This window comes from Novosphingobium rhizosphaerae (assembly GCF_050920675.1).
Lineage (GTDB): Bacteria > Pseudomonadota > Alphaproteobacteria > Sphingomonadales > Sphingomonadaceae > Novosphingobium > Novosphingobium rhizosphaerae.
Window position 1 is genome coordinate 505,001 of sequence record NZ_CP137861.1, and the last position, 57,671, is coordinate 562,671.

The 57,671-nt window shown below is 63.1% G+C and carries 39 protein-coding genes, 2 tRNA genes and 2 pseudogenes (2 of these 43 running past the window's edge); 19 read left to right on the forward strand and 24 right to left on the reverse strand.

Translation table 11 applies throughout. The annotated features are described in order from the left end of the window. The 5 genes from R9J51_RS02420 to R9J51_RS02440 all read right to left on the reverse strand — a co-directional run. Positions 1-30: the 5' end (the start) of a glycosyltransferase family A protein gene (locus R9J51_RS02420; RefSeq protein WP_179505769.1), read on the reverse strand. 1,032 nt of this gene lie to the left of the window's left edge; 30 of the gene's 1,062 nt are visible here — the first part of the coding sequence; it begins with the start codon at positions 28-30; its stop codon lies off the left edge, out of view. After that, positions 27-2,555, reverse strand: coding sequence for a DegT/DnrJ/EryC1/StrS family aminotransferase (locus R9J51_RS02425; protein WP_179505770.1), 2,529 nt, complete (start codon positions 2,553-2,555; stop codon positions 27-29). Before R9J51_RS02425 ends, R9J51_RS02420 begins: the two co-directional genes overlap by 4 nt. A gap of 152 nt (positions 2,556-2,707) precedes the next feature. Further along, a tRNA-Cys gene (locus R9J51_RS02430) sits at positions 2,708-2,781 on the reverse strand. A 98-nt stretch (positions 2,782-2,879) separates the two neighbouring features. Then, positions 2,880-3,596, reverse strand: a complete 717-nt coding sequence (locus R9J51_RS02435) for an RlmE family RNA methyltransferase (protein ID WP_179505771.1) — start codon at positions 3,594-3,596, stop codon at positions 2,880-2,882. A 19-nt stretch (positions 3,597-3,615) separates the two neighbouring features. Beyond that, a complete protein-coding gene (locus R9J51_RS02440) occupies positions 3,616-4,740 on the reverse strand; it encodes a Ppx/GppA phosphatase family protein (RefSeq protein ID WP_168558039.1) in 1,125 nt (374 codons plus the stop codon). Positions 4,741-5,285: 545 nt separating this feature from the next. On the opposite strand from R9J51_RS02440, the gene R9J51_RS02445 reads away from it, so the two are divergent. Beyond that, positions 5,286-5,359, forward strand: a tRNA-Gln gene (locus R9J51_RS02445). A gap of 611 nt (positions 5,360-5,970) precedes the next feature. On the opposite strand, the gene R9J51_RS02450 is transcribed toward R9J51_RS02445, so the two are convergent. Further along, complete coding sequence (locus R9J51_RS02450) at positions 5,971-6,180, reverse strand: helix-turn-helix domain-containing protein (protein ID WP_210425824.1); 210 nt, start codon at positions 6,178-6,180, stop codon at positions 5,971-5,973. Positions 6,181-6,516: 336 nt separating this feature from the next. Here R9J51_RS02450 and R9J51_RS02455 point away from each other — a divergent pair, with 336 nt between their 5' ends. The 3 genes and pseudogenes from R9J51_RS02455 to R9J51_RS02465 all read left to right on the forward strand — a co-directional run bounded on the left by R9J51_RS02455 (position 6,517) and on the right by R9J51_RS02465 (position 11,691). Continuing rightward, positions 6,517-7,860, forward strand: a complete 1,344-nt coding sequence (locus tag R9J51_RS02455; protein ID WP_179505772.1) for a gluconate:H+ symporter — start codon at positions 6,517-6,519, stop codon at positions 7,858-7,860. A gap of 14 nt (positions 7,861-7,874) precedes the next feature. Further along, positions 7,875-8,552 carry a FadR/GntR family transcriptional regulator gene (locus R9J51_RS02460; RefSeq protein WP_168558031.1) on the forward strand — a complete coding sequence of 226 codons (678 nt, stop codon included), beginning with the start codon at positions 7,875-7,877 and terminating at the stop codon, positions 8,550-8,552. Positions 8,553-8,647: 95 nt separating this feature from the next. Further along, positions 8,648-11,691, forward strand: a pseudogene (locus R9J51_RS02465) (glycosyl hydrolase family 28-related protein). A 48-nt stretch (positions 11,692-11,739) separates the two neighbouring features. Here R9J51_RS02465 and R9J51_RS02470 read toward each other — a convergent pair. Continuing rightward, positions 11,740-12,234 carry a gluconokinase gene (locus tag R9J51_RS02470; protein WP_179506629.1) on the reverse strand — a complete coding sequence of 165 codons (495 nt, stop codon included), beginning with the start codon at positions 12,232-12,234 and terminating at the stop codon, positions 11,740-11,742. A gap of 318 nt (positions 12,235-12,552) precedes the next feature. On the opposite strand from R9J51_RS02470, the gene R9J51_RS02475 reads away from it, so the two are divergent. Beyond that, the gene (locus tag R9J51_RS02475) at positions 12,553-15,558 is read left to right on the forward strand and encodes a TonB-dependent receptor domain-containing protein (protein WP_179505773.1); all 3,006 of its coding nucleotides are present in this window, start codon (positions 12,553-12,555) and stop codon (positions 15,556-15,558) included. A 460-nt stretch (positions 15,559-16,018) separates the two neighbouring features. Then, positions 16,019-18,253, forward strand: coding sequence for an EAL domain-containing protein (locus tag R9J51_RS02480; protein WP_179505774.1), 2,235 nt, complete (start codon positions 16,019-16,021; stop codon positions 18,251-18,253). 201 nt (positions 18,254-18,454) lie between these two features. Here the strand turns inward: R9J51_RS02480 and R9J51_RS02485 are convergent, their stop codons facing one another. Continuing rightward, complete coding sequence (locus tag R9J51_RS02485) at positions 18,455-18,715, reverse strand: hypothetical protein (protein ID WP_179505775.1); 261 nt, start codon at positions 18,713-18,715, stop codon at positions 18,455-18,457. A 67-nt stretch (positions 18,716-18,782) separates the two neighbouring features. Continuing rightward, positions 18,783-19,385: an integrase arm-type DNA-binding domain-containing protein gene (locus tag R9J51_RS02490; RefSeq protein ID WP_179505776.1), complete on the reverse strand. Its 603-nt coding sequence runs from the start codon at positions 19,383-19,385 to the stop codon at positions 18,783-18,785. Positions 19,386-20,184: 799 nt separating this feature from the next. On the opposite strand from R9J51_RS02490, the gene R9J51_RS02495 reads away from it, so the two are divergent. From R9J51_RS02495 to R9J51_RS02510, 4 genes are read left to right on the forward strand one after another with little or no spacing between them, the layout of a single operon-like run. Beyond that, positions 20,185-22,008 carry an AAA family ATPase gene (locus R9J51_RS02495; RefSeq protein WP_218843529.1) on the forward strand — a complete coding sequence of 608 codons (1,824 nt, stop codon included), beginning with the start codon at positions 20,185-20,187 and terminating at the stop codon, positions 22,006-22,008. Beyond that, positions 22,008-22,652 (forward strand): 4Fe-4S single cluster domain-containing protein, encoded by a 645-nt coding sequence (locus R9J51_RS02500; RefSeq protein ID WP_179505777.1) that lies wholly within the window; start codon positions 22,008-22,010, stop codon positions 22,650-22,652. The genes R9J51_RS02495 and R9J51_RS02500 overlap by 1 nt, the downstream gene beginning before the upstream one ends. After that, complete coding sequence (locus tag R9J51_RS02505) at positions 22,649-28,921, forward strand: AAA domain-containing protein (RefSeq protein WP_179505778.1); 6,273 nt, start codon at positions 22,649-22,651, stop codon at positions 28,919-28,921. The genes R9J51_RS02500 and R9J51_RS02505 overlap by 4 nt, the downstream gene beginning before the upstream one ends. Then, positions 28,918-30,228, forward strand: a complete 1,311-nt coding sequence (locus tag R9J51_RS02510; RefSeq protein ID WP_179505779.1) for a hypothetical protein — start codon at positions 28,918-28,920, stop codon at positions 30,226-30,228. Before R9J51_RS02505 ends, R9J51_RS02510 begins: the two co-directional genes overlap by 4 nt. On the opposite strand, the gene R9J51_RS02515 is transcribed toward R9J51_RS02510, so the two are convergent. Then, positions 30,229-30,675, reverse strand: coding sequence for a thermonuclease family protein (locus R9J51_RS02515; protein ID WP_179505780.1), 447 nt, complete (start codon positions 30,673-30,675; stop codon positions 30,229-30,231). It abuts the gene before it with no gap. A 117-nt stretch (positions 30,676-30,792) separates the two neighbouring features. Here R9J51_RS02515 and R9J51_RS02520 point away from each other — a divergent pair, with 117 nt between their 5' ends. Next, complete coding sequence (locus R9J51_RS02520) at positions 30,793-31,728, forward strand: hypothetical protein (protein WP_179505781.1); 936 nt, start codon at positions 30,793-30,795, stop codon at positions 31,726-31,728. 988 nt (positions 31,729-32,716) lie between these two features. Here the strand turns inward: R9J51_RS02520 and R9J51_RS02525 are convergent. Next, positions 32,717-33,613 (reverse strand): LysR family transcriptional regulator, encoded by an 897-nt coding sequence (locus R9J51_RS02525; RefSeq protein WP_179505782.1) that lies wholly within the window; start codon positions 33,611-33,613, stop codon positions 32,717-32,719. A 226-nt stretch (positions 33,614-33,839) separates the two neighbouring features. On the opposite strand from R9J51_RS02525, the gene R9J51_RS02530 reads away from it, so the two are divergent. From R9J51_RS02530 to R9J51_RS02550, 5 genes are all read left to right on the forward strand, one after another. Then, positions 33,840-34,574 carry an SDR family oxidoreductase gene (locus R9J51_RS02530; RefSeq protein WP_179505783.1) on the forward strand — a complete coding sequence of 245 codons (735 nt, stop codon included), beginning with the start codon at positions 33,840-33,842 and terminating at the stop codon, positions 34,572-34,574. Between the two features lie 52 nt (positions 34,575-34,626). Continuing rightward, positions 34,627-35,379, forward strand: coding sequence for a glucose 1-dehydrogenase (locus R9J51_RS02535; protein WP_179505784.1), 753 nt, complete (start codon positions 34,627-34,629; stop codon positions 35,377-35,379). Positions 35,380-35,409: 30 nt separating this feature from the next. Beyond that, positions 35,410-35,820, forward strand: a complete 411-nt coding sequence (locus R9J51_RS02540) for a nuclear transport factor 2 family protein (protein WP_179505785.1) — start codon at positions 35,410-35,412, stop codon at positions 35,818-35,820. Between the two features lie 4 nt (positions 35,821-35,824). Further along, the gene (locus R9J51_RS02545) at positions 35,825-36,463 is read left to right on the forward strand and encodes a class I SAM-dependent methyltransferase (protein WP_432787791.1); all 639 of its coding nucleotides are present in this window, start codon (positions 35,825-35,827) and stop codon (positions 36,461-36,463) included. Between the two features lie 325 nt (positions 36,464-36,788). Continuing rightward, entirely contained in the window at positions 36,789-37,280 is a 492-nt protein-coding gene (locus R9J51_RS02550; protein ID WP_179505786.1) for a DUF2199 domain-containing protein, read from the forward strand. A gap of 203 nt (positions 37,281-37,483) precedes the next feature. On the opposite strand, the gene R9J51_RS02555 is transcribed toward R9J51_RS02550, so the two are convergent. The 3 genes from R9J51_RS02555 to R9J51_RS02565 all read right to left on the reverse strand — a co-directional run bounded on the left by R9J51_RS02555 (position 37,484) and on the right by R9J51_RS02565 (position 41,823). Beyond that, a complete protein-coding gene (locus tag R9J51_RS02555; protein WP_218847437.1) occupies positions 37,484-38,410 on the reverse strand; it encodes a cobaltochelatase CobT-related protein in 927 nt (308 codons plus the stop codon). A 191-nt stretch (positions 38,411-38,601) separates the two neighbouring features. Then, positions 38,602-39,063, reverse strand: coding sequence for a barstar family protein (locus R9J51_RS02560; protein WP_432787976.1), 462 nt, complete (start codon positions 39,061-39,063; stop codon positions 38,602-38,604). 1,389 nt (positions 39,064-40,452) lie between these two features. After that, complete coding sequence (locus R9J51_RS02565; protein WP_066763960.1) at positions 40,453-41,823, reverse strand: IS1380 family transposase; 1,371 nt, start codon at positions 41,821-41,823, stop codon at positions 40,453-40,455. Positions 41,824-42,012: 189 nt separating this feature from the next. Here R9J51_RS02565 and R9J51_RS02570 point away from each other — a divergent pair, with 189 nt between their 5' ends. After that, entirely contained in the window at positions 42,013-43,047 is a 1,035-nt protein-coding gene (locus R9J51_RS02570; protein ID WP_179505789.1) for an IS110 family transposase, read from the forward strand. 417 nt (positions 43,048-43,464) lie between these two features. Here the strand turns inward: R9J51_RS02570 and R9J51_RS02575 are convergent, their stop codons facing one another. The 8 genes from R9J51_RS02575 to R9J51_RS02610 form a co-directional block, all read right to left on the reverse strand. Next, positions 43,465-47,442 carry an AAA family ATPase gene (locus R9J51_RS02575; RefSeq protein WP_218843531.1) on the reverse strand — a complete coding sequence of 1,326 codons (3,978 nt, stop codon included), beginning with the start codon at positions 47,440-47,442 and terminating at the stop codon, positions 43,465-43,467. 348 nt (positions 47,443-47,790) lie between these two features. After that, positions 47,791-48,012 carry a hypothetical protein gene (locus tag R9J51_RS02580; RefSeq protein WP_179505791.1) on the reverse strand — a complete coding sequence of 74 codons (222 nt, stop codon included), beginning with the start codon at positions 48,010-48,012 and terminating at the stop codon, positions 47,791-47,793. Beyond that, entirely contained in the window at positions 48,009-48,233 is a 225-nt protein-coding gene (locus R9J51_RS02585; protein ID WP_179505792.1) for a helix-turn-helix domain-containing protein, read from the reverse strand. Before R9J51_RS02585 ends, R9J51_RS02580 begins: the two co-directional genes overlap by 4 nt. Further along, positions 48,230-48,403 (reverse strand): hypothetical protein, encoded by a 174-nt coding sequence (locus R9J51_RS02590; protein WP_432787792.1) that lies wholly within the window; start codon positions 48,401-48,403, stop codon positions 48,230-48,232. Before R9J51_RS02590 ends, R9J51_RS02585 begins: the two co-directional genes overlap by 4 nt. 20 nt (positions 48,404-48,423) lie before the next feature. Continuing rightward, complete coding sequence (locus R9J51_RS02595) at positions 48,424-48,651, reverse strand: hypothetical protein (RefSeq protein ID WP_432787793.1); 228 nt, start codon at positions 48,649-48,651, stop codon at positions 48,424-48,426. Between the two features lie 71 nt (positions 48,652-48,722). Then, complete coding sequence (rlxS, locus tag R9J51_RS02600) at positions 48,723-50,672, reverse strand: relaxase/mobilization nuclease RlxS (RefSeq protein ID WP_179505793.1); 1,950 nt, start codon at positions 50,670-50,672, stop codon at positions 48,723-48,725. A gap of 795 nt (positions 50,673-51,467) precedes the next feature. After that, positions 51,468-52,391 (reverse strand): HEPN domain-containing protein, encoded by a 924-nt coding sequence (locus R9J51_RS02605; RefSeq protein ID WP_179505794.1) that lies wholly within the window; start codon positions 52,389-52,391, stop codon positions 51,468-51,470. An 82-nt stretch (positions 52,392-52,473) separates the two neighbouring features. Then, positions 52,474-54,315: a ParB N-terminal domain-containing protein gene (locus R9J51_RS02610; RefSeq protein ID WP_179505795.1), complete on the reverse strand. Its 1,842-nt coding sequence runs from the start codon at positions 54,313-54,315 to the stop codon at positions 52,474-52,476. Positions 54,316-55,102: 787 nt separating this feature from the next. On the opposite strand from R9J51_RS02610, the gene R9J51_RS02615 reads away from it, so the two are divergent. After that, positions 55,103-55,369 (forward strand): hypothetical protein, encoded by a 267-nt coding sequence (locus tag R9J51_RS02615; RefSeq protein WP_179504175.1) that lies wholly within the window; start codon positions 55,103-55,105, stop codon positions 55,367-55,369. Positions 55,370-55,456: 87 nt separating this feature from the next. Here R9J51_RS02615 and R9J51_RS02620 read toward each other — a convergent pair whose 3' ends face one another. Further along, the gene (locus tag R9J51_RS02620; RefSeq protein ID WP_179562298.1) at positions 55,457-56,227 is read right to left on the reverse strand and encodes a DUF4236 domain-containing protein; all 771 of its coding nucleotides are present in this window, start codon (positions 56,225-56,227) and stop codon (positions 55,457-55,459) included. 329 nt (positions 56,228-56,556) lie between these two features. Here R9J51_RS02620 and R9J51_RS02625 point away from each other — a divergent pair. Next, positions 56,557-56,994: pseudogene (locus R9J51_RS02625) on the forward strand (transposase); the annotation flags it as partial. A 54-nt stretch (positions 56,995-57,048) separates the two neighbouring features. Here the strand turns inward: R9J51_RS02625 and R9J51_RS02630 are convergent. Then, positions 57,049-57,671, reverse strand: the final stretch of a protein-coding gene (locus R9J51_RS02630; protein WP_179562296.1) for a hypothetical protein. The gene runs 742 nt beyond the window's last position; only the last 623 of its 1,365 coding nucleotides appear in the window; its start codon lies beyond the right edge, outside the window; it ends in the stop codon at positions 57,049-57,051.

Here is a 57,671-nt window from a genome sequence, read left to right on the forward strand (position 1 = left end):
CACCACGCTGATCAGCGGCGAGTCGGTCATGCAACGGCCTGCTGCGCCCCTGGCGCCTGGGCAGCGGCCGGCAGGATTGCATCGACGATCATTTGGCCCACATCGTTTTGCCACAGCCACAGCCCGTTGGCATTGCCTCGGAAACTGGGCTCGCCGCCCAGCGGCCCCCATGGGACGAACCCGGCGGCCAGCCCGATGCCGTAGACGCCGGGCACGACCTGGCCCGCCGCATCGCGCACGCGGCAGTGACGGTCGACCAGCGGCCCTGGTTCGGGCGCATCGGGCGCGAGCACGATCGGAGCACCATCCGCATCGAACAATGGCAAGGCGCGCGGACGATAGCCCGTGGCGCCGATCACCACGTCTGCCGCATCAAGCACGGCCCGGGCCGTGGCGTCGTCATGCTGGCCAAGTTGAAACAGCGCCAGGCGCGGATCGGGGGCACGCCCGCCCACGGCCAGCATGCGCAAGACCAGTTCCCGCGCTTCCAGCCGCAAGCCGGCCAGGCGATAGACAAAGCCGCTGACCGGGCAGACATCGGCGTCGCTGAAATCGGTAAAGCCCTCGGCCAGCGCCGCCTCGCGCGAGGGGTAGAACGGCCGCAGCGGGCGGCGATGCATCAAGGTGATCGCACCCGCACCCAACGGCAACGCGGGATCGGACTTGAGCAGCAGAACCGCCGCCGCCACCGCGCTGGTCGATCCGCCAACGATCGCAATGCGCGGGTTGCGCACGTCGGCCAGGCGCTCTCGCAAGGCTTCGGGCCCGCCCAGGCGCAGGAATGCGTCGGACAGCACCAACCGCTCACCGGCAATCGCGCCCAACGTGCCCCCGGCAATCTTGGCATCCTGCACCGACTGCGGGCATTGCTGGCCGCCCGTCGCCAGGACGATATGGCGTGATACCAGGTCCTGCGCCTGCCCCGCACCATCGCGAACGGTGGTACGCCAGCGACCGTCGCTTTCGCGCCGCGCGCAGATGGCAGCATGGCCGGTCAAGACCCGCGCGCCATGCGCCAGCGCCACATCGCGCAAGCGATCACCGGTCACGGCCAAGAGATCGCCGGCTTCCACCAGCGGTGCGCCCAAGGCGCCGATATGGCGTGCCATGCCCAGCCCGGCCGGATGATCGACCAGGGATGCCAGTTCGGGATGAACGTTGTCCTTCACCGCGCTCAGAAAGGTTTCGGCCGTGCTGTCCGATCTGATGGCATAGCGACCCAATTCGCCGCGTCCCAGGGCATCGCCCTGTTCCACCACGGCAAGGCCGCCGGCCAGTTCCGCCAGCCGGTTCTGCTTGCTCGCCGCCGTGAGCATTGCCGTTCCGGCCGGGCCGCCGCCGATCAGCACCGTTTCATGCATGGTCCCCGCGGGCATGGCGCTCGCTCCTCTGCTCCCTTCCTGTCGGCCAAGCGCTGCAACGGCGCCAGCCAGATGATCGATTACCACGTCCACGTCGCCCAGGCTCATGCCATCGGTGATCGGCAGGGATAGGACGCGCGCGCCCAGATCGTCGCTCACCGGCACGGGTTCGATCAAGGCGTTGGCCTGGAACCACGGCTGCTGGCCCAGGTGCGGGCTGAAATAATGCCCGCTACCTATGCCCTTGGCCGCCAAGGCAGCGATCAGCGCGGCGCGCTGGCCGGCCAGTTCGGGCGGCAGCAGCAGTGACCAGAACTGAAAGGCCTGCCGCCCCTGCTCCATCGGCGCGGGCGCGGCAAACCTGGGCCCCAACCGGGGCAGTGCGGCGCGATAAGCGTCGGCCAGGGCAGCGCGATGGTCGCAGACCTGGCCCAGTTCGGCGAGCTTGGCCGAGGCGAGTAGCCCGCCCACTTCCGACAACTTGGCATTGAGGCCGGGCATTTCTGCCGCCCGCGCGCTACCAAAGCCGAAGTTGGTCATCTGCCGCAACGCTGCGACCAAGCCCTTGTCGCCGCTATGCACCAGCCCGCCTTCTGCCGTGGCAAAGGTCTTGGTGGCGTGCATCGAATACACCACGGCAAAAGGCGCGCCCGCGCCGAAATTGCGACCGGCCGCATCGCAACTGCCGAGCGAGGCGGCCGCGTCGATGACCACCGCCACGCCATGGCGGCGCGCCAGCCATGCATAGCGATCGAGATCAAGGCTGCGGCCAAATGCGGCATAGGGCACGATGGCGGCCACGCGCTCGCCATGGCCGGCCAGCAACTGCTCTTCGATGCGCGGATCAGAGGCCCAGGTCTGTGGATCCACATCGTGGATCAGCGGGGTGAGCCCGGCCCACTGGGCGGCCTGGGCGGTGGCGGCAAAGGTAAAGGCCGGGACCAGCGCCAGCGCGCCGGGGCGGATACGCCTGGCGGCGGCATGACGTATGGCCAGGATCAGGCCCAGCGTGGCATTGGCCACGGCCAGGCAATCGCCCTGCCCGCCAAACAATTGCGCAGTCGCTTCCGCCTCGAATGCCCGCACCGCAGGGCCGCCATTGCTGAAAACGGCGCGCGCCTCGATCGCGGCAAGGCCTTGGGCCATGCTGCTGAGACGCGGCGGATTGGGCGCGATGAGCGGAATCGAAGGCATCGACACGGCGTTCCTGGCAGCAAAGCCCATAACAGGCGACGCCACCTGTTTGCCTTGCCATCCCTAAGATGCCGTTAGCAATGCTTTAGAATGCAGACCGGCGAGATCGGAAGCGCCGGCATGGCCGCCAAACTTTTGCCGAGCGCTGGAAATGGAGGCCCGAGCCGGAATCGAACCGGCGTAAACGGATTTGCAGTCCGGTGCGTCACCACTCCGCCATCGGGCCTCTCTTCGCGCGGCCCCTAACAAGGGCCACGGGTGGGAGAGGGGCGGTTAGCTGAGAGCGGCGCGCATCGCAACGGGATTCTTTGGCCCCGGCCGGGATTATCCCCGGCCGTGCACGTCTGCTTCGCCAAGACCTTGGTCTTCGGGTGCTTCCGCCCGGCCCTTGAAACCTTGCGCGATCACGTACCACTCCGAGGAATCCTTGCGGCTGGCCGGCGGCTTGGCATGCTTCACGCTGGAAAAGTTGCGCTTGAGGATTGTCAGCAGATCGCCGTCGGTACCCCCGGCAAAGACCTTGGCGACGAATGCCCCGCCCGGCGCCAGGGTGTGGATGGCAAAGTCCACCGCCGTTTCCACCAGCCCCATGGTGCGCAAGTGGTCGGTCTGCTTGTGGCCCACGGTGTTGGCGGCCATGTCGGACAGCACGAGGTCGGGCGGTCCGTCGAGCGCGCCTTCGAGCGCGGCCGGGGCTTCGTCGGCCATGAAGTCCATCTCGAAGATGGTCACGCCCTCGATCGGTTCGGTGGGCAAAAGATCGATCCCCACGACACGGGCCTGCGGCGCCTTCTTGCGCACCACCTGGCTCCATCCGCCAGGCGCAATGCCAAGGTCGACCACGCGCTGCCGCCCCTTGAGCAGGGCAAAGCGCTCGTCCAGTTCGATCAGCTTGAACGCGGCGCGGCTGCGCCAGCCGTCGGCCTTGGCCTGCTTCACATAAGGATCGTTGATCTGGCGCGAGAGCCACCGGGCCGAAGACGCGGTGCGCTTCTTGGCGGTTTTCAGGCGCTCGTGCGGGTCCTTGCCGGAACGGCTCATAGGATGACTCCGGAACGGCTCATAGATTTGCTCCGCTATTCAGTTGGCGCAAGGCCTCGCGGCTGCGCACGGCATCGCCGCCGGTCGCCATGAGGGAGCGCAGGATGCCTTCGCGGATGCCGCGATCGGCAATACCCAGCCGGTCGGCTGGCCAGATGTCGAAGATGGTTTCCAGAATCGCGCAGCCGGCCACCACCAGGTCCGAGCGTTCGCGCCCGATGCAGGGCACGGCGATCCGCTCGGCCGGGGACAGGTGGGCCAGCTTCTGGCTGATGGCGCGCATCGATTGGGTGGGCACGATCAGCCCATCGACCGCGCGCCGGTCATATTGCGGCAGCCCGAGGTGCAGGCTGGCCAGCGTGGTCACCGTGCCGCTGGTGCCCAGCAGGCGAATGGCGCCATCGGCGAGGGCCTGGGCACGAGTGGGCGCGATGCGTTCGATGAACGGGGCAAAGCCCTCGGCCACGCGCGCGCGCATCTCGGCATAGGCGGCGGCGCGCGCGGCAGGGTTGTCGGCAATCGGCCCCACGCCCTCGGTCAGCGAGACCACGCCCCAGGGCACGCTTTGCCAATCCAGGATGCGCGGCACCGGATCGGCCGGATCGACCAGGACCATTTCGGTCGATCCGCCGCCGATGTCAAAGATCATCGCCGGGCCATCGCCATGTTCGAGCAGGATATGACAGCCGAGCACGGCCAGCCGGGCTTCTTCCTGCGCGGTGATGATGTTGAGCCGGATGCCGGTCTCACGATGAACCCGTTCGATGAATTCGGCGCCGTTGCTGGCGCGGCGGCAGGCCTCGGTCGCCACCGAACGCGCCAGGTGCACATTGCGCTTCTTGAGCTTTTCGGCGCAGACATGCAGCGCGGCAAGCGCACGATCCATCGCCGCATCGGAAAGGCGGCCGGATTGTGCCAGCCCCTCGCCCAGCCGCACCACCCGGCTGAAGGCATCGATCACCACGAAATGGCCACCTGCAGGGCGAGCGATCAACAGGCGGCAATTGTTGGTGCCAAGGTCGATCGCGGCATAGGCCTGGCGATGAAACGGCACCGGCTTGTGCCAGGCGCGCGCGCCTGCACCGCCCAGTGCGGACCCTGGCTGCGGCGCAAACACCGATTCCGGCGCCAACTGGGGCACCATCACATGCGACGCCGCAGCATTCGCTTCCGCCTCGGGCAAGAGATCGGGGGCAAGCGCGTCTGGCGCGGCAATGTCCACGCCCATTGGCGCCGGTGCGGTCTGCGCAGCAACTGGGGCAGCGCCGTTGCCGATCGCCTTGCGGTTGCCCTTGCGCGCGGCAACACGGGCGCGGCCCCGCCCACGGGCCTTGCTTTTGGACTTTGCCGGTACGGCGCCTTGCGCCGCGCTATGGCCGGCCGGTGTGACGGTGGGCGACTGACCGGCGGCATCGGGCACGGGCGCGGCCTTGCGCGGCCCTCGCTGCCTCTTCCGTCCGCCGGATCGCGGCCCTCGTCCCCTGGCCGGCGGAGTGGATTCCGCCATGATGCAAATTCGCTTATGTTTTCCCGCCCGCATCGGTGCCGGTCGGGTACTTGATCGTCACCGTAGCGTCATGGCGCCCGCCCGGCAAGGTTCGCCCCGGAAGCCGCTCTGGCAGCCGGCTCGTGGCGGTGAAAAAGTGGGTTGACGCTCTGAAATGGCCCGCCTAGAGGGGCGCCTCCCGATGCCCCGTCGTCTAAAGGTAAGACTACGGACTCTGACTCCGTCAATCGAGGTTCGAATCCTCGCGGGGCATCCAGGATCTACAGAAATTTTACGATTTTTCAGCAATTTGGCTGATTTGTCCGTTTTCTGCCCCCACATTCTACCCCACAATGCGTGAGCAGTGCGGCTGATCTTGAAACAAAATTGAAGGCCATTCCAGGCCACAGGATGCGAATGGGCGTCGCCCACGCTATACCTTATGATCTCCTCGACTATCGAGATACAGGCGATATTGAGCACAGCGCAAATCGCAGCCCATATGCCTTCCCGCCCTTGCGGTTCCTGTCCTGGCCGCGTCCGACACTACTTCAATGCAGCGCTAGGCGGCGTGGACAAATTTGAGCCAGTATCTGGCGGTGGCGATATGGACCATGCCGCCTAGCAGTTCTGATTCCGATGTATCGGCATGACCGGCCTGCAAAATTCGAATCGCATCCCAGCGGGGCGACGCATCCCGGCCCGGCTATGCGATGCTGATGCTGTTTTGCGCTGTTCAGGCAGCGTGCTGGAAGCCAGCGGAGCGCCGCCCATGCCGGTCTCGGCTTGCCGGCATCGGCATCGATGAGATCCGCCGTGGACGACTTCGCCTTCTCCCGCAAACGCCCCCTTGCTGCTGCGGCCCCTAAAAATCTATTTGCCGAAAACTTACCGGGCCAGAATCGACTGGGCGGCGATCGCCACCTGGGTGCGGTTGCGCACGTTGAGCTTGCGCATCAGGGCGGTCATATGGGCCTTCACGGTTTTTTCCGCGATGCCCAGGTCATAGGCGATCTGTTTGTTGAGCTGGCCGGAGCGCACGCCCTGCATCACTTTGAACTGGGTGGGGGTCAGGCGGACGGCAGGCGCCTCTGACAGGCGCTGTGCCGGCTGGTCCGGGCCACTGGTAGGGGCAAAGTCGCTCACCGTTGTCTCTCCCTATCGCCTACCGTTGCGGCATCTGCCGCGCGTCTGCCATGCTCGGACCAGCATTGCGAAGTCCAAGATCGGTTAGACAGCTTTTTGATATTATGCCGGAGTTATTCCGTCAATACACGATTTATTGCTGAAATTAGCGCATATCTGTTATACAACTTTCGGAGAACAATCACAGGCAGCCAGCGCCGTGGCGCGAGAGGAGAGCAGGATGGGCCATCACGGATCGGGGCAAGGAACGCGCGGGCAAAGTACCTCGACACGGGCGGCGGTAGCGCAATGAGCGAGGATCTGCGCCTGGTCCTGGCCGCCCTTCTCGGCATTGGCCTAGCCATCGCCCTGATCGTGCGCGGGCGGTTCCATCCCTTCCTCGCCCTGCTCTGCGGCGCCTTTGCCGTGGGCATCGCGGTCGGCATGCCCATGGCCGAAACCGCCAAGGCCGTGCAGAAAGGCGCAGGGGATGTGCTGGGCGGCACCGGTCTCGTTGTCGCGCTGGGCCTTTCGCTCGGAGCCATGCTGCAATTGTCCGACGGGGCGGGCGCGCTGGCCCGCAGCGCGCTGAACCATGGCCAGCCGGACGCGGCCCCGTGGCTGAGCATGGCGGTGGCGCTGCTCATCGGACTGCCGCTGTTCTTCGAAACGGGGGTGGTGCTGCTTCTGCCGATCGCAGCGGCGGCCGCCGCTGCGATGACCGGGCCGGCCGATGCCGGCACCACGCGGTTGCGCCTGCTGCTGCCGGCGCTGGCCGGCCTCTCCACGCTACATGCCCTGGTGCCGCCCCATCCCGGCCCGCTGCTGGCGGTGGACGCACTGCATGCCAGCCTGCCGCGTACGATGCTCTATGGCCTGATGCTCGGCGTGCCCACGGCGATCGTGTCTGGTCCCCTGTTTGCGCTGTGGATCGCGCGCCGGGTTCGGCCAGACGCCCCGGTGATGACGCCCGCCGTGCCGCTCGTCGCCGCAGCCGGCGTGGGCCGCGCGCTGCTTTGCGTGCTGCTGCCAGTGGTGCTGATCGCCGCCGGTCAGGTTGCCGCCGTGGCGCCGCCAGCGATTGCCCCGCATCTCGCCTGGCTCGGCCTGGCCAGCAATCCGGTGCTCGCGCTGGTTCTCGCCAATCTTGTCGCCCTGCCGCTGCTGTTCGGCCGGGGATTTAGCGCGCCGGCGATCCAGGGCGCGATCTGGAAGGAAGCGATGGCCCCGGCCGGCGCGATCATCCTGGCGATCGGGGCGGGCGGCGCGCTCAAGCAAGTGCTGGTCTCGGCCGGGCTGGCCGATTTCCTGGCTCATCTCGCCGCCCACGGCGGCATTCCCGCGCTGCCCATGGCCTGGGCCGTGGCGGTGTGCATTCGCCTTGCCACCGGATCAGCCACGGTGGCCACGATCACCGCCGCCGGCATCATGCCCGGGGTGGTCGCCGCCACCGGAGCCTCGCCGGAATTGACCGTGCTTGCCATTGGCGCAGGCTCGGTGTTCTTCTCCCACGTCAACGATCCGGGGTTCTGGCTGGTGCGCAGCTATCTCGGCACCAGCACGCCCGACACGTTCCGCACCTGGTCGGTGCTGGAAACGCTGATTTCGGTGGTGGGCCTGGTGCTGGTACTGGCCGCCGGATGGCTCGTTTGAAAAAAGGGAGGACCATGCACGAGGAACGCCTGGCCGATCGCGCCTATGCCGGGATCGTCGAACTGATCAACACCGACGATCTCCAGATCGGCGATCGCCTGCCCTCCGAAACGCGCCTGGCAGAAATGTTCGGCATGTCGCGCACGGTGGTGCGCGAGGCGCTGGTCCGCCTTGCCTCCGACGGGTTTACCGAAGCGCGGCGCGGCGCCGGCTCGTTCGTCAAGCGGCGACCGTCCGAACGGCTGGGTAGCCACTTGCCGATGCAGAACCTGGCCGCCACAATGGGCAGCTATGAAGTGCGCCTGGTGCTCGAGGCAGAAGCGGCGCGCCTCGCCGCGCAGCGCCGCTCGGCCGAGCAGATGCTGGTGATCGAGCGCGCGATGGACTCACTACGCACCGCCTTGCAAGCGAGCGGCCCGGCTCACGTGGAAGACATGGAACTGCACCGCGCCATTTTCGAAGCGACGGCCAACCCGATCTTCGTCTCCAGCTTCGATCACATGCACGACGAAATCGACCGCATTCTGCGTGCCGGGGTGGATATCTCGCGCTCCCGCCCGCCCGCCGCGATCAACGCCATGATCGAGGAGCACGAACTGGTCGTCGACGCCATCCGCGCCCAGGATGGCGATGCCGCCGCGCTCGCGATGCGCTGGCACCTGTGGCAGGGGCGCAAGCGGCTGATGCCCTGAGCGCCGCAAATACCGAAAAGTTAAGACCATGGTCGCGCCTGCCCCGGCGGGCGGCAGCGGCTATCCCGGCCTGATCGGGTGAGGAGAAGAACGCAATGCCACGGCAGGCCTGGATGATCGGATCAAGCATTCTGGCGGCCATTGCGCTCGCCCCAACCCTGGCGCAGGCCAAGGGGCCGTCGGTGTTCGACCAGGCGCCCAGGGATGCCCAGGCGATCACTGTGCGCGCGGTGGGCGATGGCAACGCCGACGATAGTGCCGCGATCCAGCAGGCGCTGGATCAGGCCGGGGCACGGGGCGAAGGCGTGGTTTTTCTGCCCAGTGGGCGCTATCGCATTAGCCGCTCGCTGTTCCTCTGGCCAGGCCTGCGCCTGATCGGCACCGGCAAGACCCGGCCCGTGCTCGTGCTCGGCGATGCCACACCGGGCTTCCAGCAGGGCGTGGCGACCATGGTGATCTTCACCGGGCGCGGTCCAAAGGGGAGCCCCACGGCCGGAGACGGCAAAGTGCCGTTTCCTCCGCCCGACGCGGTGCCGTTCAATCCGGCCATCGCCGATGCCAATTCCGATGCGTTCTATTCGGCCATGGCCAATATCGACATTGCCATCGGCGCGGGTAATCCGGCGGCGGTGGGCGTACGCTTCCACGCCGCGCAGCATGCCTATCTGCGGCACATGGATTTTCAGGTCGGTTCGGGCCTGGCCGGTGCCTACCAGGTGGGCAACATGGCGCAGGACGTGCATTTCCACGGCGGCCGCTATGGCATCCTGAGCGAAAAGACCTCTCCCGCCTGGCCGTTCACGCTGCTCGACGCCACGTTCGATGGCCAGCGCGAGGCCGCCATTCGCGAGCACGAGGCAGGCCTCACCCTGGTCAACGTGGCGCTGCGCAATGTGCCGGTGGGGATCGCCATCGACGAGGGCTATGGCGACTGGCTGTGGGGCAAGAACGTGCGCTTTGAAAACGTCAGCCAGGCTGGTGTGCTCATCGCCAACGCCGGCAACGCCTATACCCAGATCGGCTTCGACAATGCCGTGGCCAGCCGCACCCCGGTCTTCGCCCGCTTTCGCGAAAGCGGCAAGACCGTGGCCGGCGCCGCGCCGATATACCGGGTGAAGAGCTTCAGCCACGGTCTCACCCTGCCCGGCCTGGGCCTGCCCGGCACGTATGAAACGCGCATGGACCAGGCCGCGCTCGCCGCCCTGCCCCGTCCCGGTGTCCCGGCGATCCGCCCCTGCCCGCGCCGGCGCAATGGTCCAACGTGCGCACACTGGGGGTCAGCGGCGATGGCCGGACCGACGACACCGCCGCCCTGCAACGCGCGATCGCCACGCATCGCGTGCTCTATTTCCCGATCGGCCGCTACCTCGTCACCGATACGCTGGCCCTGCGGCCCGATAGCGTGCTGATCGGGCTCCACCCCGATCTCACCCAGATCGTGCTGCCCGATGGCACGCCCGCGTTCCAGGGCGTGGGCGCCCCGCGCGCGCTGGTCCTGGCGCCAGCCGGGGGGAACGCCATCGTCACCGGCCTGGGCCTGTTCACCGGCGGCATCAACCCGCGCGCCACCGCGCTATTGTGGCAATCGGGCACCAATTCGCTGGTGGAAGACGTAAAATTCCAGGGCGGCCACGGCACTCTGGCGGCCGACGGCACCCGCTTCGATCCCTACAACGACACCCACACCGCCGACAAGGACCCGCGCCGGCGCTGGGGCGGCCAATATCCCAGCTTGTGGGTCAATGCGGGCGGTGGCGGCACCTTCGCCAATATTTGGACTCCGAACACTTATGCCCAGGCCGGCATGATCGTGTCCGACACGCAGACGCCCGGCCATGTCTACCAGATTTCGGCCGAGCACCATGTCCGCACCGAATTTGGCCTCACCCGCGTGGCCAACTGGGAATTCCTGGCGCCACAGACCGAGGAGGAAGCCGGCGAGAGCCCGGACGCGGTCTCGTTCGACATCCGCGAATCCCGCAATATCCTGATCGCCAACCTCCACGCCTATCGCGTCACCCGTTCGCGCCAGCCGGCGCGGGCCGCCGTGCGGATCGAGCGTTCGGGCGATATTCGCCTGCGCAACGTGCACGTGAACGCTGAAAGCGGCTTTGCCACCTGCGATGAAAACGGCTGCGCCACGTTCCTGCGCGCCAGCAAGTTTCCATTCGAAAACGCGCTGCTCGACGTGACGCACGGCCTGGAAGTGCGCGAGCGCGAATTTGCCGTGCTCGACGTACCCGCCAATCCCGTTGTGCCAGCGGCGACGAAGGTGCCGGTGACCAAACTCGCCGACGGCTTCTTCTCCGCCAGCGGCGGCGTGGTCGATGCGCAGGGCAAGCTCTATTTCATCGATCATTTCCAGCAGCGCATTCACGGCTGGAGCGAGACCGAAGGGCTGACCACCGAACGCGATTCCCCGCTCGATCCGGTCAACCTGGCGATGGACCGGGCGGGCAACCTGATCGTGCTCTCCGCGCTCGGCCGCAACGGCACGGTCTATGCGTTCAAACCCGGCACATCAGCGCAGGCGCTGACGGTGATCCCGCCCACCGCTGCCGCCATGACACCGGCCCCCGACCGGCTCACCGCCCTGCCCGGCAACCTCTGGGTCAACGGTGAGTTTCGCAGCCAGCTCGATCCGGCGACCTACCGCTTCACCACCCTGGCAGAGATGTTCGCCCGCGATGTGGCGCTGCCAAAGGCGCAGGAATATGTCTCGCTCGACGGCAGCCTTGCCATCCCCGCCTATCGCGTGTTCCAACAAGGCCCGGCCGACCATCTCGGCTGGCGCTTTTCCGATACGCTCGATGCCTATGGCCTGGTTACCGCCAGGCCCGACGCGCGGGTATTCCTGAGCAACGAGTCAGAAGACCGGACCTATTCCGCCCGCCTCGGCGCGGGCGGCGCGGTGACAGACCTGCAACCCTTTGCCGATCGCGGCGGGGAAAGTGTGGCATCAGGGCCAGACGGACGCGTCTACATCGCCAATGGCCAAGTCTTCGTCTACGACGCAGCAGGCCGCCCGATCGACCGGATCGACGTGCCCGAACGGCCCGTGCAATTGCTGTTCGGCGGCAAGGACGGGCGCACGCTCTATATCCTCACCCACCACGCCCTCTTCGCCGCGCGGCCCTGAGGGAACTGAACCCGAAAGCGAGCTGCAACGCTACAATGCGCGCAGCAACTAAGCCGCGAGGCGCTGGGCGATCCAGGCCAGGATCGCGTCGGCAAGCCGATCCTGGCCCTGCGTGGAATCGAGAGTAAGCGCCGGCTCATCCGCGCCGGGTCGCTCCAGCGTGTCCAACTGGCTATCGAGCAGGCTCGGCGGCATGTAGTGCCCTGGCCTGTTGCCCATGCGCCGGGCCAACTCCGCCAAGGGCGCATCGAGCAGGGCAAAGGCGATCGGCTCGGCTGTCGCGACAGCCAGCCGCTCGCGATAGGCGCGCTTGAGCGCGGAACAGGCCGCAACCACCACGCCGCCTTGCCGCACCGCCTGGCCCATCGCTGCGCCCAGGTGATCGAGCCAGGGCCAGCGGTCCGCATCGGTCAGGGCGATACCCTCGCGCATCTTGGCGACGTTCGCCGCCGAATGGAATCCATCGCCTTCCAGGAATGGGCAGCCCAGCCGCCCCGCCAGCGCCGCGCCCAGTGTCGATTTGCCGCTGCCGCTCACGCCCATCACCACGATGGCCAGCGGCGCCACGCTGCGGCTTCCAATCTTGCCCGACACGTTCCTGTCCTTCCTGCTTTGCCGTCTCCGCACGGCGCGCGCCGCCCGGGTTGCATGACAGCCATGTCAACAGCGTCCTTAGCCGCGTCGGCGGCGCCCGCCCAATTAGGACCATGGTCGCGGCTGCGCCAGGCGCTGCGCGGCCCTATGCCCTCACCACGAGGAAACTGGCTGCCAACGCCAGGACCACGCACAAGATTGTTAGCGGTACCAAGCCAGGCTGGGGCAGTGCCACCGGCCAAGGGACTATCCATGGGGGAGATTTCAATGACCACCACGCCCATTGCCCCGTCGACCAGCAGGCCACTGCGCACCGCCCTTGCCAAAGGCAGCGCACTCCTGGCGCTGGCCTGGGCCTGCCCGGTGCTGGCGCAAGAGGCCGCGCCGGCCGCTTTGCCCGAAACCCCTGCCCCGGCCCCGGCACCAGCGCCCGCGCCCAGCACCGGGGAGATCGTCGTCACCGGCTCGCGCATCACCTCCAGCGGCTTCAGCGCGCCCACCCCCACCCAGGTGCTCAGCGCGGCAGTGATCGCCAAGAGCGCGCAGCCCAACATCTTTACCACGATCGCCCAGTTGCCCTCGCTCCAGGGCAGCACCGGTGCGACGTATGGTACCAACAGCACGTCCAGCGGTACCCAGGGGCTCAGCTCGTTCAGCCTGCGCGGCCTTGGGCCGATCCGCACGCTCACCTTGCTCGACGGGCAGCGCGTGGTCGGCGCCAATGTCACCGGCGTGCCCGATATCAGCCTGTTCCCGCAGTTGCTGGTCGAGCGGGTGGACGTAGTCACCGGTGGCGCCTCGGCGTCCTATGGTTCGGACGCGGTGGGCGGCGTGGTCAACTTCGTCACCAACACCCACTTCGAAGGGTTCAAGGCCAACGCGCAAAACGGCATCACCACTTATGGTGACGATTACAACTACACGTTCCAAGCCGCAGCCGGGAAATCCTTCATGGATGGCCGTCTGCACGTGGTGGTCAGCGGCGAATACAGCCATGAGAATGGCATCCCCGCCTATGGTTTCGGCGAAGGCCCCGGCCCCAACGGGCGCGACTGGTACGAGACCGAAACGCTCATCAACACCGGGCTGCACACCGATGGCACGCCGCAATACCGCAACAGCAAGCATGCCCAAGCCTATCAATACACAAAGTATGGCCTGATCACCGCCGGCCCGCTCCAAGGGATTGCCTTCGACCAGAGCGGCAAGCCGTTCAACTTCGTCTACGGCTCCAATGGCGTGCCGGACAAGAACGCCGCGGGCACCGTAACCGGCTGCAACAACGGCTTCTGCGTGGGCGGCGATCTTTCCGGCAACGTTGGCAATGGCACCAGCTTGCAATCGGAAATCACCCGCACCAATGGCTATGGCCGCATCGGCTTCGATATCGATCCCGACAACGAGGTCTATGCCACGGTCAACGTGGCGCGCGTCACTTCCAACAACACGCCCAATCCGGGCGCGGCCAAGGCGAATTCACTCACCCTGCAGTGCTCCAACCCGTTCGTGCCCACCTCGATCCAGGATCTGTGCGCGGCCAACGGCATCACCAGCTTCAAATATGGCGTCAGCAACGCGGTGCTGCCCAAGTTCATCAACGTCAATCCGGTGCGCCAGCAGTACCGCTTCGTCGCCGGGGCCAAGGGCAAGATTCCGTTCCTGGGCAGCGACCTGCACTATGACGCCTATGTCGAGCATGGCGAAAACATCACCGACATCACCGTCAGCAACATCGCGCTCAACGCCCGCTACAACGCTGCGATTCAGGCGGTGCGCCTGGATGACGGCACCATCGCCTGCGCCGATGCGGCCGCCCGCGCCAGCGGCTGCGTGCCGCTCAACATCATCGGCGGCGCCACCCCCAGCGCGGCGACGCTGGCCTATATCACCCCGGCCCACGGCCCGCACCAGCATACCCGCCAGACCCAGGACGTGGCCAGCATCGCGTTCAACAACCAGCCCTTTTCCACCTGGGCCGGCCCGGTTTCGCTGGCATTCGGCGGGGAGTGGCGCCACGAATTCTACCGTGTGAAAGGCGATCCCTATGGCAACGGGGTCACCGCCAGCAATCCCAACACCGCCGATTATCCGGCCGATCCGCTGCTAAACACCGCCGGCAACAACTGGTATGCGGGCAACTATCACGATGGCAGCGGCAAGTATTCGGTCTACGAAGGCTTCCTCGAAGCGAACCTGCCGCTGGTCGATACGGCCGGCGCGGGCAAGGCCAATCTCAACCTGGCGGGCCGCGCCACGCATTACAGCACCTCGGGCACGGTCTACACCTGGAAGATCGGCGGCACCTGGCAGACGCCGGTGGACGGCATCCGCCTGCGCGCGGTGACCTCGCGCGACGTGCGGGCGCCCAATCTCAGCGAGCTCTATGCCGCGCCGATCACGGTCACCGTGCCGGGGCTGACCAACCCGTTCAACAACAACCAGCCCGTCACGGTGCAGCAGAACACGATCGGCAACACGGCGCTCAAGCCGGAAATCGCGCGCAACACCGAGGCTGGCATCGTACTGTCACGCCCCGGCTGGGCGCCGGGGCTCAACCTCTCGGTCGATTACTATCGCATCAAGGTGAAAGGCGTAGTGTCTTCGCTCAGCGCGCAGCAGGAAGTGAACTACTGCTATGGCGGGGTGACGCAACTGTGCAGCGCCTTCGATCTCAATGCCGCCACGCCCTATGTCAACGTGCAGGCGTTCAACCTCGCATCGATCTTCACCGACGGTTTCGATATCGAGGCCAGCTACCAGTTCCGGCTCGACAGCCTCGAGCTGCCCGGCAACCTGACCTTGCGCGCGCTGGCCACCAATGTGCGCAACTACATCACTGATATCGGCCTGCCCAACACTATTCCCACCCAGGGAGCCGGCGTCAACGCCGGGGCCACGCCCAAGTGGAAAGTGCTCGCCACGGAAAGTTGGGATACCGATACGTTCAGCCTGACCTTCACCCAGCGCTGGTTCAGCGCGGGCAAGATCAGCAACGAATACATCGAATGCCAGACCAATTGCCCGGTGCAGACCGCGCAACAGGCGACGCTCCACCCTACGATCGACAACAACCGCATGCCCGGTGCGTTCTATTTCGACGTGGGCGCCACCTACAACGTGACCAAGGCGATCACCGCCTATGCCAAAGTGGACAACCTGTTCAACCACGATCCTGCCGGATCGCCGCAGACCAACACCGGGATCGACGTGAACCCGCTGCTCTACGATGTCATCGGGCGGATGTATCGTATCGGCGTGCGCGCCAGCTTCTGACCAGCCCCTCCCTCACCGCCGGTCCCGCTCCCAGGGACCGGCGGTCCTTTTTGCCCGGTGTTGCCACAGGCCTATCCATTCCCGCCGAGCAGGAACGTGATATAGCCGATACTCTGGCCATGCTAGGCGGCGCATCTGACAGGGCGCGGCCCTAATTGCATCTGGGCTTTGGTTCCGATGGCGCGATCTGAATTGATGTCGGCGAACCGCGTCCGACCATGAAAGCTGGTTCGTAAAAGTCTCCGCGCGCACGGATTCGGCCACTTTGCCCCCCCAACGGTTCGACCGGCCCGCGCTGCACAGGCTGGCGTGCATCCGCGATCCGTGAATGGATGCGTAATCCCATGTTGTGCGAGGTAAGCGACAGCCCCTAACGTCCGCGCGGCAAATACCGATCCACACCGCGCCGGTCGAGGTGAAGATTCACCCCACTTTAATATGTTTCGAGCAGCTTCTCTCGATGGCAATTTTTTACGCCGCGCTCGGGAAGATATACCGCATTGCGTTGCGCGTATCGCGGGCCGGCAGCACGTCCAATGCGACGTTGCTTACCGTGCTAATATGCCTTTCCGTGTTGACCTCGGTGCTGATCGTCAATGTCCTTGTCCGTAATGCCGACGAGCATGCCGATCAACTGGCCGCGATCTCGATTTCCGGGGCCATCGACCGCGAACGTTCGCGCATCAGCAACGAAACATTCATCAATGCCCACTGGAATGATGCCTATGCCCATGCCTATGGCACCATGGACGATCCCTGGATCGTGTCGCAATGGGGCACGCCGATCGGCTTGGGATATGTGATCGATGCTAGCGGGCACACGTTGTTCGCGCATCTTCCCACGGGGCACGAGCCTCCTCTGGCCGATCTGATCGGGCCCGACACGCTCCAGGCCTTGCTTGCCCGCGTTCCGCCGAACGAGGCCGCCGTCAGGAAGCGCGGCGATGCGACGGTGCTGATCGGCAAGGCCGGCAAGACCCCGGCGTTGATCGCGTTTTCGCCGATCGTGCGAGAACACGGCCCGGCAACCCTCGACCGATCCACGTATCGCATCTTTGTCGATATACGCCTGCTCGATGCCAAATTGCTGGACGAATGGGGCAAAGGCTTTGGGTTGCGGCAGCTCCGCTGGTCGCCAGATGACACCCTCGCACCGGACGAAGCCTCGACGCAGGTGCGGGATTGGTCGGGCGCGGTGATCGGCACGATTGCCTGGAAGCGCCTTGCTCCCGGGTCTTTGGCCGTTCGCGAATTGCTACCGGTGATCATCTTGTGCATTGTTCTGTTTCTGGCTGTCGCCGCCATTATCGCGCGCCGCATTCACAGTCTCAATCATGAACTCACGGTCCAGTCGCTCAGCGCCATCGAAGCTGGCCGACAGGAGCGCGAGGCGCGGCTGCTGGCCGACAGCGACGAGCTCACCGGGCTATACAACCGGCGGCGTTTCCATGCCGATCTGGAAAGCGCGGCGATCCCGGCCAATCTCCATGCCCTGACCGTAGGGTTGATCGATCTCGATCGCTTCAAACCGATCAACGATACGTTCGGGCACCTGGTAGGAGACCGCGTGCTGGTAGAGGTAGCCCGCTTGCTTCACGATACGGCGGGGGCCAGCGCCAGGCTCTATCGCGTGGGCGGGGACGAGTTCGCGATGATCGCGCGGCTGGATGGGAAAGCCGCGCTGGCGCTCGCGGAGCGGATATGCGCGGTCGTCGCCGCGCCAATGCGCATTTGCGATCGCCAGATCAGCGTGGGGGTGTCGATCGGGCTTGGTACTTTCGTCGACCCCGAGCTCGGACCGGTCGATCTTGCCAAGCGTGCGGACCATGCGCTCTACCATGCCAAGCGGGAAAAGCCCGGACGGGCCGTTCAATTCAACCTTGAGCTGGAACACCGGCTGCTGGACGATCACGTTATTGAAGCCGAATTGCACGCAAGCGAATTCGAAAACGAATTGCATTTCGACGTGCAGCCGATTGTTTCGATGAAATCGGGCGCCGTGGTGGGCGGCGAACTCTTGGCGCGCTGGACGAGCGCGCGCCTCGGCGCGGTCGAGCCGCAGCGCTTTATCGAAATAGCCGAACGCAGCACTCTGATCCATGTGGTAACGCGAAAGGCCATGCGTCACGCGCTAGAGCTGCTGGAGGTTCTGCCACCTGAAAAGACACTCTCGATCAACGTATCGGCCTGCGATCTACATTGCGTCGACACGGTCGATGCGATGCTCGCCATGGTCCGCAAATCGTCTGTCGATCCGCACCGCCTGTGTATCGAGGTGACTGAGACAGCGGTGATGCGCAACCTTGACGCGGCGATCACGGCCCTCCAGCGGTTTCGCGCGATCGGCATACAGGTTGCGCTGGACGATTTTGGCACTGGCTATTCCAGCCTGAGCAATCTCCACCGCCTGCCGCTTGACAAGGTAAAGCTTGATCGCAGCTTTGCCCTTAATTTTGACAACCGCTACAGCATATCGATCATCGATGCGGTCGTCACCTTGTGCCATTCGCTTGGGCTGGCCTGTATCGTGGAAGGGGTGGAGACCGCCTCGCAGGCCATCAAGCTGCAAAACATCGGTGGCGACCTCATGCAGGGCTACCTGTTCAGCTATCCACTGCATTCAAAAGTTTTTGTCGCGTTTGCCGCGCATTGGTCAGCGCAGAGCGAAGCGGCTCGCCCGCGCATAGCCGGGTAACTCGCCAGATCTCCCACCCTGCCCGCCGCGCCATGTCGCCGCCTCAGTTTCGTTGGCAAAGGTTGATTGAAGATTCGTCGGTTGATGCCAAGCGGCGTTTGGCTGACGGATTGGACTGCCGGACGAAGAGCAGGCGATAATCTTGGAATTACGGCCAGCTGGAAAAGGGGCTGCCGCACAGCGCAGGATAACCAGCGATATTCAACAGCATGTTGCGGATTTTAGCATTCTGTTGCCTGGGCGGCGCCGGCCCACGTGCTGGTCAGGGCCAGCCGCCAGGGCCTGCGCCTCCGCCACCAAGGGAATGCGGCGGCTCTCGTTGGTCTTGGTGCGCTTGGCCGACAGACTCCAGACCTCACCCTCGATTTCATCGCTGGTGGCAAGCCGCACTTCGCTGGTGCGGGCAAGGGTCAGCATCAGGAAGCGCAACGCCCGTGCGGCTGTCGTGGCGAGCGTGCCCAACCACTGATAGAACTTGGGCGCCTCGGCATAAGGCAGGGCGGGAATGTGTTCGGTCTCGTGGCACTGCTTACCCAGCAGAGCGCATGCCTTGAGACAGGCCTGGAGATCGACGGCGAGCCCGAGCGCGGCAGCGTGGGTAAAGGTCAGACGCCTTGGCCGCCGCTTCAGGCTTGGTATGCCAGATCGGCGCCAGCAAGTCGCGCAGGGCGTGCTGGTCGATGTCCTCGATCGCGCGATCTCCGATCTTGGGAATGACATGGACGGTGAGCGGGGACAGCCAGCGCCCGGCCGCGCCAGCGCCTTTGAGCTGGGCCTTGCGCGCTTCGAAACAGCTGGCGATCGCCTGGGCGACCGTCAGGCGCGCGATCACCCGGTTCTGCTGGCAGCAGGTTTCGATCGGGCACTGCCCGGCGCTCAAGGTGGCGCGGGCCGCGGCGGCTCTGGCATCGGCCATGGAAACATCGGGCCAAGGCCCAAGTCCCATTTCGCAGCGGCGGCCCTTGAGGAAGTAGCGCAGCACCCACTTGCCCCTGGCCCGTTCACGCTTGTGCAGCCACAGGCCCGCACCGTCACCATAGCGGCCGGGTGGCGCATTGCGCGCGGCGACGTGCGAGAGGATGTGCTGCTTTACCGATCCTTTCCTCAGCGGGGAGAAAAGGGGGGGTTTCAATCCCCCGTCTGCCCCCCGTTTTGCGTGCGCTGGGAGGATACACGATGGGTTGCGGTGAGGCAAGAAATGGCTGTTTTCAGCCATTTGGCGATTTTGTGAGCAGCCCTGCGAGGGGTGCTGGTACGGTCGAGAAGACTCTAATAATCATGTAAACTATTTATTTTTAGATATTATTTCTGAAGAACGGAATTTCAGCCCCCCTTCCAGTCCCCCGTTTCCAGTACCCTGCAATTCGCTACGCTGCTAAGGACAGTGAATGGCTTTATCTGTGGATTGCCATCGCCATCAAGACGACGCTTGCTGTCAGCGCCGAAGAAGGCAACAAATGCCGCCACCAGAGCAAGATCAGTGGGTGGCCCAGTGATCAGGCAAAAGCCTCACCGGCGAGTCCCTAAAGCGGTTCACCGCTGGATTACCGCTTCGCCCCTATCCCAATGGAAAACGTGCCGTTACCTGTTGCTCCGGCTTGCCCGAAATAGACTTCGAACCAAGCCAATCGGAAGGTGAATCCAGTAAAAGCGGACAGAGCGCGAGTTGCAAGGCTTTCAAATGCTACCAAGCCAGTTGCCGGCTCCAACTCCCGCAACCGCAATGGTATTTCCAATTTATTTGAATGAGGCGCTTCTCCACGAGGCACGGGCATAACTTTTACCATGTCCGTCATCATTTCACGCAAGAAAATTATTGGGTCGGGAGTGGTGATTTGGTTGACACAGGGCGATTGACCATTTGTTATCGAAATACACGCTACGCTATGCTGCGGACTCGCTTCTGTGGCTCGTTCGGGGGTAATTGAATAGTGACCGAAGCAGATTTGCGCCCCCGCTGGGTGCGCGACCTTGTGCGCTTTCTGCCACTTAAGAGCCAGTTTGTACTGACCGGAAATGTGCGGGATCTGCAGATCCGCGCTGACGGCGAACGAGCTCATGCCGGATCGCTTGGCGATGTGCTCGCCGATGCACTTGGCCAGGCGGGCTACGATGACATTGTCCGCTACGATCCTGTTGCCGGCTTCTGTGACCTTACCGCTCTTGCAACCGGACGCGATCCCGATGCCGCGCTAACGCGTCTCGGGCTGACGCCCTCGGGTGGGAAAGCTGCCGGCGGTATCGATCTGCTTAACACCGTACTCCAGCGGCAGGCAGAGCTCGATGGACCGCCGCTCGCCCTGATTGTGGACTTTGCTTCCCGCCTGGTTGTCCGTAGTGATGCCTTGTCCGCTTCCGAGCAAAGCCTGTTCACCCGCGCGCTCGTCCTTGCCCAGACGGTGCAGCCGCGTCCGACGGGGCCCGAGCGCGCTCCACGCTTCAACACCGTCATATGGATCGCAGAGAAGGAAGGCGACCTGCCCGACTGGCTGCTGATCGACAATCCGCGCCTTCGCCATATCCCCATCGCGACGCCTGATCGCGCCGCACGCAGCTCGGTGGCCCCATCGCTCGTCCGTTCGATGCCAGGTGGGCGGGAGGCATCGGAAGAGGTTCTTGCAAAGGCGCGGGAGAACCTTGTCGATGTGACCGAGGGCATGCTTTTGATGGACCTCAACGCTGTGGTCCAGCTGGGACGGGCCGAACGGGTCGACGTGTCGGCGATCGGCGAAGCGGTCCGGCGCTACAAGGTTGGCGTAACCGAAGATGCCTGGCGCAAGATCGAGCGCCGCAGAATTCTCGAGGGAGCCGCTACGATCCGCAAGCGCGTCGTTGGCCAGGATCATGCGGTCACCCATATGATGGACATCGTGAAGCGCGCCGCGACTGGCATCGGGGGTGCGCGGCGCGGCAATCGGCCGCGCGGCATCGCGTTCCTTGCCGGCCCGACGGGCGTTGGCAAGACCGAGCTCGCCAAGTCGATGACGGAACTGCTCTTCGGCGACGAGAGCGCCTATATCCGCTTCGACATGTCGGAGTTCAGCGCCGAACATGCCGACCAGCGGCTGATCGGTGCGCCTCCCGGCTACGTCGGTTACGACGTCGGCGGGGAGCTCACCAATGCCGTCCGCGAGAAGCCGTTCAGCGTCGTCCTGTTCGATGAAATCGAGAAAGCCCACCCGCGCATTCTCGACAAATTCCTGCAGATCCTCGACGATGGTGTCCTGACGTCGGGCCGTGGTGACCGGGTCTATTTCTCCGAAGCCCTCATCATCTTCACGTCGAACCTGGGGATATACACCACCGGAGCAGACGGTGAACGGCGCGCCAATGTCACTGCGGACCAGCCCTTTGCGCAAGTGCAGGCGCGGGTGCGTGAAGGTATCGAGAACCACTTCAAGCTGGTCCTGAATCGGCCCGAAATCCTCAATCGCTTCGGCGAAAACGTGATCGTGTTCGATTTCATCCGGCCAGAGGTCGGCAATCGCATCTTTGAGTCCATGGTCCGCTCCGTCTGCGCGGATGCCCAAGCCTCGGGCCAGCAGGTGGATATCGCGTCGGAAGCTTTTGAGGCATTGCGAGGCCTGTGCGTTGCCGACCTGTCGAATGGCGGCCGCGGCATTCGCAACAAGATCGAGGCCCATCTCATCAATCCCCTGTCGCGCGCCCTGTTCGAACGGGACGGTCACGGCCCCGTCAGGATCACGAAGCTCGAGCACGGTGCCACCACGACGCTGACCCTGGAGGCAGCGTAATGCGCATGTTTCTGTCTCGCCTGCACTTTCCCGTCACAGCCCTTGGACCCGGCCGCCGCGTCGGACTCTGGTTCCAGGGCTGCAGCCTGCGTTGTCCAGGCTGCATTTCGGTCGATACCTGGGCCCACGGCGAAGGCGCCATCGAGACCGGGAAGATCATCGATCAGCTGGCATGCTTCGCCCGGGAAGCCGATGGTCTTACCGTCTCGGGCGGAGAGCCGTTCGAGCAACCCCATGCCCTGGCTGAAATCCTGAACGCGTGGCGGCGGTTGTCGGACAAGTCAGTGCTGGTCTTCTCAGGCCTCGAAATGGGCGTGATCGGACCTTGGCTCGACGCCAATGCCGGGCTCATCGATGCTATCATCACCGGGCCGTTTCGTTCCGAAGTTCCGCAGAGCCTGGCGCTTCGCGGCAGCGACAACCAGCGGTTGCACGTTCTCACGGACCTTGGCGCCGCATTTCTCCCCTATGACCGCCACGCGACAGACGGGGACCGGACGCTCGATGTGATGTTCGATGAGGATGGCGGCGCGTGGATGGCCGGCATCCCCGCACGTGGCGACCTGGCGCGGCTTCGCCGCACCCTCTCGGCGGCCGGCCACCAGGTTGTGACATCCGATATGCAGGGACGGTTCGCCGCATGATCCGCTTTTGTCCGAATTGCCAGACAGAGCGTTCGCTCGACGAGATGTTCTGCGAAGGTGAGCGGGACGGACATCCATGCGACTGGGATCTATCTTCCCTACCCATGAGGCCGGAAGGCTGGCGTCCCGAACAGGCAGTTGCGCCAGCTCCCGCTCGACCAGCAGGCGCCCGGTGTCTCAACGGCCATACGCTTGAGCCCGGCGACCTCATCTGCCCCGAATGCGGAGCCGACGCAGATGAAACGGTCGCTGACGGCTCGCCGCCGCCCTCGCCCACCGGCATCGGCGAACCGGGCCAATCCGGTAACCGCGATACGGCGACGGAATTGCCGTCGGTGCCAACTGCCATTGGCGAGTGGACGCTACTGCGGCGGGTCGAAACCGGGAGCCAGGTGCAGGAACGGTATGAGGCGGAGCGTGCATCCGATGGCCGCCGCGCGATCCTGGTGCTCTACGCGCAGGGCAGCGAACCCGACCCCGAAGTCTACGAGGTCCTGCGAACACTGGATCGCGATCACGTCCCCGAGGTGATTGAAACTGGTCGCTTTGGCGATCGGGTCTATGAGGTGTCCGAGGACCTGCGCGGTGGGAGCTTCGCTGACGTCGGCCTCGTTGCCGACGATCTGGCGACGCTTTCGACGATTGTGCTCGAGGTCGGCGGCGCACTTGCGGCACTGGCCGAATGCGGACTTCGCCACCGCGATCTCAATCCGGCCGCGATCATGGTGCGAACTCGCGAGCCCCTCGACCTGGTGATAACCGGCTTCGGCTCGGCCCGCTTATCGGACTATGACCTGGACATCGTCTCGCCGCTGGAGATCACACGCTACACCGCCCCTGAAGCCGTCGCAGGCGGGGTCGCTGCCGCAAGCGACTGGTGGAGCCTGGGGATGATCATTCTGGAGCAGGTGACGAGAGGCGCCTGCTTCGCGGGCGCGGATGACCAATCCTTCCTGATCAGCATCCTGACCAATGGCGCGCCGATCCCCGAAGACCTCGATCCCAGGGTCGACCTCCTCCTGAGTGGCCTGCTTGCCGCTGACCGCCGTTTGCGTTGGGGGTGGGATCAGGTTCAATCCTGGCTTGCCGGCGGTGCGCCCGACGCCGCGGGCCGCCGCAAACCTTACGAGGACGACGAAGCACAGCGCTCGATCACGCTTGGCGGGCGCCGGTTCTCTGGCCCCGCGCAGTACGCCCTGGCGGCAGCGGACCCCATCCATTGGGACGAAGCACTGTCCCAATTGCTGCGCGGCGACCTTGCGACCTGGATGGAAGAAGCCAAGCTCCATCCTGATCTGCGCCTGGAGATCCGCGAAATCGCTGCGCTTGATGGCGTCGCGCCTGACATTCGCCAGGCCCTGGCGCTCAAGACGCTCAATCCGGCAATGCCGCTGGTGGTCCGGGGTGAGATCATCACTCCGGGCTGGCTCGTCGACAACCCCGAAGATGGCTATGCCCTGATCACGGGACCGGTGCCCGACCGTCTCGAGCGGAGCGACGACGAAGTCTGGTTGGTGCGCCTCAAGCGTCGCGAGGCCCGTGTTCGCGAACGCGCACGGCATCTCGAGGTGGAGCTCGACGAGACCAAGCTCCAGGTGCTGGCTCTATCCACTTCGAAAGCCCGGCTTGCGGCGCTCTGGGAAGAACAGCGCCGGATTCTCCCCGATACCGACCATCCTGGCCTGCTCGCCATAATCGAACGCAAGGTAACGCAAGAAGAAGACTTGATCCTTCTCCTGGCTGCGGCAGCGTCACAATTCCGCAGTGCTGATGCAATCATCGACGAGGCCGAGACAGCGGCCAGGCGCGCGGGGCTAGATCAATTCGACCGCAATGATGCGCGAGAACGCCTGACAGTGGGTCCCGGCGCTCTTTTGGCTGAAATGGACGCGCGCGTCGAAGGCTTCGCGCGTTGCGGCATCGACCGGATCGATGATTGGGCAGACCAGTTTCGCCTCGAACGCAGGCTCCCTCTCGCGCGTACGCTCGCGCTGCTTTCCGTGCCCCTGGACCAGTGGAAGCAACCGCCTCGCCAGGCCTATGTCGCAACGCTTCTCGACTTCTTTGCCCGGCGTATCACGGGTGCGGTCATGCGGGGGCCGTTGACGCGCATGATCATCGGCAAGACGACGGCGCGTGTCGATTTGACAGAGTTGGACAGCCAGCGTCGTCCCGCCGCCGAGCTCCTGGACCATGTCCTGCTGCGCAATGACCAGCCGATCACGATCGACCCTGCGCCACTGACTGACGATCCACGCGTCGAGCGCCGGCTGCGCACCCTGCACGCGCATGCGACGCTGTATCGTCGGGATACCGGCATCGACGGCCTGTACCTCGGGTTTCCGTTCCTGGTCATGCAGGAGGCGCGCGCTTCTACTCGGCCTCGTATCGCGCCAATCCTCCTCTGGCCTGTCCGGCTGGTTCCGGAAGTGGGCGCCAGAGGGCGGATCTCGCTGTCGTTTGACCGGGATCGGGAAGAAGTAAGGCTGAACCCTGCGTTCGAAACGATGCTGGGGATGGAGCAGGCGGCGCGTTGGCGCGAGAAGGCGAACGAGTTACTAGGCCGCGCCAGCATCAACGCTGCCGAGGTCACCGAAGCGTTCCGCGATTTCGCGCAGGTCGAGCAACGCTCGCTATCCCCCTTACCCTCGAAGGATCTCAGAATCCGGCCGGGCGAAGATCGCGTGCGCTGCAGTGCAGCCCTGTTCCACCTTGGCTTTCTCGGCCAAGCGGTCATGGAGGACCTGCGGCAACTCAAGGCGCTACCGCCCGTTGGGACAAGCCTCGAAACCGCATTTCGGATCGGCGAGAGCGTAGAGCGGCCCGAGCGCAAACCGGTTGCCGAAGTCGATCGCTATTTTACCGCCGACAGCGATCCCTCCCAGGAAGCGGCCGTTCTCGATGCACGAACCGGTCGCGGGCTGTTGGTCGAGGGGCCGCCCGGAACGGGCAAGAGCCAGACCATCGTCAACATGGTTGCCGACGCGATCGGCACCGGCCGCAGCTTGCTGGTCGTTTGCCAAAAGCAGGCCGCGCTCGAAGTGGTTCACAAGCGGCTCGATGCCGCGGGGCTCGGCAACCGCGTCGTCATGGTCAATGACGTGAACAAGGATCGCGAACCGGTGATCCGGGCGGTTCGGGAGCAACTCGAGGAACTGTTCCGGCGTCCTGGCGGTGCTCTGTTCCTGCGCCAGCAGCGGAACCAGATCGCCGGTCGCATCGAGGTTCTGGAACACGAACTCGACAGCTATCACGAAGCCCTGCACGCCGAGGATCCGGCAACCGGCGTGTCCTACCGCGTTATCCTGGGGGAACTGGTTCGGCTCGCCCGCGAAGGCGACACACCGGCACTTCCATCCCTGCGCCAGGTCCTGGCAGGGGAAGACCCGGGAAGCCTCGCTGCGCTCGCCGAAACCTGCGCGCCGCTGTCTCGCCTATGGCTCCCGGCACGCTACGAGGGAAGCGCGCTCGCGCGCACAAAACCGTTTGCCGCTGACCCCGGCACGATCGATGCCTTCGGCTCAGATTTTCTAGCATTTTCAGCTAGCGAAAGCGAACGCGCTGCAGTCATTGGACGTACCCCCAATGCGCTTGTCATCGACAATCCGGAATCCTACCGCCGCTGGACAAACGAGCATAGTGCAGCGCTCCTGAAGCTGGATGACATCGAGCGGGAGCGACTTTCACGCTGGCTCGGCCAGCTTGCCGGTGCCGGGGAGAGGCCCCCTGCATCGACCGATGAGCACAAAGAGTTGACGGAGGTAGAGCGCAACCTGCTCCAGCTGCCCGCGGACGATGCGGCGCAGGATGCAGCTACCGTCGCAGAGAGCCTGTCGGAACAAGAACTGGCCAACTGGCTGCAGGTCTCCACCAGGCTGATGCAGCACCCCAGCTTCCTGGAGCGGCTATCACCGTCGCGATGGCTGGCATCCCGGCGCCTGAGCGGGTTTCTTGCTGAGCAGGGGCTTGAGGATGAGCAATCATTCAACGCAGCCCTTCACCGCGAGGTACGCCTGCGCCGGATCCGTGTTCGTCTCGCCGAGCTGACCGTCGGCCTCGGTGAGCCATCCGGCCATCTTGCGGGGCTTCGCGTGCCCCAGCTTCTCGAGGAGGCACGCAAGCTTCTGCGCGCGCTGTCTGAGACAGAAGCGGTCGTCGCAAGGCTCGAAGCCTATCCGGAGCGCGACACAGCCTTCGCAATGACACGCGCAAGAACCCGCTCGGCAGTCGAGGATCTGATAGACGGCATCGAGCAAGGCCTTGCCCGGCACACCGCGCGCAGCGAGTCGCTGGCGCGGCTCGCCCGTCTTCGCCTGTGGATGGACGAAGATTGGGTCGGCGAGGTCGAAGCGGCAATTGGAGCCGATGCGTCAAACGCCTCGCGCCTCGATGAAATGAGCGGCGCCCTGCCAAGCGTGGCTGCCTATCAGCGGTTTCGCCCTCGTGTCACGCAACTGGATGAGCGGGCCCTGGCGGTTTTCGGCGAGCTTGCGCGCATTCGGCCAAGACTGGAGAACCTGGCTGCGGCGGAGCTCGAACCCGTGGTCCGGCGGATCATCGCCAGCGAAGCACGGCTCGCGTGGAAAAACCGCATGGAGTCCGAAAGGCCCGTGTTGTTGCTCGAAGCCTACGAACTGGAGGCGAAAGCAAGCTCACTGGCGCAAGCTGACGGCGAGATGCGCGCGCTCAACCGCCGGCATCTGGTCGAGGGTTTCGATGCAAGCCATCTACGGCCCCTGCGCGAGTGGGAAGACATCACGCGCCTGCGCGGCCAGCGCGCCAAGCGTCTGCGCGAGTTCGTAGACAGGGGGGCAGACCTGGGGCTCATGAAGCTGCGGCCTGTGTGGCTGGTCAATCCCGATGTCGCGAGCCGGTTGTTGCCCTTGCGCAAGGCGCTGTTCGATACGGTCATCTTTGACGAGGCATCCCAGATGCCGATCGAGTATGCCCTTCCGACCCTCTATCGCAGCCGTAACATGATCGTTTCAGGCGACGAGAAGCAAATGCCACCGACCGCGTTTTTCACCAGTCGTGTGGAGAGCGACGAAGCCGACGTCTATGAAGGTCAGGACGCAGAGCAGGACCTTGACGACGAAGAGCGCGAGAGCGTCTCGGAAAGCTGGAACCGGCGCGAAATCAAGGATTGCCCGGATCTCCTTCAACTGGCGAAGACGGTCCTGCCGCCCACGACCCTGCAGATCCATTACCGTTCGGCCTATCGTGAACTGATCCAGTTCTCCAACGCCTCGTTCTACGTGAACAAGCTGAGCGTTCCTGCGCGCCATCCGGCCGACGAGATTCGCCGCGTGCGCCCGATCGAGGTGCTTCGCGCCGACGGCATCTACGAGGACCAGACCAATCGGACTGAGGCAGAACTGGTCGCGGCCAGCCTACGGCGCATCTGGCTCGAAGCAACGGGACCGATCCCAACGGTCGGGGTCGTCACGTTCAACCGCAAGCAAGCCGATCTTATCGAGGAAGTGCTCGAAGATCTCGCGGAACAGGATCCCGCCTTCCGTCAGGCGATTTCTAGGGAACGGGATCGTGTCGAGGGTGGCGAAGACATGGGTTTCTTCGTTAAGAACGTGGAGAATGTGCAAGGCGACGAGCGGGATGTGATCGTGTTCTCCTCGACGTTTGGCCGCAATGCCCAGGGTACGTTCCGCCGCAGCTTCGGTGTGTTGGGCCAGGCTGGTGGCGAGCGACGCCTCAACGTTGCCGTTACCCGCGCCCGGCAAAAGGTGCTTCTGGTCACCTCGATACCAGTGCCACTGATTTCGGACCTTTTGTCCACCCGCCGCCAGGCAAGCACGCCACGCGACTATCTGCAGGCATACTTCGAATATGCCCGCTGCATTTCGGAAGGTGAGCTCCATGCAGCGCGCGCCTTGCTGTCTCGGCTCACGCCGGAACAACGCAGCGCGCCCCCCCATGAAAAGCTGCAAGACGGCCTCGAAGAGGCGGTTGCCGAGGAAATCCGGGCGCTCGGGTGGGAGCCCTCACCAGTGAGCGAAGAGGGCGCGTTCGGCCTTGATTTCGCGATCGAAGACCCTCGCACCGGCCTTTATGGCATCGGCATCGAATGCGATGCCCCGCGCGATCCGCTGCTGGCGAATGCCCGCGCCCGCGAAATGTGGCGCCCGGCCGTCTTGCGCCGGTCGATCCCCGTGATCCATCGGGTCTCTTCCCACCGCTGGCATCATGAGCCGGCCATCGAGCGCGAGCGGCTACGCCGCGCCATTGTGAATGCAATGGGAGCAAAGTCATGAGCGGTCCCAAAGTGGTTCGGATCGTCACGCGCGAAGAGCTGATCGACATCTGCCAGGGGCATCTCGCTCGGGTTGACGCCGCCCTGGATCGATGGATCAGGGTGGGACAGCGAAACGATTGCGTGGACGAAGCTGCGATCGCCGCAACACGAGGGCGACGGGATAAGCTTGCAGCTCTCTTTGCTGCGGACCGGTTCATGGATCTCCAGAAGCAAGCGCCACTGGAAGAACAGTTCCTGGGCGACGACCTGGAGCACAGGTTGGCGCAGGCGGCCAGCGCCCAGGCTGCATCACGCTCCCGTGATCGCCTTGCTGCCGAAGCATCGGCAGCTGTTCTGTCAGCCCTGCGCAAGACCGGAAGCCCGATTGACGCAGAGTTGGAGAAGGGACTGCTGCGTGGGGACGCTGAGGCAACGAGCCGCGCGTTGCTTGCCCTGGCTCCTTCTTCCAGGCAGACGCTTGACCGCGAACTTGTCGAAAAGCTTCGACCTGGCGAAAGCACGAGATCATTTGCCGAATGGTTGGCAACGTCCGCCCAAGAAGAACCCGATCCGGCGTTGGCTAGAGTCGCCCTGCGCATAGCGCAGATCCGTCAGATCGATCCGTCCGCAGTCCGGCCAGACTGGCACGAACGGCTCGCCGATGCGCAATCGGCCGCGCGCGGACGCCGGAATCTTTTGATGGACGCACTGGAGGTAGAGACCGGGCGCGGCCTGACAGTGGCCCGTGAACGCGCCGATGCCTTGGCCGCGCTCGAGGCCACTGTCGCGCAGGCGCGCGCAGCGGGGATCGATGCAGATGTCTGGCTGGAAAGCATCGATGCGTTGTCGGTCGACGAAGCCAAGACAAGGATAGCGGCAGCCGAGGTCGCTCTGCAGGAACAGCGCAAATCCGTGGCTGTGGCGGCCAGCCGCAAGGCGTTGCTGTCTGCGCTCGGCGATCTTGGCTACGAGTTGTCCGAAGGCATGATGACAGCCTGGGCGACGGAAGGGCGCCTTGTCCTGCGCAGTGGCTCCCGTCCCGACTATGGCGTTGAAGTGAGCGGCGCCGACCGCGTGCAGATGAAACCGGTCGCTTTCGAGCGCGGCGGCGTCGGCCCCGACGCTGCCCGCGACCGCGACGCCGAAACGATCTGGTGCGGCGACGTATCGCGATTGCAGGCGAACTTGTCTGAACAAGGCGGGGCGCTTCAGATCGAGCGTGCCTTGCCAATCGGCGCCGTTCCGCTGAAGCGCGTGGCAATTGCCACCAGCGGCGATGAAACCCGCGCCAGCGCACCGACTCTCAAGTCGAAGAATCTGCCCTGATCAGGGGCGTCGATGTATTGTGCGGTAGGTTTCCGGAGCCTGAAACCCGAACGCCCACAGGCCGCGCCGCGCCCGCCGGGCCCTGCTTTCCGGCAGGACATAGGCGTTGCTGTAGCGCCGATAAGCGATCGCCCAGCCGGCTTCGACGATTGCCGCCCCTAGATCAGTGCCTCCAACGTTGCACTTGGCGAGCAGACGGCCATAACGATCGCGCTTGGTGGGCAGACATTGGACGATTCGCCCTTTGACAAACTGCTCGAGCCATTGCGAGGCCATTATGCCGCAGGCGACCCGGCGTTCAGGTCCACAGCGTTGGGTCTGCTCGGGCGCATCGATGCCGACAAGACGGACACGTTCCGAGCCGACACGCAGCGTATCGCCGTCGACGACCATCATTGGCCCGGAAATCAACGCTTGCGAGGCAAGCAACGCCATCAAGATACCCATTGGCGCTGTCCTGTGGGCAATGATGCCGTATAGATCAATGACGAGATTCTGGATGAGGGGGCAACGTTGGTTACAAGCCGACAAGTCACGCGCGGTGTTATCCGCACAATGCGCGCCATGGATCGTAATGCAAAGCAGGCTCAGCGCCGACGACTAGCCTACCAGAAGGTGCTTGAACGTGAAGCCATGCTGGAGGCAGCAGGCGAGGCGGTACGGGAATACGAGGAGATGATCGATGCGCTTGTCGGAGCGCACCGCGTCTCTGTTCCTCGGCAGAATTGGGCCACAAAGGCCGCCCTGCCCCTGTCCGCCCTGCCGGCAAGGGCCAGCACCGCCGAGAACGAAGCGAAGACCGCGCTCGCAAATTATCGCCCATCCTGGTTCACCAAGGTGCTGAAGCGCCAGGAGAAGGTGCGACAACTCCTCGAAGATGCAATCGATCGGGCACGAGTTCGTGATGATCAGGCTCATTTTGCCCGCGTGCAGGAAGTCGAAGACCGCAATGCAGACATTCGTCGGGCGCAGCGTGTGCTGGCGCTCGAGCAGGATGCGTTGATCGAGGCCCTGGAGGACCATTCTTCGCTCGATGACCTGCCGTTCAGCATCGAGGGCCTCGATACCCTGTTCATCGGAACACGGGTAATAGCGGTCGTCGAAGGCTTGGATCTGGAAGACATTCCCGCAGAGAGCGTATCGCTACTCAAATCCGGCAAGGCTTCGGTCAAGGCCATTCCAGTCGGGCGACGGTACGAATTGCACCGCGAAGCCATCTGTTCGGCCGCAGTGCGTGCGGCTTTGGAGTACCTCGCCATTCTTCCCCTGGACGAGGTCGAAGTCGTGATGCTGGCCGATCTTCTCGATCGCGCAAGCGGGCATATCCTGGCGCAGCCCGTGCTTTACCTTCGCACGACATCGCAGGCGCTCCGCGCGGTGAACTTGGAGCGAGCCGAGGCAGCTGCGTTGGTCGAACGCCTCGGTGGGCATTTTGATTGGACGAAGCGCGACGGATTCAGGCCAATCAATCCAGCGGCTTTCGGGATCGAACTTCCCTAACCAAGTATAACACTCCGCTCATCTTCTACCGCCTAAGATATCCGTGAAACCGAGCCATAAAGCGCAAAACAAGATGTTTAGGGGGTGGAGCGTCGGCATCCCAAGCACTCTTTCGTTTACCGTGGTCGCGAGTAATTGAATGACGAGAACTGGCCGACAGCATAAGAACCGCACCTAGTCGGCGGGGCGGCATGACTGCCACGCGCCCGAAGCCGAGGCGAATGCAAGCCCCCAGCAAACGCTCGGAATAATCGCGCAGACTTAGCCAATCGCTCACACTACCGTTGACGCCCACAGAAATACAAAGTTCAGCCAGCGGCGTCTAATGACCTTCGTCAGAATATATGCCTTTTAAATATAATTCAGTCTTGACTTATACTGATCCTACGTGGAGCATAATCAGATGATAATGCCGATTCTCAAAATTCAGGTAGAAAGTGCGCGGCATTAACTTTTTGAGCTCAAAAGGGAGAGGATCCATGGCACTTAAACCAGGGCCAAAGCCGATAGCAAAATCAACAGGGAAACCGGATCAGCGCCGCCGTGATAATAAAACCACACCAGGGAATACGCCGTCCCTTAAACCTAGCAAATCTAGCGAACCTCCGAAAAAGAAATGAAATATTTCTCCTGTAAATATGCTCCACCAAGCCGTGCATGCCTGTCATTTTTGCGCTGGGTAACGTTCGGTCCATGGTTCGATCATCGCCGGCAACTTATCTAAATGAACCAACGTCAGCCACGGTGTCGTGACCGGATAGGCCAATTATGATGTAAAAATTGCGATAACCGCCACCGAAATGCCGACGATTGCCGCCGCCTTCATTGCTGAAGTTCAGAGGCCCTGGCTGCTGCGTCGGAACCAACCGTACGTTCACCTCTATCGCGGTGCAGGGGAATGCCGGGGCCAGGGACTTTCCAGCCGCCCCCAATAACGCCGACTAAAGTCGGCTTTCGAAAGAAGCTGACCTGCTGACGTAACGCGTTTTCAGTCATCCGATACGGACAGGCCCGCCAAAAGCGGCGCGTACAAGGCGAGCCTATGCGAGACGAAGTCGTTGAAGAGCCGCACGCGCTTCGTCTTGCGCGCTTCCCCCTGCGTAAGAAGCCAGAGCATTGCCTGTTCTCTCGGTTCGACGCCCGGAACCCTGACCAACAGGTGATCGGCATCTCCGACGAAACACGGCAGTCTGGTGATCCCTATCCCTTGCCTTACCGCAGCGATCTGAGCGTCAGGATCCGTTGTCCGGAACGGGGTCCCTGTTGCGCGGAACTCGCCCGCGTCGGCCCAATTCGGAAGGCCATGACTGTCGACGACGATCGGTCGGATGGGGTCGAGCGCGCCCGAGCGCCAGCTGGCCAGGCGGTCGCGGGCCATGTAGACGCATGCGGACAGGTTCGGCCCCTTCAGGCCGTGAAGATTGAGCGGCAGTTTCTCGCGATTGGAGACCATGCGGATCGCGACATCGGCCTCCCGGTTGGTCAGATTCGCCACCTCCCCGGTCGACAGGATCTCGATCTCGATACCGGGATGCAGGCGCGCGAATTCGGCGAGATCGGGCATGAGCAGCCGACTGGCAAGAAACGGCGGCATCGTGACCCGCAGAAGCCCTCGCGCACTCTGGTCGCGCGCGAGCACGCGCGTCTCCAACTGGTGCGAGGAAGCTTCCATCTCGCCAGCCAGCTCGAGCACCTCTTCGCCCGCAGCTGTCAGTCGATAACCCGACGGCAGCTTTTCGAACATCTGCGCGCCGAGGCGATCTTCCAGGTTGCCGATGCGCCGCAGCACGGTCGCGTGGTTGACCCCGAGATGCTTGGCGGCTGCCCGTACCGAGCCTTTGCGCGCGGCGGCGAGAAAATAGCGGACGTCATCCCAGTCGATCATGGTGCATTCCTGCGCCAGGCCACGTATTTTTCAAAGCGCCATTATTGCGATCTCGGCAATGAGATCGACGATATATCGGACCTATACAAGATAACCGGATCGTTTTCACACCAGTGATGTGCGCTTTTGCGCACTCACTGTCTGACTTTGGCGAGCCCATGTTGCGCCTTGCAAGAGACCACCACGAACGGTCGAGGCCTCAAGCGCCAAACGCAGGATAGACGATATGACAAGATTGGATGGAAAGACCGCGGTAATTACCGGCGGCGCAAGCGGCATCGGGCTCGCGGCTGCAAAGCGCTTCGTCGAGGAAGGCGCCTTCGTCTTCCTCTTCGGCCGCCGGCAGGACGCGCTCGACAACGCCGTGGCCGAACTTGGGCCTGACGCCCGCGCAGTGAAAGGTTCGGTATCGAATGAGGCCGACCTCGACCGACTGTATGCGACGGTGAAGGCCAAGCGCGGAACGCTGGACATCGTCTTCGCCAATGCCGGCACGGGCAGCATGCTAAAGCTCGGCGAGATCACGGCGGCACACATCGACGAGACTTTCGATACCAATGTGAAGGGTGCGATCTTCACCGTTCAGAAGGCGCTGCCGCTGATGGGCAAGGGCGGCTCGATCATCCTGACAGGATCGAGCGCAGGCACCACCGGCGCTCCGGCGATGACCGCCTACAGCGCAAGCAAGGCCGCTGTACGCAACCTTGCGCGGACCTGGGCGGAAGACCTCAAGGGCACCGGCATCCGGGTCAACGTGCTGTCGCCCGGAGCGGTGGCGACCGAACTCGCCACGGCCGCGCTCGGAGCGGATGGGGTCAAGGCCTACGGCGCGATGACGGCCTTCCAGCGCATGAGCGATCCGTCGGAGCAAGCGGCTGCCGCCGCCTTCCTGGCATCGGATGACAGCAGCTTCATGACCGGCAGCGAAGTCGCGGTCGACGGCGGCCTGGCGCAACTCTGACCTGGCGCGTGTCTCGCGCATGCGACCCACAGAAATCAAAGGAACAACTGTCATGAAAAAGCTGGAAGGCAAGATTGCCGTCATCACGGGCGGAAGCAGCGGGATCGGGTTGGCCACGGCCAAGCGCTTCATCGAGGAAGGCGCGCAGGTCGTGATCACGGGACGGCGGGAAAAGGAACTGACGGAGGCAGCGGCCGTCCTGGGTGGAAACGTCACAACGGTCGCAGGCGACGTCTCCAGCCTGGAAGATCTCGACCGGCTCTATGCCGTCGTGAAAGAAAAGCACGGCCATGTCGATATTCTCTTCGCGAATGCCGGTGCGGGAACGGTCGCGCCGCTCGAGGCAGCGTCGGAAGCCCATTTCGACCAAACATTCGATGTGAATGTGAAGGGACTGTTCTTCACGGTCCAGAAGGCCCTTCCGCTCTTCAGGGACGGGGGCTCGATCATCCTGACGTCGTCCGTTTCCAACATCATGGGGTTGCCCGCCTTCAGCGCCTATGCCGCGAGCAAGGCGGCGGTGCGAAGCTTCGCACGCGCCTGGACGCTGGAACTGAAGGATCGCAATATCCGCGTGAATGCGATGAGCCCCGGCCCCATCGATACGCCGGCGTTGGCCACGACGACAGGCCTGACGACCGAGCAGGCGGAACAGGCGGCGGCCCAGTTTGCTTCCCAGATTCCGATGGGTCGCAGGGGTGAGCCGGAGGAAATCGCTGCTGCCGTCAGCTTCCTCGCGTCCGACGAGGGCTCTTTCATCACCGGAATCGACCTCGCGGTCGATGGCGGCATGGCCCAGGTCTGACCGGGCACAACGCAAGACAGGAGACGCAGCATGGGTAGCGAAGCAAGCATCCAGACGGTGAAGGCCTTCTTCGCCGCGATCGGCGATGGCGACCGGGACGGTCTGCTAGCGCTTGTGGCCGAGGATAGTGAGTGGATCATCCCGGGCGAGGGCTGGCCGCTGGCGGGCACGCATCGCGGTCACGCGGGCATTGCGAACGTGCAGAGGATGGCAGCCGAGGAGTTAGAGACGACCTATCCAAGGCCGCCGGAAATAATCGCGCTCGCAGACCGGGTGTTCGTCGTCGGCATCGCGACGGGAAAGATCAAGGCCACGGGCAGGTCGTTCAACGATGAATGGGTTTTCGACATCACTGTCCACGACGGCAAGGTGACGCGCATCCAGGAATATATCGACACGCAGGCGTTGGCACTGGCGTCGCGAAAGACCAACCAGGCGTAGGGAGATGATGATGGACGACCAATCCAGGCTTTCAGAACTGATCCGCTTCTCACGGGTTGAAACCGGCGCGACCGTGATCGACGTCTTCCCCGGTGCGGGCGACTGGACTCGCCGCTTCTCTGACATCGTCGGCCCGAAGGGACGCGTTTACAGCTTTGTGCCGGCCGAGGTCGCTCACTTCGAGAGCGATCCGTTCGGCAAGATGCAGGCGCTTGCGAAAGAAGGGGGTCGGGATAACGTCGAGGCCGTTTCGGCAGACCTTGTGGCTATGCCGGACGTCACGCAGCCCGCAGATATACTGTGGCTGCATCTGTTCTATCATGACCTTCATACCAAGCTGATCCAGGCAAAGGGCGCAACGGCACAGGCGTTCAATCGCGCGGTCTTCGAACGGCTCAAGCCCGGCGGCGCCTATGTCATCGTTGATCACGCCGCTGCAGGCGGGACCGGTACGCGGGATGCTCAATCGCTGCATCGGATCGACCCGGCTGCTGTTCGCGATGAGGTAGAGGCGGCCGGCTTCGTCCTCGACGCGGAAATGGCCGCCCTGGCCAACGATGCCGATCCGCGTTCGGCCAAGGCGTTTGACCCATCGATAAAAGGGCAAACTGACCGTTTCGCATTTCTCTTCGTAAAGCCCTGATGAAAAAGGGTCCTTCAAGAGGTCTGCAGGCGCTAACGACCGCTAATGCGGAAACCGGACAATCAGCCGAGCGGTGTTGAACGACCGGATCTGGTCGCGAGCCGCCGCGAAAGCCGTCGTTCCCAAGGCCGGATACCGACAGCGAAACCGCGCCTTCGTTTATCTCAAGAAGCGAGGCTGCGAATAACCGGTTGTGCAATCTCTGCGCGTAGGCCGAGCCGGCGGGAAAGTTAGGGGGAGCGGATGCTCCCATTTTTGTTTGAAAATCTATCGCACATATGGAAGGCGTTCGTTCCGAACCAGACAATCGAGGGGCCAATCGGGCGTGACCAGTGGATATCAATGCTCGATATGTGGTCAGCACCACGATGGTCTTCTCACTGATCAAGCGTACAAGCTTCCCGATGCGGTTTGGGCCATCCCCGAGGATGATCGAGCTGAAAGGGCGCGCTTCAACTCTGATCTTTGCCAAATGGGAGAGCGTTATTTCATCCGCTGCGTATTGGGCGTCCCCTTCACCGAAAGCGAAGGGGAATTTGCGTGGGGCGCTTGGGCTGAAGTCGATTGGTCGATCTTTGAGCGCTATCTTGAGCTGTATGATGAAGATGGTAGTAGCGAGCCACCAAAGGACGGCATTCTCGCGAATGACCTGCCGCCGTATCCCTCTTCGATTGGCAGCCCTGTGAAAATTCAATTCCGCGACCCAACCAAGAGGCCGAGGCTGTCGCTATTGTCAGAAGACTTCAGTCTGCTCGCGGATGAGCAGCGGAGGGGCATCGATGCCAAGCGCTGGCATGATATTCTCGCGCTGTGTTGATCGGTAGGCATGTCCGCTAAGTTATCGTGTCCGGATAGGCCGATTTTGGCGCTGGTGTGGCGACAGGCGACGCAGGCGCGTTAGCGCGGCGCTCGGGCGATTGCCGCCTTCAAAGGCGTCACTCCGCGCTCCAAATCGCAAAACTCAAACCCGCCTTACATTCATCGGCTGCCAATAGGGGGCGGAAAGGCAGAATGCCGCATTCAGTTAGCGCCACCCGTCGTTAATAAGGTCCTGTTCAAGAGACGGATCAGCCCCAGACCTGCCGCTTCTGGTTCTGCCGCCCGTTCAAATAGTGCCGATCGCGGGGCAGCCTCATCCCCGATGACCAGAGTTGCGATGGTGTAGCCCTGAGCGGCGAGGCGCCGTTCCGTCTCTTCCAGATGCCGGGCCAATAGGGACCTGTCTTCGTTCGCATGGAGCGTGGAGTCATCCACAGGGCAACGATCGGAGACAAGGCAGATGACCCGGCGAGACCATTTCTGTCCATCAAGCCTGCCTGCAGCCCAAGCAAGTGCTTCGCCATCGATGTTCTCGTGGAGCAGATCCTGACGCAAAGCCATGCGCAGGTGCCATGGCCGACTGTGACCCCGCCCGGCCTCTCCGTAAACAATATGCCGCAAGTCACAGAGGCGACCAGGGTTGCGCGGCCTTCCTGCCCAGCGCCAAGCCTTACGCGACTTACCTCCCCGCCAGCTTGCGGTGGTAAAGCCCAGAATCTCCGTGGTGACCCCAGCATGGGTCAACGCATCCACAGCCCCTTCGACCGCCAACACGGCGGCCATCATCCGCAAGCCGCGCATCGAGCCGGAATGGTCGATCAAGAAGGAAACTACCGTCTTTAGGCGGTCCTCTTCGGTCAACCCCTGTCTGAGCTCGCGAACAAGTGCAGCGCCAGCGGCCCCGATCTCGACCCGCTCGGCCATGAACAGCGTATCAAACCGCTGATTGGCCTCTTGGAAGCTGCGTTTCTGGTCAGACGACATAGCTTTGTTCAGAGCAGATAGATCGTCCTTACCCAGCACCTCATCGAATGCCGTAGTGAAAACCCGATAGTTGCCAGCGTCGAGCTCGGGCCCACTGAACCTGCGCTTCAACCCAAGGATGACCGACGATAAGTCCCCGAACATGCAACACTCCGAATTGGAGTTCGTAGATTTGGCCTATTATCAAGCGACAAGCAATCGAGCAGGTCCCGCCCGACGTCGCCGCGATAGCGGCCGTTCAGGCGCCTGAGTTCGCACGCCGGAAGCGGTCGTTTGTTTATCGATGTCGCTGGCTCCGGGAACGGCCTGGGTTGGGTGGTTAGCCGACGATGAATCTACGCCAGTTCGATAGACGTTTGCGTCGCTTCATCTGCGATCTGACGGAGCCCAGCAAAGAGGGATAGACCGTTCCGAGTACGAAGCGCGGCTAGTCGTTGCGAATGCAAGAAGACAAGCTTTACCGGTCCAGGCCAACCTGGGCCGCCATGTTCGACAGCGTCCCAGAAGGCATCGAGATTGCGCCCAAACACGGCTGCATTTTCGGGGTTCACCGCGTCCACATAGCGCTGCCAAACCTCGTCCGCAGATTCCGCCCCCTCGCAATCAATGTAAATGGTCCGCATCAACGTTGAATGGCGCATGCGGCGAACGTTCGCAACTGGGCGCGAGCCGCTGATGTGGGCATTGTGCCGCGCTCGCCGACAATAGTGGCATTCAATATCCGTGGCCGCAGCGTCGAAAGCAGCCATAGGTTCAGCAGGTTGAAATCGACAACTAACTACCGATTCCACCGGCATGACATACGCACACTGGTGATCAGAAAATTTGGGACAGCGGACGTTGCCTAGGTTGAACGGCAGAGCTAGGCTCTTCCAATGTTCGAAATCATAGCCATCGTGATATTTGCAACTTTTGTGGGGATCGCTGCCGATTGGGCAATTTGGTCCCGATTCATGATGCTGTTTGATCGTGATACTGCGTCGCGCGAACCCAATCGCCTTCACTGGCGGGATGATCTATTCCCTAGAGCACTTCTACTCATCGCTGCATCGGCCGGGATGGGTATTGATTACGTCAGCCCATCGGCAATTCTCCGATACATTTGTATACTTACGTTTTTGAGTGGTTTGTTTTGGGGAATTTTGCTAGCGTTCCTGCGTATACAGCAGCGCAAGTAGTTCTTTTTTTACTCCGTAATCGCACCATGTCGAAAGTCCGTTTTTGCGCCCGAGTGACAACCCCGCCGCCAGCGCGCCCGCGTCAAGCTCAAGCGATTGTCGCGTCGTGACCGGATAGGCTGATTATGACGCAAGGAGGGGGATGGTCGCCGCCGGCGCGCGGGTGCTCGCGCCGGTGATTGTCGCCCCAAAAGCCGCCGTTCAGGCGCCTGAGTTGGTACGCCGGAAGCGGTCATTTGTTTATTGATGTCGCTGGCCCCATGTGTAGCCTGTGCTGGTGAATTGCGGCCGGTTCAGCGCTAACTTACGGGAACCCCATGAGAGTTACAAGACGCCTTCCCTGGCTTGGGATCTTAGCAGTGCTGCCAGCATGCACCAGATCACCCGACACCCCGATCAGCCGCGCGATTACTTGCATTCGAGAACAAGTACCGGAAGGACGCGGCGTCTCAATTGCAAAAGCAGATTCGGTTCTAGCCCGTTGCCAGACAGCGCTTGATAAATGGTCCCGCTATTCTATTTCAGGGGCAAGTGGCAAACCCTTTTCACAGTCAAATCCGGCAATGCTTGTGGCATTCCGTAACCACCAAGCTGCGGTGCGCCGCTATTGGATGGCTGAGTTGTCGCCTGAGTATGCCAAATCACATCCCCAATACGATGATTGAGACGGCGTCGTAACCGCCACGGCGCCTTTTGGACGACCCTTGCCGGTTTCAGTGCCATCGCCCGCCGCAGAATCCGACCCAATTCCGGTCGTTCGCGCTCAATCTTGATGTCATCGATTCTTGCCGTTCGTTCAGCGCGCTGTGGCAATCGCTAAAAGACTTTGGCTGGGACTAACCCGGCTTATTCATGAGCCCGCTGCACTGGGGCGTGCCGGGTTTGATGTGTCGGTGGCCGCGTGATCCGGGCGCGCGGTTTCGGCGGCGTTTTTCGCCGCAGCAAAACCGATGGCTTTTCGAGGTTGATGGGCGATGGCTCGGGCTTTGTGCGGCACAGCCGCGCTGGCTATGTCGGCGCTGGCCGGAGACTGGTGGCGATGGCTTTGAACACGCCGGCGTCGGGGCATGCTGACGCGAAGGCGACACGGATGCGCGAGGCGGTCTCGATGACGCGGGCGGCGACCTTGAGCAGCCGCAGGCGCAGCGTTGCGAACTCGGCAGTGGCCAGAGAGGTGGCCTTGGGGATGGCCTGCTGGACGCGCCACATCAGCCAGTAGGCGGCGGTATGCAGGATGAGGCGCATCTGGTTGGCATTGGCCGAGCGGCACGAGGTGCGATCGCTGGCCAACTGGGTCTTGTGGCGCTTGATCAGGTTTTCGGCTTGGCCGCGCGCGCAATAGAGCGTGTCGTAAATGTGCTCGGGCGAGCCTTCTGTCAGCGAGGTGACGACATAGCGGATGTCCATGCCCAGCGTGCTGGCCTCAATCCGGGCGACGACGCGGCGTTGGCTCTTCCAGCTTTTGGCGCCGTAGCGGGTCTCGACATAGTTGCGCAGGACCGGATGTTGGGCCTGGGCCCGCTTGACCGCGCAGGCATCGGCGACGGCAACGATGGCCGGATCGGCCCGCAGCGCGGCGTTGGTCGGCAAGCCGAACACGTAATCGACCCCGGCCGCCTCGCAGAACGCCATGATCTCGGGACGGGCGTAGTGCCCATCGCCGCGGATGGTGATGTGGGTATCGGGCCAGTGCTGGCGGATATGACGCACCAGGCGCCGGATGTGGCCGGCACCTTCGGCACCCGACGGCGTCTTGCCAGTGCGCAGCAGCATCGCCACCGGCCGCCCGCTCGCGGTATCGTACACATGGATCGGCAGGAAGCAGCGCTCACCGTGATGTCCGTTCCAGAACGAGAGCTGCTGATAGCCGTGCACGACATCACACGTGTCATCGATATCCAGCGTCACCGCCGCCGGTGGGGCCGGATAGCTGGCACAGTAAACGCCGATCATCGCGACCATCATCCGGGCCAGTTCACGCGTGGTCGGTGCATTCTCCCAGCGGCTCATCGTCGGTTGGCTGGCCAGCCCCGCGCCCGATCCCGGCAACTTGCCCAGCGCCAGGCGGAAGCCCGGATCGTCGCGCAGGGCATCGAGATCATCGGCGTCCTCATAGCCACACGTGATCGCGAACACACGGGCACGCAGAATGTCATCGAGGCGATGGATCACCCGCGTCGGGTCACGCGGATCGGCGATGCACGCAGCAAGCTGCCGGCAGATCCCCATCGCGCGCTCGGCCTGCGCCAGCAGCAGAACGCCGCCGTCAGAGGTCAGCCGGCCACCGTCGAACGCGGTTGTGACCTTCTTGCCGCCAACCGCTGGAAACGAAAATCCCGGTGCGCTATCATCGCTCCCGGCGGGTGTGGTCCGTGGCATAAATTGCCTCGCTGAAGGACTGGTCTAGACACCCATTTTCCTACTGCAAAGCAATCGCTTACGCCACTCCCGCCAACCCTCTCACCCGCCGCGGTGAATAAGACAGGCTAAGCTGATGGGGTGGACGCCCCCCGGCGGCATCGATGTGCCATAGTGGAGGTGTTGAAGCACCACTTGCAGGAGGCGTCCGTGTCACAGCTTATCACAATCGGGTTGGATATAGCCAAGAATGCTTTTCACGCGCACGGCGCCGATGAGCGCGGTGGCATGGTGTTCAGTCGCAAGCTGAGCCGCAGCAAGTTGCTTGATTTCTTTGCAGCGCAGCCATCATGCCTGGTGGCGATGGAAGCATGCGGTGGGGCCCATCATTGGGCGCGCCAGTTGACCCAGCTTGGGCATGATGTTCGGCTGATCCCACCGATCTACGTCAAACCGTTCGTGAAGCGACATAAGAATGATGCGGTCGATGCAGAGGCGATTTGCGAAGCGGCGCAGCGGCCGGGCATGCGCTTCGCCGCGATCAAGACGGAAGAGCAACAGGCTGCCGGCATGGTCTTCCGGACCCGCGATCTTCTGGTTCGTCAACGCACGCAGCTCATCAATGCTTTGCGTGGCCATCTTGCCGAATATGGCTGGGTTGCGCCGCGCGGCTTGGCGCACGTAGCGATGCTGGCGGACTTGCTGGATGAAGATGAGATGGCCTCTTCCCTGCCCGAGGCGGCTCGAGCCATGCTCCGCATCATGACCGATATGCTTGCCGAACTTGGTCACCGGATTGCCGCCTTGGACGAGGAGATCGCCCGACGCGCCCGTGAGAATGAGGTTGCGCGCCGGCTCATGACGATACCTGGCATTGGTCCGATCGCTGCTACTGCAATCGTAGCGCTTGCACCTCACGCCGCGACGTTCAGCAAGGGACGTGACTTTGCAGCGTGGCTGGGCCTTGCACCACTCCAACACTCGACTGGAGGTAAACAGAAGCTGGGCCGCATCTCGAAAATGGGCGAGCGAACGATAAGGCGGTTGCTCATCATAGGGGGCAGCGCGGTGGTGCGGCAAGCCACCATGCGTGGCGCGCCGGCAGGCTCGTGGCTCGAAGGCATGCTGGCGCGCAAGCCTCGCATGCTGGTGTCGGTAGCACTCGCCAATAAGATGGCACGTATCGCCTGGGCGCTCATGACCAGGAAAGAAGATTACAAGGCTCCGGTCGCTGTCGCCGCGTAACGCTGCGACAAAGGGCCAGAGGTCGTCGGAGACGTAGGCGGTCGAAGGAGGGTATGGCAAAACAGTCGGCTAGACGGGATCGGAAAACCAGAGAATGTCGAAGCGCCAGCCAAGCGCGCTAAGCCGATGTGGATCCGATCCGCGAACTCCCATACTGGCCCGCAGCCAAAGGCAGCATCCAGAGGCCGGACAGACGAGAGCACCTGACTACGAGCCAGCCCACAATTTCCGCTTGCTTCCTTCGGGGCGTCCACAGACGACGTTCACGAGGACGAACGCTAACGACGGGTTTCGGCGACACCCGACGTTCGTGCGGCTGGATCATCTGCCCATGAATGATCAAGGCTAGCAGGCATCTGCCCGGCATTTCGAATAAACATCCAAAAGAACCCGGCCGGCCCCTTGGCTTGCGGCAACCTATGAGGCGTAAACCACACCTAATACAAGGCGAGCATTGATCATCACAGGTAGGTCTGGTGCCCCTTCTACCCGTTCTGTGGCGAGCACAACGGAGGCTCCGAGCCCGCCGATCGTCTCGAACTGTCGGAGATACGGCAGACTCCTCGAAAGCCGTGCGCCGATCCGTTTCAGGATGCTGTCACCGTCTTCCAAAGTGACCGCGACCATTTCGCCTTCCATCGCATCCAACTGATCTGGGGTAAGAACCGCTCCACCGAGGATGATCTGCCCCGGCATCACGCGGGGGACGGCGCTTTCCTCGCGGACGCGATATGCGACCTCCACTCGCCCAAGGGCAGGATGTCCTTCCAGGAGAACTGCCTCTTCCCGCCCCGCCGGCGGAGGGACCTGAACGAACAGAGCTCCGACGACGCGATGCAAGTCGAGTTCGTGATTCTCGAAAGCCAGAGTCGGCCGCCCGCCACGAGGGTCGGTCGCTTCAGCGGCCAAGGAGTATCCCTCGCCGTTGCGCGGACGCAGCAGCCTACGAGCGAAGGCTTGCGTCCCGCGGCGGCCAATAACTAGCTCATGATCGGCCGGCGAAGAAGGCGTGGCCTCAACGATCGCGATGGACCCGGCTGGGATTGTGAAGCCCATGGTGTCTTTGCGGACGTAAAACAGCGACTTGTCATCAAACCATTGGCTGGAGAGCATCTCCCAGTTGCGATCCTGGCTGGCACCGCTCGGAACGTGCCGGCTAAACGCAGCAATGTCCTGAACGATCGGGACGTTGAAAGCCGGTGCGGTAACGACAGTTAGAGGTACTACATTTTCCGGGACGGCCTCCTGAAGCGGCTCTCGCCAGCGATAGCGCCGGAATTCCTCGTGGACGCGTTCGACTGCTGAACGCAATCGCTTCAAGTCCGCATCAACATTCTGCACGTCGATGTAGCTCAAAGCGTTGGCGTCGCGGTGATGCGCTTGGTTGAGCACTCGTCGCGGCTCAGCGCCATCGGCCAATGCAGGATCATCGCAGAAGCGCGAGAGTACCGGACTCCTGAAGAGTTCGTTGCTGCGAGCGCTGACCAGTGAACGGAGCCGCCCTAACAGCGTCATCAGCGTCGGCGCATCAGTGGGTGCTGAAAACGCGGGATAAGCCGGGTCGTCGAACAAATCGCCAAGGCGAGCCTCCAAGAAGATGCGAGCCTGATTCGCATAATCTTGTGCGTGGGCTGCCGAGTCCGGGTTCGAGACGAACTCGTTCCGTTTCCGATCCAAGTCCTCAATAGCCAGGGAAGTTTCGAGGGTACTTCGAGATGCGTGCACCGGATGGACGGCACGGTGCTCAACACGATTGGTACCCCGTGCCTCAGCGACGAGGATACGACCGAAGCTACGGTCATAGGTAGTAGCCAGAATTTGGGCTCCACCAGCCGCCAGTTGGTCGAGGGCACGCGCTAGACGAGCGCGATTGTCGTAGTCGAGGAGATCTTGGGGGTCATCCAAGATCATGAGCGACAGGCCACCATCCGTCTGGAGGACATGTTCTCGAAACGCGAGGTAGAAGCCCACGAGTGACGCCCTCAGGGCCGAAGCGTTTGATACATGTTGAGCTGGCGCATGAACGCCATCGCGCCCCGCTTGAATTGAAATTGCTCCTTGGGACGTCATCCCAGTTCGATGCGGTTTGGGCGATAGGGTTGTCGCGTTTTGGTAGATCGCGTTTCGCCAAAATACCGCTCGATCATGCAAGCGGGCCTGCAAGCCTTCGACCTGCGCGGTGGCAAGATCGCCCAATGGAATGATTTCATCCAGTGCCGCTGCAGCCGTTCCGCAATCTTCGATCGCTTTCAGTTTCCGCTTATGAGCAGTCTGAGCAGAGTTCATTCGTTTCGACAGGTCGATAGCCGCATTAATGGGCGCAACGCCCTTCACGATGGCATCGAGGCGTAACAGTTGCGCTCGGAGGCCAGTCGCCTGACCGTCACCGCGATCGGCTTTGCCGCGGACTTCTTCAAGCGCCGCAGCAAGTTCTGCGCGATGGGCCGTCATCCAATCGACGAATGCCAAAGCTCGGATAAGGCGGTTTAACGTCTTGCTCAGCTTAGCCGCGTGAGCGCCAACTCGGCTCGGCAGAACTCGCGGTGCTGGCTCTGCAAACGAAGGCAGGTCGGCCATCGCCTTGTCCGTTTGCGCTTCCACGTTGGAACGCAGCGATTGAAGGACGCCTGTAAAGCTTTCTGTGCTGAAGAGGTCGTCCAGCAAAGCGGTTCGCAAAATTGCACCGGGAGATTTCGGGAGGTCGTTCTGCAAATCGCGCCGAAGCGCGTCCGGCAGATCGCGGGCCAGTTTGCCGGTCCAGGCCTCGGCCCATTGCACGACCGTCTTGGAAAGGATTTCGCTATCTTCAGCAACTTGGCGTAGATGATCGGCAACAAGCCCGCCAGTCTCAGCGTCGACGACGCCGGAGAGTGAATGATGGCAGACTGCACAATGATCATCATGGGGCTTTCCATGCTCGCGCATCCAGTCGGTCACGCGTGCGTAGAGCTGGGTCCTGCGCTCCAGTACCGGGTTCGCCGAGAGTTCTTCGAGGGTCGTCGCCTCCTCGAACATTCGATCAATGAGGGCATCCACCTCTTGGCGAACGTTGGCCTCCAGCTTGAGAGCAACCAGCCTTTCCATCGAAGGGAGCTGCGACAACCGGCGCACCTGCTCTACCGCAGGTGCGATGCATTGCTCCAAACTCTGCCGCTGCGGCTCCTCCGAGGCGTCAAACGTATTGCCAAGAACGTCCCGGGCATGGGCGAGGCCCCTGGCTTTCAGATCCTCGAAATGCTGTCCGAGCGCGATGAACGCAGCCGGCTCATCCGTGATCGCCGGGAGGGCGGTGGCAGGCGTCATTTCCGAGAATTCGGAAATTCGCTGTTCGAGGTCGTTGCGATGCTGCCGATAGTCCGTCTCGATCCGCTCGAGCTCAGTTTTGCGCTCCTTGGTGATGTCCCCCGCAATCTTCGTTCTTGCACGCCCAGCGTGCTTTGCCAGAGCCACAAGTTCCGAAAGGCCGGTCAGCTTTGCCACCGCCAGCCCCAACTCCGAAGGGTTCCCCACCTGGAGATAGGGCAGCAACCCCGGCATGGTGGTCCCAAGATTGAACGCGATCGGATCGAGGCCAAGATCCGCCGCGTTGGGCCCGACCTCCTCCAGCTTGCCGTTTGTCTTTCGTGACTGCGTTCGACGTATCGGAGGAAGGCGGGTCCCGTCCTCCAGCTCGAAGGTCAGCTCAACCCAAGTATCCGCTGGGATGGTTTTAGCCGATGCTGCAGGCGTCCAGTGCTGGGCGCTCGGCAGAGGAGTCACCGCGCTGATCTTATGCTGCGACGCCTCTTCAGCAGCCCCGCGGTCGATCTCGCAGTCGAATTCGGCTTCGCCGCTTTCGGGCAAACGTTGAGGCCGGAGCAGCTTGCCGGTGAGGCACCAGATAACCGAATTCATCAAGCTTGTCTTGCCCGACCCGTTCCAGCCTTCGAATACTGTGATGGAGCGGTTCGGTTCGAACACAAAATCCGTGCTCGGCTCGTCTGCAGATCCGTAGGCATGCAGCCCCGCGAACCTATGTGCGACGATTTTCGCTAGCCTAAGAACGCGGCGCTCCCGATCTGCGGACGCGGTAGGAGGCGGAACTTGGGCTGGGGCGGCGTTGATGCTGGATATGATGGCTTCGCAATCCGGCGTCATTACATTGCCGGCCCACTTGGAGCGCGCGCCGCGATACCAAGACAGCACGCCTCGAGCGGCGTCGCTACCGAGTACCAGTCGGTGGCCCTCATCTGTGGCGATCGGGCGTCCGGAAACTAGCTCAGCGAGAAGCAGGTCTGTGGTGAGCAAGTGAAGCGCACGTACGGGCGCCATACCCGGCAAATCGGTACCCGAATCAGTCAATTGCTTGGCCCCCAATTCTTGGAATTGTGTAGCCTCCGATTGATTCCGCGTCATCTGCGAACTCAATCACCGCCGGCAGGATACGACGGCTAACGGGATTGATGATGCGACCGACTAACGACAGCGTCGGGGGCGTTGGCTCCCAGCGAGTTTGCGTGAGGCGAACGGCAGGTCCCGGCAAAACCAGACGTTCGTAGCCTCCGACTGAAAGGCGTGATCGGGGTCGGCAGCTGCCTCCAGGTTCCAATGCATCCAAATGGCCGCTATCCCGTCTTTGCGGCCCATAAGCTGCCGTTCCGGAACGTCCGCAACAACTGCCTTTGGGACTCATGTGCCAAAGAGTCTAGCAAGGGTAAACTGGGGAAGACTCCCGTGCTAAGCGCAACCGGAGCAGGACAGCCGCTATGAAGCGGAATGGACTTGAACTGCCGCAGACTCGACGCCCGTCTGCCCCCTGCCACGATCTGCGATTGCTATCGCGGCCATGAGGTCATCTACAAGGCGATCTTCCGCTGCAATCCTGACAGCCATTGTGCCGGAGGCGAGCGCCTCGCGCTGCTCATCCCGGATTTCCGCGACGACCGCCGTCAGCAAAGCCCGCAGCAGGATGGGATGGATGCTCATAGCCGACCTCCTTCGCGGGCATCGGCAATCAGGCGCTTCAGGCTCTCGAAGGGGATGAGGGTCATGCCGCCGACCTTGACGATCTCGATGCTGCCGTCGGCAATGAGTTCGTAGAGCTTCGAACGGCCGATACCGGTGAGGCGGCACGCCTCGGGAATTCGGACCGTCAGCGGATCGGTTCTGTAGGGCTCGGGCTTGACCTGCCCGAAGGGAATGCTCATGGCTCGTTCTCCTCGTTGTTGGATGGGGCGGCATTGGCCTTCGGCCTGGCCTTTCGCGCAGCCAGTTCACCCGCCGTCCGAACGAACTGGTCGTAGCGGCGCTGGCCCAGGCGCTGCGTCTCGGCGTCGAAGGCGGGATGATGCGCGGTCAGTGTCAGCTGGTGTCGCACGAACAGGCCCAGCACTTCGGTCAGGTAATCGAGCCTTGCTCGAGCCGCTCGACGGCGCGCACCTGCCGGGAAAGCGCCTTACCGAATTGCGCGCCGGTCTGTTCATCGTCGGCTCGCTGGAACCACGCGCCGAGCGCCGCGCTCAGGATCGTTGTCTTCGACGCCCCTGGCTCTGCCGCCATGGCATTGAGCCGCGCCGAGAGATGGTCGGGCAGGTAGAACTGGTGGCGTGTCTTGCGGGTTTGCATGCCGGCGATGATGCGCGTCGCATGGACTTGGCAACAGAGCCTCTCCGGTATCCTGGGGGTGCTTCGATGGCTCAGCCGATCTGCGGCCCCGAACGCTGCCGTCCGAAGGTCCAGTCAATGCCGCCGCCGCGCTCGATGGTCCCGGTGACCTGGCGGCCCAACTGCTTCTCCAGAACCGGGCGCCACGGGACCAGCGTGAACTCGCGTGACTTGGCGATCAGGGCATACTTCGCGCCGCCTATGGCAATGGCGCGCTGGTAGGTGCCCTCGACATGGTTGCCCTGCACGGGCGTGAATTCCAGCCCAAGCTCCTGCGAGAGCTGGGCGCCGACGCGGTTCAGTTCGCGCTGGCGAAGCGTCGCCAGCAAGTTGGCGCGATAGCGGATCGTATCTCCTTCTTGCGCCGCCAAGCCCTGTTCGATCAGCCATTGCCGCCGCTGCTGCAGCGACTGGCCTATCTTGGCGCCGATGCGCCCCTGCAGCCGCTCAGGGTTGGTCGCAACGCACTGGCGGTCGAGCCAGGTCTCGCCATCATGATGGACCAGCTGTTCGAGCGGCCGGTCGGTCAGTACCGCGATCGTGACCGGCCGTCGCGCAGCTTGCCGCTCTTCATGGCGAAGCGCTTCGCTGAGGTAATCCGGGCCGACCGTCCAAGTACCATTCGGCTCGCGCTGCACGGCCGCGCCATCGCGGCGCAGGGCTTCGAGACGGCGCACATGGGCCTGGGCAAAGCGATCGGTAGCGGAAGGATCATGCGCCAGGTGAAGGTCCACGCTGTAACGCCCGCCGTTCGCGCCGGCGACTTCGGCAATGGCCTTGTCGGCCGTCCGCACCTCCACCGGTGTCGGAGACACCCGGACAAGCCGATCCCTCGTCGACCCATCGGCCAGATCGTGCCCGAGATCGACGAAGTGCGTGCGCCCATCGGTTGCTTCGACGATCAGGTAATGACGATCGCCATGCTCGTCGGCGAGGCCGCGGTCGAGCACGCGTCCAACGATGACCTTGCGCTCGTCTGGGGCATAGACCGCGTAGTCCTGCGGCAGCACCTCAGGATGGCCGCGCAGCCGCTCGTGCATGGTGGCGATGATGTCGCCATGCTTGCCCATCGCACGCAGCGTGGCTTCCAGGTCGTCATCGAGGCGGTAGAGGCCTTTGCCCTCCTTCTCCGCAAGGCCCATCGCGTGCAGCGTGCCCAGGCGTGCCGCACGCAAGGCCTGCTCGGTCGGATCCGCATGCCATGCCGACGCCAGCCCCTGTCCGTCGATGTCGCGCAACAGGCGGCGGTCGATGCGGGTGAATCGTTCCTGCGTCACCTCACGCGCGTTGGCGGTGGCGATCTCGAGCTCGGTACGGGGCCCAAGATCGCGGCTGACGATTTCCGAGGCGCGCGCAGCGATGCCCTGGCTGATGTAGTCGCGGGCGATGACGAGGTTTTTGCCCGCCTCGTCGACGCCGCGCACGACGATATGGGTATGGGGATGGCCAGTGTTGAAGTGATCGACCGCCACCCATTCGAGGCGCGTGCCAAGGTCCTGTTCCATCTGCTTCATCAGCCGCCGCGTCACCGGCTTAAGGTCCGTGTACTGCTCGCCGTTCTCGGGCGCGACAATGAAACGGAATTGGTGGCGGTCACCAACCCCGCGTTCGAGGAAGGCCTTGCCGTCGGCGTGGTCGTTGTCCGGGCCATACAGCGTGCCGCGCTCACCTTCGCGGGTGGTGCCATCGCGCTGCAGGTAGGCCAGGTGCGCACTTGCCGCTTTCAGCCCCTTGCCGGCAAGCTTCACGAAGCGGGCTTTCACCACCACGCGGCGGGTGCGCGCACCCACCTGATGCGGCGCACCGGCAAGCATCCGTCCAGCGGCGACGCCGCGCCCGGTCCGGGCGCCGGTAAAGCGGGGCTTGGTTTGCCCCTTCGCCAGGCGCGAGCCACCGGCCTGGTTGACCGCCCGGCGCAGGTCATGGCGCATGGGCCGTTCCTTGCCGATATGACCCAGCCACACGTCGAACCCGTCGTCCATTGCCGCTTCCTCGATGCTGGAATTCCTGCCGGAACAGCAATCAGGGGCGGCGCGCGCGAGGCTGCAAGGGCCTCCACGCCTGTCTCGCGGCAAATGCCTGCAACGACACGCTTTCTTGGCCACGCATCTCGCAACCGGAGGCGGTCCCATGGCGCAAGTCCAGCCTATCTCCAAAGAAAACGACGTGCAGACAACAGCTTAGACCCCATCGCGAGATAGGGACCTTTATCTTGCGTCAGTTCCTTTTGCTGCCCATCTGCCCCCAGCACCCTTCGCCCATCCTCGCAGGCCTTCATTTTGATCTCCATATGTTCTAATTGAACTTTGCGACGTGAGCTGCGACGGGGGAAGGGGCTATGACCACACGGATCGAAGCCAAGGCGGAGCATCGCCTGCAATTCTCGGGGGACATCGAGGGGTCCGCAGTGTCCCCGCATGCGGAATTGCCGCAGGGTTTTAGCTGACCTTTTCAGATGGATTGTAGGTCCAGGGCGGTTAGATCCCGGGCAGGGAATTGCCTGCCATTTTGGCATTGCCAGCGACGGTGCCGCGATGGTTTGGATCACCCGCCATGGGCTGCGCGAAGCACGCGATCTGGGCGGCATTTCGATTGGATCACGCTGTCCTGCGGCGCGCAGACACGGGAGATCAAAGCCCGTTCAGAGGGCGACTGCGTGCTGCAACTGAAGCTCGATATCGAAGTATGCGATAATGCCTGATGCGTATCTGGCAGGGGGGGTAATTAGGTCGGTCGAAGCGGTAACAGAGGGTCGTACAACCCCTGCTAAACAGGGGTCAGCCTGCTTCGCGGAGCTCCGACGCGAGCAGCGCCAGGCGCTCTTGGCAAACATCCTGCACAAGCTGGCCGAGCTTCTCGACCCGCTCGGCAAGCCACAGCAAATCCTCTTTCGAAATGCGGTAATGTTTGGAGTAGCGCGCCTTCACGTAGGCGTCTTTCAGCTTCTCGAACAATGCCCGCTCGCGCCGGGTATCGCGCGGCCACGCCTCCACCAAGCGTATGTCCAAACCCTCGGCCTGCGTGCGTAAGAAGGCCAGATTGTGGTTGTGTGGGGTGTAGAAGGTGCAAACCAGCAGCACGCAGTGATAGAGACGTTCGGCAGCTTGGTGCGTCAAGAACGCTGCGTCTTTCAGTCGTCCCTGCTCCTGGCTGAAACGAGCCGTTTCCAACATCCCCGCCCCGGCAGGAAACCACTCATTGAAATATTCCTGCGCCATGGCACGCGCCTGCTCGGGCGTCTTCGGCTTGGGCTCCGGGAGAGGCCTGTCGTCGGCCTCGAACAGCAAGACGCCATCGCGGGCGATGTCCATGAAGAAGTAGCGCCCATGGGCAAGGCCGTCGCCGACTTCCTGCCAGGTGTGGACCACGAAATTGGCGGGCGTGCGCAGTGTCCCAGCGATCTTCTCCTCGATCAGCCGCTGGTCGGCCGCCGTCCAGTGGGCGGCGCGGTCGGTCAGTTCCTTCTGGTTGACGATCACCAGCAGATCGAAGTCCGAGACGTAGCCCTTGGCGGTATGCGGCTCATCCACCCAGCCGCCCCGCGCATGGCTGCCGTAGAGAATCACCTTGAGAATACGACCCCGGCGCCGCCGTGCGGTCGCGTTCTCATGCGCGGCGGCGAACTCCTCGAACAGGATCTGGACCACGCGGTCCAGGTCACGCTGCTTGCTCGCAGGCAGATGATCGAGGTCGGTCTTCATGGCTTTAGATTCGCCGCTATTCCCTGCATTGCCAAGTACAAAGTGGTAGGCCGGTCCCAGTTGGAACCGGCCATATCCCCTGTCACGCCGCCTTGGGCAAGGTGGCATCGACTTCGATATCGTCGCTCACTTCGGTCCCGGCCTCGGTGTCATCGGCAGCTTCCGCCTCGACCTCGTGTTCACCAGCCGCTGCGATCCGGGCCGACCGCGCGGCGCTGCCGACGCCGCCACGCGGCGTGTAGGAGCTCGCGGGGAAGGCCATCCAGCGTGGCACCCAGCTATCGCACTTCACGCGCCCATTGCTGCCCGAGAGGCAGTCGCGGATGATGCCACGCTTGACCTTGGTGGTGGCCTTGCCGTTCTCGGCGGCAACCTGTTCGCCCGCGATGTCGGCGAGCAGATGGGCCATCACCTCGCTGTCGCGCACGGCGTCGAGCAAGGCATCGTCGGCCTGCCAGACATCGACCATGTCGAGGCTTATGTGCTCGCCCAGCAGTTCGATCAGGCCTGTTCCGACGTCAAGCGTTTCGCCCATGACCACGGCCAACACGCGCAGCACGGCAGCGTCGTCCAGCGCGATCAGTCGACGGACCAGGCCACAGATACCTTGCCCATCTGGATCGCTGCCAGTGACGGTCGGCGTGTCGGGATCAAGGTCGAGCAAGCTCAGAACCCTGCGCCGCCGGGCATCGAACAAGGCTTCGGACAGGCAGTTCTCAACGCTCTCGGCCACTGCATCGCTGGGGGCCTTCTGCGGTTCGATCCGCACCGTCCACAGACCCGACCCGACAATCGCATGGGCGACCATCACCCGCAGCGAGAGGCCGGGGTCCTCGACCAGCTTGGCGCGCACGGCGGCATGGCGATGCAGGTCGACATAGGCATTCACCGTGCTCGATACTTCGGGCCGGATCGGCTTTTCCAGTGTCTCGCCGCGCTCCAGCCGCCGCGCCTCCTTGGCGGTCATAAAGCCCTCATGGAAGGTGACATCACCGCGATGGCCTATGGCGACATAGACCCGACCGCCCTTGGATTTGGGACAGGAGACGTGCTCCCACGAATGGAACGCCTCGCCTGTGGCCATGATGACGACCTCGTCCCACCCGGCATCGCGATAGGCTTCGGCCCGCGCTTCGATGGCTTCCATCTGCGCGGTCCAGAACACCTCGGCGCACGCAAAATAGCGATCCTCCCCGAACAGATCGGCGATGATTTCGCCCTTGTATCCGTCCAGATCGAACAGCGCCGCACGGACCGGGATCGAGGCACCGCCGAACAGCCATGACTTGAGCCAGGCCCCGGTCGGCGCGGTCGCCCGCGCGTCATCGTGCAGGGCCAGCCATTCCTTCTGCTTGGCCTTGGACGCCATGGTCAGATGGCGCAGGGACACCGCATCGATGCCGTCGGCGCGGTAGAGATTGCGCAGACGGGGAACGAGATTGCCCAGCGCCAGCGTGCGCTTCACCTGCAAGGCCGTCAGCCCGAAGGTCAGGGCGATGCTATCCACGTCGCGGCCTTCACGGACCAGCCGGGTGAACGTCTCGCAGCGGGTCATTTCATCGGGATCGAGCCGGGCGATGTTCTCGATCAGCGAGGCTTCGAGGGCTGCCGCATCGTCCCCCGGCTCGATGACCGCACAGGGCAGGTCCTCGATACCACCGCCTTCTTCCACCACGGCCAGCGCGGCATGGAACCGGCGCTTGCCCGCCAGGATTTCGTAGGTGGGAGCATGCTCGCCGTCTTCGCTTTCCTCACCGCCTGAACCGACACTATCGGCGCGAACTTCGCGAACGATCAGCGGCACAAGCACGCCGCGCGCTCGCACCGAAGGCAGGATATTGGCGATGTCGCAGGTCTTCTTCGTGCCTCGCATGTTGAGGCTGGAAACCGACAGACGGGTGATGTCGATGTGCTTGAGTTCCATTGTCCTTCACTCCTTCTTTCATCGCGCGCATGGACCCGCCGGAGGGCGGGGTGGGCGACAGGAGCGATCCGAAAGGCCCGCCGAACGAGGCGGGGCGCACCCGAAGGGCCGCAATGGAATGGAGGACCTGAGCGCAGCTCAGGTTGCGCGCCGCCGCGGCGGGCCTAGCGGTGAGTGACGCCCACACCGCCGGCCGGCAGGTAAGTCAGCAACGTCAGCGCGCAACAGCGTGCTGTCCGCATCCGGATCGCGCAGCGAGCCGATGCCTGCCAGTGATCGTGACGGCCATGCCGACGAGGCACCGCAGGTGGCTCGGTCGAAGCCGCAGGCGGAGATAGAGCGCGGCCACGCCATAGGCGCGGGGCAGCCCTCTCATCTCAGACTTGGAAACACCGGCGCGTGCGCGAAGAATGACCTCTGACGTTCAAACTCCGCCCTGGATCTGGCGCAGACGCCGCACCGCGTCTCTTTTTTTGGCGAGCGACCAGAACACCCATCGTGGCCAGCGCGGTGGCCACGATGGGCAACCAGTCACGCCCCACGGTCAGCGTGCCGCCATCGGCTGGGCGTACAGCAGATGCGGCGTGACAGGCGAGCCTGGCGGAACAAGCGCCCGGACGCACGCGGCGATTGCCCGACCGGGCCGCCTCATCGCCACGACGAGCGTCATCGACCTGACGATAATGATTGCGCGGTCATGCCCGGTCTGCTGGTCGGAGTGCGGCCAAGGTGCGGGTCCAACCATACCGGCAACGGAAATGGCGCTGCTTCGAGAACGAGGTCAGTGGTGCTGCTGAAGGCAAGGACTGCGCAAGCGACGACGCAGGTTCCACCATCCATCGCCAGCACGTTGCCCCTCATCAACGACGAGGCCATAGGGGCGATCATGGACGACAAGACGAAGACCATCATTCTCGCCGTGATCGAACGCGCGCCACAGTGGCTGCGCAATGATCTGGCCACCAAGGACCCAGCGGCACGGGCGCGTGCGGAAGAAGCACTGGCCGCAATGCTGGTCGATGCCATTGGCGGAAGGCAGGCGGCGGCGGATTAAGCGGTTACGACAAGGCCCATAACACTGCACATCGCCAGACCCTATGGCGCTGTTGCACCTGTGGCCTGCTGCCGCCGAATAGACAGGTCAGACCCCATATCGCTTGTTGCCGCCGCTGGTGATACAATAGCGCCCACCGCGTGGTCCAACACACACTCTGGATCCGCTACAAGGGCATCCTTCATCAAAGCCACTGGAACCGGATGACTTCCGCTTGTGACTTTTAGCAGGGCCGTGATGCCGGTTTGGCGCCTGGGTCGACAAGAAACCTTGGCGATCTGACGCGTGGGCCTTCACGTGGCTTGCGGCGATCCAGACCTGCGTAGCGCCTTGGGCCACCTGCAGCCATTCTCCGGAGCGGCGCAGAACTTTGACCGTCTCGCCGCGATGCAGCGTGCCAACGACGGTGCCCGTGCTCGATGGCTCGCTCCTGGTCCGCAAGGATGCGGTGGATATGGCGACCTCGTCGCCGTCCGCAAAGTTGGTTGCCGCGCCGGTCGGATCGGCGAAAGCCGCTTCGCTTGCTGCGGAGCCTGAGGCATCAGGCTCGGGAATCGCGCTACCACCCACACAGCGTCCGATCATGACCAGCAGGACCAGAGCGATGAAGATGACAGCGCAGCCGCCCAAGCCGCCGTCTTTGCCAGGACCAGGGCCCTGGACGCGCCCTTGCTTCTTCGGCGTAAATGTCGAGTGCGAAACCCCGGACCCTGGCAATCCCACCGTCTGCCGAGTGCCTTTGGGGCCGATGTTGAGGGTTGCTCCTGGCCCGCCGATGGAAGTGCTGATGCCCGACTTGCTGATGTTCAACCGAACACCGGGCAGGACCTTCACCGATCGCCGAAATCGCCACCCCATGTCGCAGCCCCTGACGTTTTATAAAGGCGTCCGATCGATCACCATCAACAGAAAATAGAAGCAGGTGGAGATGCCGTTTCGATTGAGCGCTGCAAAACAGGCTGCTTCCGTTGCCAGATCAGCAGCTTCTTTCTCGCTATCACCATTTTGGAGGAAATCAATTCACAGTTGCGCGCAATCTGCTAAAGCGTTTGCTGTACCGGCAGTCACAGGTTACGCGACACGTCTTGTGACTGCCGGTGCAACCTAGAACGGCTAACAGAAAATCTGCAGGCCTATATCTGCAGTATGTGCCAGCACTATTGACAGACATTCTCGCCGTGCCGCCAACCTCGCTGTTCGCCGCGCTCGACATCGCCACCGGCGCCGTGATCGGAAAATGCTACAAGCGGCATCGCGCCAGCGAGTTCCTCGACTTTCTCAAGCAGATCAATGCGGCAACACCCGAAGTCCCCAAGGTCCACCTCGTGATGGTCAACTATGCCACCCACAAAACGCCCAGGATCAAGACCTGGCTCGCTCGCCGCCCGCACTGGCACGTACACTTCACGCCGACGTTGGCATCGTGGATCACTCAGGTCGAACGCCGGTTTGCCGAACTGACCCGGAAACCATTGCCGCGAGGAGGTCACAGATCAACGGCGGAACTCGAAGCCGATATCACCGCCTTCATCGCCGCCCACAGCGAAAAACCCAAGCCCTACAAGTGGATCAAATCCGCCGTCGATATCCTCGCCGCGGTCAGACGTTTCTGCCAGAAACAATGAGCCGAACGTCGGATTCACGTGACTAGCGTGCAACGGCCTCTTTCCGCAGTCTGTTTAATGGCGGCAGATCGCTGCTGCCACCAAGGCGCCGCAACCCGCGTTTGTCACGTTGTTGTGTGCGTCGCTCACCGCGGTCTTTGTGACGAAAGCATCCGCGAGCACGGTGTTGACAAGGCCCGCGTGCAGGGCCGGTTTAGCGGGATTGCAAACGATGATTTGATTTGCCTTCAGTCCCTGAGGGCCGTTCGCACCCATTGCGCCGAATGGATCGTTCGCATCGCCCAGACTGAGCGCAGTATCCCCCACGACACGGGATGCAAGCGGGTAGGCGAACGTGCATGCCAGATCGTTGTGCGTGTGGGTAAAGACGATCGGGCCCTTGGGCCTGTTGGACAGAAGCCCGGCGAATGCCCCGATGCCCGGCGTCAGTCCATTGTGCGAATAGGCTGCCTGTAACAAGACCACGGCACCAAGTTCGACGCCAGCCGGCGCGCGCAGGGCAGTGGCCGCTGCGGTCACCAGTCGCCCGCCAAAGCTGTGGCCGACCAGATGAATACGCAAGCCCGTCGTCCCCGCAAGCTGGCCAAGCACGTGTTCGGCCAATGCCTCGCCAACCGCGCCAGCACGCTTTTTCATCGTGTAATAGGTAAGCTTGTTCAGCGCCCAGAGCGTGCCGT

What these genes read in the sequence shown, in the direction of transcription:
- R9J51_RS02425 (WP_179505770.1), bottom strand. Translation starts at nt 2,555, where the DNA reads ATGCCTTCGATTCCGCTCATCGCGCCCAATCCGCCGCGTCTCAGCAGC.
- R9J51_RS02435 (WP_179505771.1), bottom strand. Translation starts at nt 3,596, where the DNA reads ATGAGCCGTTCCGGCAAGGACCCGCACGAGCGCCTGAAAACCGCCAAG.
- R9J51_RS02440 (WP_168558039.1), bottom strand. Translation starts at nt 4,740, where the DNA reads ATGGTGCCCCAGTTGGCGCCGGAATCGGTGTTTGCGCCGCAGCCAGGG.
- R9J51_RS02455 (WP_179505772.1), top strand. Translation starts at nt 6,517, where the DNA reads ATGAGCGAGGATCTGCGCCTGGTCCTGGCCGCCCTTCTCGGCATTGGC.
- R9J51_RS02460 (WP_168558031.1), top strand. Translation starts at nt 7,875, where the DNA reads ATGCACGAGGAACGCCTGGCCGATCGCGCCTATGCCGGGATCGTCGAA.
- R9J51_RS02470 (WP_179506629.1), bottom strand. Translation starts at nt 12,234, where the DNA reads ATGGGCGTGAGCGGCAGCGGCAAATCGACACTGGGCGCGGCGCTGGCG.
- R9J51_RS02475 (WP_179505773.1), top strand. Translation starts at nt 12,553, where the DNA reads ATGACCACCACGCCCATTGCCCCGTCGACCAGCAGGCCACTGCGCACC.
- R9J51_RS02480 (WP_179505774.1), top strand. Translation starts at nt 16,019, where the DNA reads ATGGCAATTTTTTACGCCGCGCTCGGGAAGATATACCGCATTGCGTTG.
- R9J51_RS02500 (WP_179505777.1), top strand. Translation starts at nt 22,008, where the DNA reads ATGCGCATGTTTCTGTCTCGCCTGCACTTTCCCGTCACAGCCCTTGGA.
- R9J51_RS02505 (WP_179505778.1), top strand. Translation starts at nt 22,649, where the DNA reads ATGATCCGCTTTTGTCCGAATTGCCAGACAGAGCGTTCGCTCGACGAG.
- R9J51_RS02510 (WP_179505779.1), top strand. Translation starts at nt 28,918, where the DNA reads ATGAGCGGTCCCAAAGTGGTTCGGATCGTCACGCGCGAAGAGCTGATC.
- R9J51_RS02515 (WP_179505780.1), bottom strand. Translation starts at nt 30,675, where the DNA reads ATGGGTATCTTGATGGCGTTGCTTGCCTCGCAAGCGTTGATTTCCGGG.
- R9J51_RS02520 (WP_179505781.1), top strand. Translation starts at nt 30,793, where the DNA reads ATGGATCGTAATGCAAAGCAGGCTCAGCGCCGACGACTAGCCTACCAG.
- R9J51_RS02525 (WP_179505782.1), bottom strand. Translation starts at nt 33,613, where the DNA reads ATGATCGACTGGGATGACGTCCGCTATTTTCTCGCCGCCGCGCGCAAA.
- R9J51_RS02530 (WP_179505783.1), top strand. Translation starts at nt 33,840, where the DNA reads ATGACAAGATTGGATGGAAAGACCGCGGTAATTACCGGCGGCGCAAGC.
- R9J51_RS02535 (WP_179505784.1), top strand. Translation starts at nt 34,627, where the DNA reads ATGAAAAAGCTGGAAGGCAAGATTGCCGTCATCACGGGCGGAAGCAGC.
- R9J51_RS02540 (WP_179505785.1), top strand. Translation starts at nt 35,410, where the DNA reads ATGGGTAGCGAAGCAAGCATCCAGACGGTGAAGGCCTTCTTCGCCGCG.
- R9J51_RS02545 (WP_432787791.1), top strand. Translation starts at nt 35,825, where the DNA reads ATGATGATGGACGACCAATCCAGGCTTTCAGAACTGATCCGCTTCTCA.
- R9J51_RS02555 (WP_218847437.1), bottom strand. Translation starts at nt 38,410, where the DNA reads ATGTTCGGGGACTTATCGTCGGTCATCCTTGGGTTGAAGCGCAGGTTC.
- R9J51_RS02560 (WP_432787976.1), bottom strand. Translation starts at nt 39,063, where the DNA reads ATGCCGGTGGAATCGGTAGTTAGTTGTCGATTTCAACCTGCTGAACCT.
- R9J51_RS02565 (WP_066763960.1), bottom strand. Translation starts at nt 41,823, where the DNA reads ATGCCACGGACCACACCCGCCGGGAGCGATGATAGCGCACCGGGATTT.
- R9J51_RS02575 (WP_218843531.1), bottom strand. Translation starts at nt 47,442, where the DNA reads ATGACGCGGAATCAATCGGAGGCTACACAATTCCAAGAATTGGGGGCC.
- R9J51_RS02580 (WP_179505791.1), bottom strand. Translation starts at nt 48,012, where the DNA reads ATGAGCATCCATCCCATCCTGCTGCGGGCTTTGCTGACGGCGGTCGTC.
- R9J51_RS02585 (WP_179505792.1), bottom strand. Translation starts at nt 48,233, where the DNA reads ATGAGCATTCCCTTCGGGCAGGTCAAGCCCGAGCCCTACAGAACCGAT.
- R9J51_RS02595 (WP_432787793.1), bottom strand. Translation starts at nt 48,651, where the DNA reads ATGCAAACCCGCAAGACACGCCACCAGTTCTACCTGCCCGACCATCTC.
- rlxS (WP_179505793.1), bottom strand. Translation starts at nt 50,672, where the DNA reads ATGGACGACGGGTTCGACGTGTGGCTGGGTCATATCGGCAAGGAACGG.
- R9J51_RS02605 (WP_179505794.1), bottom strand. Translation starts at nt 52,391, where the DNA reads ATGAAGACCGACCTCGATCATCTGCCTGCGAGCAAGCAGCGTGACCTG.
- R9J51_RS02610 (WP_179505795.1), bottom strand. Translation starts at nt 54,315, where the DNA reads ATGGAACTCAAGCACATCGACATCACCCGTCTGTCGGTTTCCAGCCTC.
- R9J51_RS02620 (WP_179562298.1), bottom strand. Translation starts at nt 56,227, where the DNA reads ATGGGGTGGCGATTTCGGCGATCGGTGAAGGTCCTGCCCGGTGTTCGG.